The organism is Haliscomenobacter sp. (assembly GCF_965225875.1).
Lineage (GTDB): Bacteria > Bacteroidota > Bacteroidia > Chitinophagales > Saprospiraceae > Haliscomenobacter.
In genome coordinates this window covers 2,065,515-2,123,185 of record NZ_CBDDBS010000002.1, presented here as the reverse complement: position 1 = coordinate 2,123,185, position 57,671 = coordinate 2,065,515, and the positions used below count along the sequence as shown (strand labels likewise).

The 57,671-nt window shown below is 47.7% G+C and carries 48 protein-coding genes and 1 tRNA gene (2 of these 49 cut by a window edge); 22 read left to right on the top strand and 27 right to left on the bottom strand.

All coding sequences use genetic code 11. From position 1 onward, the window contains the following. Positions 1-1,508 carry the 3' portion of a hypothetical protein gene (locus ACO08K_RS11175; protein ID WP_421796477.1) on the top strand. It extends 181 nt beyond the left edge of the window, so 1,508 of the gene's 1,689 nt are visible here — the last part of the coding sequence; its start codon lies off the left edge, out of view; it ends in the stop codon at positions 1,506-1,508. A gap of 12 nt (positions 1,509-1,520) precedes the next feature. Here the strand turns inward: ACO08K_RS11175 and ACO08K_RS11170 are convergent, their stop codons facing one another. The 6 genes from ACO08K_RS11170 to ACO08K_RS11145 all read right to left on the bottom strand — a co-directional run bounded on the left by ACO08K_RS11170 (position 1,521) and on the right by ACO08K_RS11145 (position 10,569). Then, complete coding sequence (locus ACO08K_RS11170) at positions 1,521-2,156, bottom strand: hypothetical protein (RefSeq protein WP_421796476.1); 636 nt, start codon at positions 2,154-2,156, stop codon at positions 1,521-1,523. A 396-nt stretch (positions 2,157-2,552) separates the two neighbouring features. Then, on the bottom strand, positions 2,553-4,082 hold the full coding sequence (locus ACO08K_RS11165) for an N-6 DNA methylase (protein ID WP_421796475.1): 1,530 nt from the start codon (positions 4,080-4,082) through the stop codon (positions 2,553-2,555). After that, positions 4,036-4,464, bottom strand: coding sequence for a hypothetical protein (locus ACO08K_RS11160; protein ID WP_421796474.1), 429 nt, complete (start codon positions 4,462-4,464; stop codon positions 4,036-4,038). The genes ACO08K_RS11165 and ACO08K_RS11160 overlap by 47 nt, the downstream gene beginning before the upstream one ends. After that, positions 4,461-5,948, bottom strand: a complete 1,488-nt coding sequence (locus tag ACO08K_RS11155; RefSeq protein WP_421796473.1) for a restriction endonuclease subunit S — start codon at positions 5,946-5,948, stop codon at positions 4,461-4,463. Before ACO08K_RS11155 ends, ACO08K_RS11160 begins: the two co-directional genes overlap by 4 nt. A 590-nt stretch (positions 5,949-6,538) precedes the next feature. Continuing rightward, on the bottom strand, positions 6,539-9,325 hold the full coding sequence (locus tag ACO08K_RS11150; protein WP_421796472.1) for a DEAD/DEAH box helicase family protein: 2,787 nt from the start codon (positions 9,323-9,325) through the stop codon (positions 6,539-6,541). Between the two features lie 164 nt (positions 9,326-9,489). Further along, positions 9,490-10,569 carry a hypothetical protein gene (locus tag ACO08K_RS11145; RefSeq protein ID WP_421796471.1) on the bottom strand — a complete coding sequence of 360 codons (1,080 nt, stop codon included), beginning with the start codon at positions 10,567-10,569 and terminating at the stop codon, positions 9,490-9,492. A gap of 348 nt (positions 10,570-10,917) precedes the next feature. Between ACO08K_RS11145 and ACO08K_RS11140 the strand changes: the two genes are divergently transcribed. After that, positions 10,918-11,823 carry a restriction endonuclease gene (locus ACO08K_RS11140; protein ID WP_421796470.1) on the top strand — a complete coding sequence of 302 codons (906 nt, stop codon included), beginning with the start codon at positions 10,918-10,920 and terminating at the stop codon, positions 11,821-11,823. A gap of 82 nt (positions 11,824-11,905) precedes the next feature. Here ACO08K_RS11140 and ACO08K_RS11135 read toward each other — a convergent pair whose 3' ends face one another. The 6 genes from ACO08K_RS11135 to ACO08K_RS11110 form a co-directional block, all read right to left on the bottom strand. Then, positions 11,906-13,033 (bottom strand): serine hydrolase domain-containing protein, encoded by a 1,128-nt coding sequence (locus ACO08K_RS11135; protein ID WP_421796469.1) that lies wholly within the window; start codon positions 13,031-13,033, stop codon positions 11,906-11,908. 55 nt (positions 13,034-13,088) lie between these two features. Continuing rightward, on the bottom strand, positions 13,089-13,508 hold the full coding sequence (locus ACO08K_RS11130; RefSeq protein ID WP_421796468.1) for a hypothetical protein: 420 nt from the start codon (positions 13,506-13,508) through the stop codon (positions 13,089-13,091). Positions 13,509-13,754: 246 nt separating this feature from the next. Continuing rightward, entirely contained in the window at positions 13,755-13,985 is a 231-nt protein-coding gene (locus ACO08K_RS11125) for a transposase (RefSeq protein ID WP_421796467.1), read from the bottom strand. A 218-nt stretch (positions 13,986-14,203) separates the two neighbouring features. Further along, on the bottom strand, positions 14,204-14,380 hold the full coding sequence (locus tag ACO08K_RS11120; RefSeq protein WP_421796466.1) for a hypothetical protein: 177 nt from the start codon (positions 14,378-14,380) through the stop codon (positions 14,204-14,206). 204 nt (positions 14,381-14,584) lie between these two features. Then, positions 14,585-14,657: transfer RNA gene (locus ACO08K_RS11115), tRNA-Ile, on the bottom strand. A gap of 50 nt (positions 14,658-14,707) precedes the next feature. Next, a complete protein-coding gene (locus tag ACO08K_RS11110; protein ID WP_320028456.1) occupies positions 14,708-15,415 on the bottom strand; it encodes a YebC/PmpR family DNA-binding transcriptional regulator in 708 nt (235 codons plus the stop codon). 126 nt (positions 15,416-15,541) lie between these two features. Between ACO08K_RS11110 and pxpB the strand changes: the two genes are divergently transcribed. After that, on the top strand, positions 15,542-16,285 hold the full coding sequence (gene pxpB, locus ACO08K_RS11105; protein WP_421796465.1) for a 5-oxoprolinase subunit PxpB: 744 nt from the start codon (positions 15,542-15,544) through the stop codon (positions 16,283-16,285). A 130-nt stretch (positions 16,286-16,415) separates the two neighbouring features. Here the strand turns inward: pxpB and ACO08K_RS11100 are convergent, their stop codons facing one another. From ACO08K_RS11100 to ACO08K_RS11085, 4 genes are all read right to left on the bottom strand, one after another. Next, on the bottom strand, positions 16,416-16,934 hold the full coding sequence (locus ACO08K_RS11100) for a gamma carbonic anhydrase family protein (protein WP_421796464.1): 519 nt from the start codon (positions 16,932-16,934) through the stop codon (positions 16,416-16,418). 95 nt (positions 16,935-17,029) lie between these two features. After that, the gene (locus ACO08K_RS11095; RefSeq protein ID WP_421796463.1) at positions 17,030-17,356 is read right to left on the bottom strand and encodes a putative signal transducing protein; all 327 of its coding nucleotides are present in this window, start codon (positions 17,354-17,356) and stop codon (positions 17,030-17,032) included. A 21-nt stretch (positions 17,357-17,377) separates the two neighbouring features. After that, entirely contained in the window at positions 17,378-18,850 is a 1,473-nt protein-coding gene (locus ACO08K_RS11090) for a GDSL-type esterase/lipase family protein (RefSeq protein ID WP_421796462.1), read from the bottom strand. A gap of 226 nt (positions 18,851-19,076) precedes the next feature. Further along, a complete protein-coding gene (locus ACO08K_RS11085; protein WP_421796461.1) occupies positions 19,077-20,528 on the bottom strand; it encodes a glucosaminidase domain-containing protein in 1,452 nt (483 codons plus the stop codon). Between the two features lie 164 nt (positions 20,529-20,692). Between ACO08K_RS11085 and ACO08K_RS11080 the strand changes: the two genes are divergently transcribed. Together ACO08K_RS11080 and ACO08K_RS11075 are read left to right on the top strand one after the other, a co-directional pair. Beyond that, complete coding sequence (locus ACO08K_RS11080; protein ID WP_421796460.1) at positions 20,693-21,451, top strand: cyclase family protein; 759 nt, start codon at positions 20,693-20,695, stop codon at positions 21,449-21,451. Between the two features lie 7 nt (positions 21,452-21,458). After that, entirely contained in the window at positions 21,459-22,118 is a 660-nt protein-coding gene (locus ACO08K_RS11075) for a hypothetical protein (RefSeq protein WP_421796459.1), read from the top strand. A gap of 201 nt (positions 22,119-22,319) precedes the next feature. On the opposite strand, the gene ACO08K_RS11070 is transcribed toward ACO08K_RS11075, so the two are convergent. Together ACO08K_RS11070 and ACO08K_RS11065 are read right to left on the bottom strand one after the other, a co-directional pair. Next, complete coding sequence (locus ACO08K_RS11070) at positions 22,320-22,892, bottom strand: gluconate 2-dehydrogenase subunit 3 family protein (protein ID WP_421796458.1); 573 nt, start codon at positions 22,890-22,892, stop codon at positions 22,320-22,322. 114 nt (positions 22,893-23,006) lie between these two features. Beyond that, a complete protein-coding gene (locus tag ACO08K_RS11065) occupies positions 23,007-24,683 on the bottom strand; it encodes a GMC oxidoreductase (protein ID WP_421796457.1) in 1,677 nt (558 codons plus the stop codon). A 116-nt stretch (positions 24,684-24,799) separates the two neighbouring features. Here ACO08K_RS11065 and ACO08K_RS11060 point away from each other — a divergent pair, with 116 nt between their 5' ends. The 10 genes from ACO08K_RS11060 to ACO08K_RS11015 all read left to right on the top strand — a co-directional run bounded on the left by ACO08K_RS11060 (position 24,800) and on the right by ACO08K_RS11015 (position 34,051). Continuing rightward, positions 24,800-26,554, top strand: coding sequence for a hypothetical protein (locus tag ACO08K_RS11060; RefSeq protein WP_421796456.1), 1,755 nt, complete (start codon positions 24,800-24,802; stop codon positions 26,552-26,554). A 236-nt stretch (positions 26,555-26,790) separates the two neighbouring features. Then, positions 26,791-27,954 carry a hypothetical protein gene (locus ACO08K_RS11055; RefSeq protein WP_421796455.1) on the top strand — a complete coding sequence of 388 codons (1,164 nt, stop codon included), beginning with the start codon at positions 26,791-26,793 and terminating at the stop codon, positions 27,952-27,954. Between the two features lie 63 nt (positions 27,955-28,017). Next, the gene (locus tag ACO08K_RS11050) at positions 28,018-29,079 is read left to right on the top strand and encodes a TlpA family protein disulfide reductase (protein ID WP_421796454.1); all 1,062 of its coding nucleotides are present in this window, start codon (positions 28,018-28,020) and stop codon (positions 29,077-29,079) included. 56 nt (positions 29,080-29,135) lie between these two features. After that, positions 29,136-29,711, top strand: a complete 576-nt coding sequence (locus tag ACO08K_RS11045; RefSeq protein ID WP_421796453.1) for an RNA polymerase sigma factor — start codon at positions 29,136-29,138, stop codon at positions 29,709-29,711. 238 nt (positions 29,712-29,949) lie between these two features. Beyond that, a complete protein-coding gene (locus tag ACO08K_RS11040) occupies positions 29,950-30,252 on the top strand; it encodes a hypothetical protein (protein ID WP_421796452.1) in 303 nt (100 codons plus the stop codon). 2 nt (positions 30,253-30,254) lie between these two features. After that, positions 30,255-30,719 (top strand): hypothetical protein, encoded by a 465-nt coding sequence (locus tag ACO08K_RS11035; RefSeq protein WP_421796451.1) that lies wholly within the window; start codon positions 30,255-30,257, stop codon positions 30,717-30,719. A 45-nt stretch (positions 30,720-30,764) separates the two neighbouring features. After that, complete coding sequence (locus tag ACO08K_RS11030; RefSeq protein WP_421796450.1) at positions 30,765-31,559, top strand: YHYH protein; 795 nt, start codon at positions 30,765-30,767, stop codon at positions 31,557-31,559. A 47-nt stretch (positions 31,560-31,606) separates the two neighbouring features. After that, positions 31,607-32,173: a toxin-antitoxin system YwqK family antitoxin gene (locus ACO08K_RS11025; protein WP_421796449.1), complete on the top strand. Its 567-nt coding sequence runs from the start codon at positions 31,607-31,609 to the stop codon at positions 32,171-32,173. Positions 32,174-32,488: 315 nt separating this feature from the next. Then, positions 32,489-33,142: an SCO family protein gene (locus ACO08K_RS11020; RefSeq protein WP_421796448.1), complete on the top strand. Its 654-nt coding sequence runs from the start codon at positions 32,489-32,491 to the stop codon at positions 33,140-33,142. Between the two features lie 57 nt (positions 33,143-33,199). Then, the gene (locus tag ACO08K_RS11015; RefSeq protein WP_421796447.1) at positions 33,200-34,051 is read left to right on the top strand and encodes an SDR family oxidoreductase; all 852 of its coding nucleotides are present in this window, start codon (positions 33,200-33,202) and stop codon (positions 34,049-34,051) included. 113 nt (positions 34,052-34,164) lie between these two features. Here the strand turns inward: ACO08K_RS11015 and ACO08K_RS11010 are convergent, their stop codons facing one another. The 9 genes from ACO08K_RS11010 to ACO08K_RS10970 all read right to left on the bottom strand — a co-directional run bounded on the left by ACO08K_RS11010 (position 34,165) and on the right by ACO08K_RS10970 (position 45,708). Next, positions 34,165-35,487 (bottom strand): alpha/beta fold hydrolase, encoded by a 1,323-nt coding sequence (locus ACO08K_RS11010; RefSeq protein WP_421796446.1) that lies wholly within the window; start codon positions 35,485-35,487, stop codon positions 34,165-34,167. Positions 35,488-35,620: 133 nt separating this feature from the next. After that, complete coding sequence (locus ACO08K_RS11005) at positions 35,621-36,640, bottom strand: ADP-ribosylglycohydrolase family protein (RefSeq protein ID WP_421796445.1); 1,020 nt, start codon at positions 36,638-36,640, stop codon at positions 35,621-35,623. Positions 36,641-36,649: 9 nt separating this feature from the next. Next, entirely contained in the window at positions 36,650-37,213 is a 564-nt protein-coding gene (locus tag ACO08K_RS11000) for an adenylate kinase family protein (RefSeq protein ID WP_421796444.1), read from the bottom strand. 5 nt (positions 37,214-37,218) lie between these two features. Next, the gene (locus ACO08K_RS10995; protein ID WP_421796443.1) at positions 37,219-37,965 is read right to left on the bottom strand and encodes a hypothetical protein; all 747 of its coding nucleotides are present in this window, start codon (positions 37,963-37,965) and stop codon (positions 37,219-37,221) included. A gap of 147 nt (positions 37,966-38,112) precedes the next feature. Continuing rightward, positions 38,113-40,011: a 1,4-alpha-glucan branching protein GlgB gene (glgB, locus tag ACO08K_RS10990; protein ID WP_421796442.1), complete on the bottom strand. Its 1,899-nt coding sequence runs from the start codon at positions 40,009-40,011 to the stop codon at positions 38,113-38,115. A gap of 239 nt (positions 40,012-40,250) precedes the next feature. After that, complete coding sequence (locus tag ACO08K_RS10985; RefSeq protein WP_421796441.1) at positions 40,251-40,781, bottom strand: isoamylase early set domain-containing protein; 531 nt, start codon at positions 40,779-40,781, stop codon at positions 40,251-40,253. Positions 40,782-41,162: 381 nt separating this feature from the next. Continuing rightward, positions 41,163-42,473, bottom strand: coding sequence for a TolC family protein (locus tag ACO08K_RS10980; RefSeq protein WP_421796440.1), 1,311 nt, complete (start codon positions 42,471-42,473; stop codon positions 41,163-41,165). Positions 42,474-42,600: 127 nt separating this feature from the next. After that, complete coding sequence (locus ACO08K_RS10975) at positions 42,601-43,284, bottom strand: ABC transporter ATP-binding protein (RefSeq protein WP_421796439.1); 684 nt, start codon at positions 43,282-43,284, stop codon at positions 42,601-42,603. Between the two features lie 21 nt (positions 43,285-43,305). Continuing rightward, positions 43,306-45,708: an ABC transporter permease gene (locus ACO08K_RS10970; protein ID WP_421796438.1), complete on the bottom strand. Its 2,403-nt coding sequence runs from the start codon at positions 45,706-45,708 to the stop codon at positions 43,306-43,308. Positions 45,709-46,063: 355 nt separating this feature from the next. Here ACO08K_RS10970 and ACO08K_RS10965 point away from each other — a divergent pair, with 355 nt between their 5' ends. The 7 genes from ACO08K_RS10965 to ACO08K_RS10935 all read left to right on the top strand — a co-directional run. Beyond that, positions 46,064-46,930 carry a sugar phosphate isomerase/epimerase family protein gene (locus ACO08K_RS10965; RefSeq protein ID WP_421796437.1) on the top strand — a complete coding sequence of 289 codons (867 nt, stop codon included), beginning with the start codon at positions 46,064-46,066 and terminating at the stop codon, positions 46,928-46,930. Positions 46,931-47,181: 251 nt separating this feature from the next. Next, positions 47,182-50,034 carry a PVC-type heme-binding CxxCH protein gene (locus ACO08K_RS10960; protein WP_421796436.1) on the top strand — a complete coding sequence of 951 codons (2,853 nt, stop codon included), beginning with the start codon at positions 47,182-47,184 and terminating at the stop codon, positions 50,032-50,034. A 205-nt stretch (positions 50,035-50,239) separates the two neighbouring features. Continuing rightward, on the top strand, positions 50,240-51,961 hold the full coding sequence (locus ACO08K_RS10955) for a lamin tail domain-containing protein (RefSeq protein WP_421796435.1): 1,722 nt from the start codon (positions 50,240-50,242) through the stop codon (positions 51,959-51,961). Positions 51,962-52,140: 179 nt separating this feature from the next. Continuing rightward, positions 52,141-53,229, top strand: a complete 1,089-nt coding sequence (locus ACO08K_RS10950) for a hypothetical protein (protein ID WP_421796434.1) — start codon at positions 52,141-52,143, stop codon at positions 53,227-53,229. 242 nt (positions 53,230-53,471) lie between these two features. Beyond that, positions 53,472-55,325 (top strand): stage II sporulation protein M, encoded by a 1,854-nt coding sequence (locus ACO08K_RS10945; RefSeq protein WP_421796433.1) that lies wholly within the window; start codon positions 53,472-53,474, stop codon positions 55,323-55,325. A gap of 293 nt (positions 55,326-55,618) precedes the next feature. Further along, a complete protein-coding gene (locus tag ACO08K_RS10940) occupies positions 55,619-56,950 on the top strand; it encodes an IS5 family transposase (protein WP_421796432.1) in 1,332 nt (443 codons plus the stop codon). Positions 56,951-57,207: 257 nt separating this feature from the next. Next, a protein-coding gene (locus ACO08K_RS10935) for an ankyrin repeat domain-containing protein (RefSeq protein WP_421796431.1) crosses the window boundary here: on the top strand, positions 57,208-57,671 show its start. The gene runs 4,048 nt beyond the window's last position; only the first 464 of its 4,512 coding nucleotides appear in the window; the start codon lies at positions 57,208-57,210; its stop codon lies off the right edge, out of view.

Genomic DNA, 57,671 nt, shown 5'->3' with positions numbered 1-57,671 from the left:
AGTTTGTGAATAAAAAATACATAAATCTGGATCAGTGGGTGGTGGATCCGATCAAACCTATTGAGTTCGCTTATGATGGATTGTACGTTTATCCTTTGCTGTTGGTAGTGGCATTTGCTTGTATCTGGATGTATCGGCAATTTCAAAACAGGCCATTTTTTTATCACATTCAGCAAAGTGTGGTTTGCTTATTGATTTATGCGGGATGCTGTTGGGTTTTATGCGGGATCACTGCGGCGGCTTTTCGGATGGGGACAATTGTTAAAACAGCGTGGCTTTGGATGCCGGAGCGGGATTTGCAGGATTTTAAACAAAGTGGAATTTATCCGTATGGGTTTGTATTCCTGGCAAAAGATACTACAAGTTTCATACCTGCAGATACTTTATCTTTCTTTAGGAAACGTGAAGAGGTGTTTAAACGTATTAGGGACAAAGAAGGAACTTGGCTGAAATCGCGTTATCGAACGGATAAAGTTTATTGGGAAAAGCGGTTTATCTCTGTAAATCTGGAGTTTCCGTCGGCTAAGTCATTTCAGTCATATTTATTGAATCGATCTGATTTATCGACCTTATCAGACCGATCGGATTTGTGGTATCGGTCGTTTCTGTTTGATCGATCGATTTCGTTATACTGGACGAATCAGCCGTATCGGTCGTATCTATCGTTTCGAACGAATCAGTTTGATCAGTCGTATCTATCCTATTTGTCGGATAGGTCGTATCTGGCGTTTCTATCTTATCTATCGGATCAGACGGATAAGTCGTATGTATGGAATCTTTCGTATCTTTCGAACCGATCTTATTGGTCGGATCAGTCGTTTCTATCGTATCGGCCGGATTTGTCAGATCTGTCTGTGCTATCCACTTATTATAAAGTTACCCATAATCGGATAAAGCACCCAAAAGCATCTGCATACAAACTGATCAATAATAATGATACTTTTTATAAAAATAATCGGCTAGTTGTTATTCCAAGTTTACCTAATAAGATTGAAGATGCAGTACGTTGTGTAGAACATGCCCGACAGTTTTTAAAAGAGGGGATTTTTTGGCGTTATTTTTGGCATTTGCCTTATTACCTGTTTTTAATAGGGGCATTGTTGCTTTTACTGCCCTGGGTATCCGCACACAATTTGTTTCAGCTGGTGATTATGATTTTTCTTGCCTGGTCTGGTTTACAAGTTTTTGAAGTGGAGGATATGGATAGATATGAGGCGGTTTGGAAATTGATTCACCTTATAACATATCTGGCGATGCCTTTGATGGGGCTATTGCTTTTACTCGGGATGTTGTGGCAACAGAAGCAAGGTTACCTATTTTTCGCCGCCGTAAATATGGTGTTCTTGGGAGTGTTTCTCATCTTACTGGGCGCATTGAACTTGGGCGAATGGGACACTTTTTACCCAATTGGCTTCCCCATCGATACTGCCTTTTACGGTGCACAACTAATCGGCCTGCTAGCCGCCTGCATTGTCCCCTACGTCCAAGCCATGCCGAAGACGCGGTGAAGGATGAGGGGCTTAACTTTTCGATTCAGCCACTACTGTATTTTCAGATGCAGTTGTGGCAGGCCTTTGCCCCTTCAAGAAAAAAATCAACTCAATCACCCTCATTTTGGAAACCTCCTGACCTACTTTTTCTTTTACTTTTTTTTGCAGTTCATCAATACCTTCGCTACTGACGAGTTGTTCACAATAAGCCAGATAAGCCAAATAATGGTCTACGTCTTCAACGAGATAGGAGTGGGGTTTTCGGCCCAGCAAATACCTACACACCCGGCTGTCCCAGATAGGGAAGCGTTCTGGATCGATAAAGTGTAGCAGTTTGGAGCTGCCCACCAAGGAATTATTGAAGCATTTTTTCAGGGTTTCCAATTCAGGTTTACCAAGGCTACTTCCAGATTTGGCCTCATTCAATATCCCTGTCGCATCGTCCAGGTGATTTGTGGCTATTTCGAGGATGGTTGGCATCCAGCTGTAAGTAAAGGATATTCCGATTACAACGTGGTGCCTTGAAATTGGTCCTTGTATAGCTTTGAAGTAGTTGATGAATTCCTGATAGCTCGTAAAATATTCTTTCTCTTTGCCGATTTGCAGTGATTCGGCTTCTTGGATTAATTTTGAAATGGGGAAGTTGTCAAGGAAATTGTTCAACATAAAGGTTCGATTTTATTGAATTGATGTACGTATTTAGCGCCCATCCACCTGCGGTGGCTATTGTATCCCAGTTTTTTTACCACAAAGACACAAAGACACAAAGACACAACATTTTAGCGCTTAATGTCTTTGTGTCCTTGTGCCTTAGTGTCTTCGTGGTGAAAAATCCCGCCACAGGCGGCTGCTAAATAGTTACGAATTGATAAAGTATTTCGTTAGAAAAAATTCCCCCTCACGCCCTCAAAATCCTTTTCAACGTATCCAACATCGCCACCTTAAAACTCTCATCCTGCGACAACAACCGATAAAGGTCCAATTCGTTCTTGCGTTGTTTGCCCATCACGTCGTCAAAAATCTTTTTGAAAGCAATCTCCCGGTGAACCAAGCCGTAAAACCTTACCGCCCCCCAATTTCCCCCATAATCTCCTTAAAACTCTCAATTCCCGCTTCCAAGTTCTCAATGATTTCAAAGGCCAATACATCCGGATCTGGCAGATTATCCAGATCGGTCAGGCTATCGTCTTTGAGCCAGGAGATGTCGAGGCTGGTTTTGTCGCGGGTGACGATGTCGGTGTAGCTGAACTTGCGCCAGCGACCTTCCGGATTGGTTTCGGGGTGGTAGGTTTCCTGGCGGCGTTGGAGATTGCCGGGTTTGTAGCAAGCGATAAAATCCTGTAAATCCTCGTATTTGAGTGGGTTCTTTTTGAGGGTGAAATGGATGTTGGTGCGGAAATCGTAAAACCAGATCTCTTTCGTCCAGGGCTCGCGAGAGGCGGATTGGTTGTCAAAAAACAGCACATTGGCCTTCACCCCCTGTTTGTAGAAAATGCCCGTGGGCAGGCGCAGGATGGTATGTAGATTGGTCGTTTCAAGTAGCTTTTTGCGGATGGTTTCCCCCGCTCCACCTTCAAACAGCACATTGTCAGGCAGTACTACAGCGGCGACTCCGGTTGATTTCAGCAGGGTTTTGATGTGTTGTACAAAGTTGAGCTGTTTGTTGCTGGTGCTCACCCAAAAATCGGAGCGGTTGTAGGTCAGGTCTTCTGTATCCTGTTCGCCCTCGTCGTTGGTGAAGGTCATGCTGCTTTTTTTGCCGAAGGGCGGGTTGGCCAGCACGTAATCCACCCGTAGACCGCTGTCGGAAATCAGGGCATCGGCGGGGGAAATAAAATTGTCGCTTTCAAAATCGCCGATGTTGTGCAAAAACAGGTTCATCAGCGCCATGCGGCGGGTGCCCGCTACAATCTCGTTGCCAAAAAAAGTCTGGTGCTTGAGGAATTCCTTTTGCTCCCGATCGAGGGTGTAGTGCTGCGGATCGGCGATGAAATCGTAAGCAGCCAGGAAAAAACCTCCGGTACCACAGGCCGGGTCGGCAATGGTTTTCATGGGCTCGGGGCGCACACAGGCCACCATGGCGCGGATGAGCGCACGCGGCGTGAAGTATTGCCCGGCACCACTTTTGGTGTCTTCTGCGTTTTTTTCCAGTAGCCCCTCGTATATTTTGCCCTTGATGTCGGCGCCCATGGTGCTCCATTGCTCCTTGTCGATCATGTCGATGAGGCGGTAGAGCTTGGCTGGGTCCTGGATTTTGTTTTGGCTTTTGGTGAAAATTTGCCCCAAAATGCCCCTGGATTGGGAGAGCTCACGCAAGAGGATGGAATAATGCACTTCTAGTTCAGCTCCCCGTTTTTCAGTCAGGCTTTGCCAGTTGTATTCCAGAGGGATGGGCAATTGGCGGTTGTAGGGCGGGCGACTGAACTCGTCGGCCATTTTTAAAAACAACAAATAGGTTAGCTGTTCCAGGTAATCGCCGTAGCCTACGCCGTCGTCGCGCAGAACGGTCATGAAGCTCCAGACTTTGCTGATGATGGAGGAGGTGTTATTGGGTTCGTTGCTCATTTTGTTGTAGTATTTGTCTGAGGGCATTACCAATGGCTTTGCCAATGGGCTCAAATTCAGTTTGACTAAAAAAATTGGTTTTGGCATTGTTGCACCAATAGCAACTCCACACCAGGTTGTCGATCTGATCATAGGGCAGTTCTGGTTGGATTCGATCCAACTCCAGACGCCTTCCTCGTCGACCGCCTCTGGTGGCATCATTGCGCACTTTGGTTCTTTGTAATTCAAAAAGCCGCTCACTTTCCTGAGGTGTAAGGCCGCAATGGGCACAAACTTCTGGAATTTGACGGAGGTGATCCTGCACTTGTTCAAAAGTAACCTTTGGGGTAAAACCAGTCAGAAAATTACCGTCCTGGTCTTTTTTGGCTTTTTTTCGTAGGAAGACTTCTTTTAATTCCTGCTCGTTCATTTATCACTTTTTTTATTTTTTACAATTTTGCCTGTCGTAGCCTTTAGTCGCTCCGCCCGTATCCGCTCCAGCAACACACTGGCGGGCTCATCATTGGGGTCTTGTGGCACCAGCTGCCCAGCGAAGGCTTTTTTCAGGATGCTTTGGCGCAGGGCCTCGGCTTGTTGTAAGCTTTGCAGAATGGTTTCTTCAAGCTTGTCACAGACGGAGAGCCGGGATTCGATGGCGGCGACAATTTGATTTTGCTCCTCCAATGAACATATTGGCAATGTTATTAATATCATTCTTGTTAGTCCCAAGTCTTGATTACCAACGCCATGTGTGTATTTCTGAGATTGGTTATAACAATGTTGTGAATTCAATACATGCTGTAAATAAAAAGGGTTGATACTGGGCAAATGTTTTAATACTGCAACATGAACCCATACATTGAACTCAAAATCATAAGTATTAACTCTTGCAATTCCGGTGGTTCCACCTTTTGTGTACAGGATATCGCCCTTTTCGGGTTTACATCTTTTTGATAATTCTTCATGTAATTCAACTGATATATACTTTGCTTTTTTAAAATCTATCCCGTCTTGTTTAATATTTCCTCCAGAAATAAATGGAATTCCACTTTCTTGATAGGATGGACTATAATGAGGACCATCTTTTACTGACCATATTAAATCATTAAGCCTTGCCCAAGCCATTTGAATTGGGAGTTCAGGCAATTCTGATAATTCTTCGGAACTTATTGGTTGTGTGTCTTTAAGCTTTATTCCTTTTTTTTGACATACCTCCTTTTTTTCAGATTTCAGAAGTGTTAATATCTCTTTACCGTCTGGTAGTGTTTTTTGTTGGGCTCTCCATACTTCTGTCAATTTCCCTTCAAAGGCCCATTTTAGCACGGCTTGGCTGTATATTTTGAGTTGCTGTTGGGCGGTTTTGAGGCTGGCGATGCCCCGATCAAGGCTGGTGAAGAGGGCTTCGATTTTGGCGACTATGCGGTGTTGTTCGGGGAGGGGGGGAAGGGGGATTTTTTGAGAAAAAACATCGCTGTCTCTTACTGCTGGGTAAGAAGTACCTGTTTGCAATTCATTCAATGGTTGCAAAAAAGACTGGGAAAGAGTAAGGTAAAACAAGAACTTAGGATTAGTGGCTACTGGATTACCCCTAATGACAGTGAAACCCGATGAAGCAATTTGTCCATCGTATAATTTGGTTTCAACTTGAGCAATATTTCTTAGATATGTTCTGACCGTTGAAAACAGAATATCATCTTTATGGACTATTTGTTGAGCTCTTGAAGGAGCATCCTTCCATGTATATTCTTTATGGCGGATTATTTGATTGGTTACGCTGTCGATTGCACCTATGTCTAAATAAATTAGTTTGCTTTCAGGTTCAACGTTTTTCCGCTGAACAATTTTCGCTTTTTCACAAACTTTACCCAATTCTACTTCCACCCACCCTTCAGGCAATTCCATCCTTTTACTCATTCCAATTGTCCTGTTTTTGAATCAAAAATGCGGTTCAATTGTCGTGACAGTGGCGCGACAATTTTCAATCCTCTGCAATCTCATTCATTTAAGCCCGTGAACTTGGGTCAAGTGCGTTTAGCGCAGCATTGTGCTGAGGTCTGTCAACCCCCGACATAGGTCCGATTGGTTCTGTTTTGAGCAACGGGAGCCCCGTTAGGGGCGCAATATGGGTAGTAAATGGTGATTTCCGGAGTTTCCCGAGTCCCGTAGGGACGTGATGTGGGCATCATAGCTATCTAAATACCCACATCACGTCCCTACGGGACTCGGGAAAACATCGGGGCTGTTGTTTACTACCCATATAGCGCCCCTAACGGGGCTCCCGTTGCGTGAAAAGAACAGAACCAATCGACTCTGCCTTCAGGTGCTGGGGGTTCTGAGACAAATGCACGCTACCATATCGATTCCGCGACAAAAAACATTGGCCCATTTGCACAAATTTCAAAAATTACGGCCTCAAACTTAAGTTAAAATAATGTGAGTTTGGGGATTTAGCACTTAAATAGACGCTGAATTGTGTCGACACTGTAGACACAATTCAGTATCGCTTACGCGGCCAGCACCTCATTCAACTCCTCAATAATCCCCTCCATCTCTGTCCCAAACAGCTGCCACATTTTCCCCCGCCCACCTTTCGCGTCAAAGGGCGTGAAATCCAGGTCGTCCACCTCCAGGTGTACCGAAGTAGCGATGTGTTCTTTGAGGAGGTAGAGCCAGTCCATTTGTTCGCGGTTGAACTTGAGCGCACCCGCCTGCTTTTTGAACAACCACTGCTGGAAGTTTTTGTCCACCGTTTTATCATAAGCAGTTAGCAGTGGGTCGATGTCCAGGATGCGGCGGATCAGGCTGACCAGGGCGACGATTTCGTTTTTGGGTTGGCCGCTGGCTTTTTCCAGTTGGGCGTAGGCTTGCCAGACCTTGCCGGGGGCCAGGGCGGGTTTGTTGCGTACGATCCGCTCGGCCAGGTCTTTGAGCATTTTGAAGGTCAGCTCGCGGCGGCGGTAAGGCTGATCGTAGAAAATTTGCAGGGCGGTGATTTCGTCCCGATGCTCGCTGATCCAGCTGCGGAAGTCTTGCACCACCTGTTCGGCGGCCACTTTTTGGTCTTGCACCCAGCCACTTTTGATCACCTGATCGAGGTTGTGGGTATCGATGATCTGGTCGAGTTTGCGGCGCACATCCACGATGAAATCGCGCAAATCGGGGCTGTTGAATACGGCTACCGCGCGCTCAATAATGGCTTCGTGTTGGTCCTGGATTTGTTGTTCAATTTGTGCCGGGGCCGTCCCAGGTTGGGCGCTGCGCAGTTGTGATTCCAGGCTTTCCAGTACATCGGGGTCGTAAGCTTGCAGCAATTGTTGGGCCACCTGGTTGATGCTTCTGCCTTCAGCTTTTTCGGCAAAAACCTGGCGCTCGTACTCGCTGATTTGTTTGTCCATGCGCAGGAGGCGATTGGCCAGGGTGCTGAGTATTTCTTCGCTACGATTGCCCACGGCTACGTTTTGCAGCACCTCTTTGAGCGAGAGGTGGGGGGCGTGTTCCAGTGGGCGACTATCGGTTTTGAGGGATTGTTCCACCCCAATCGCGTCGATGATCACGAAATGGTCTTTGGCGTATTTGGCACTCGGTGAACATTTAACTTTGAGTTCTTCCAGGGAGCAGGTGCGGGTGCCCCGGCCTTTCATCTGCTCGTAATAACTGCGGCTTTTGACGTCGCGCATAAACAGCAGCACTTCCAGCGGCCGCACGTCGGTACCCGTGGCGATCATGTCCACCGTGACGGCAATGCGGGGATAGTACTCGTTGCGAAAGGAGGACAGGATGGTTTTGGGGTCTTCTTTGCTTTGGTAAGTGATTTTTTTGCAAAAATCGTTGCCCTCGGCAAATTCTTCGCGCACGATCTCGATGATGTCTTCGGCGTGGCTGTCACTTTTGGCAAAAATCAACATTTTGGGCACCTCGAACTGGCCTTGTGGGTCGTAGCGATCGGGGAACATGGTAGGCAAAAGCTTTTTGACGGCCTGCGCGATTACCCGAATCGTGCTGGGATTGACCACGTCTTTGTCCAGTTGTTTGGCGCTGTAGGTCACGTCTTCATCGATCGTTTCCCAAAATTTGCGGCGACTGAGCCGCTCCCGTTTGTCAACTACCTGCCCCATGCTGAAGCCCGCTCCGGTATTACCAATATGGGTTTCAATGCTGTAAACATTGTACGGCACCAATACGCCATCTACCACCGCTTTTTCGTAGCCATAATCCGACACCACGTTTTGGTTGAAATATCCAAAGGTCCGGTTGTCGGGCGTGGCAGTCAGACCCACCTGAAAGGCGTCAAAATAATCGAGCACCTGCTTCCAGAGGTTGTAAATGCTACGGTGGCATTCGTCGATGACCACCACATCAAAAAACTCGATCGGAATTTTGGGATTGTACACCACGGGCAAGGGCTCGCGGACGGTATTGCGGATTTCGTTGGGGTTTTCTTCTTCGGCACTTTCGTCCAGTTCGCTGCCCTTGAGGATGGAATACAAACGTTGGATAGTGCTGATGTACACCTGGCAATCGGCAGGGATGAAGGAACTGCTCAGGCGGGTGATGCCGTACAATTCCGGGAAAAGGCGGTTGTCGTCCTGGGGTTGGTATTTGCGGAATTCACCTTCGGCCTGTTCACCCAGGTTTTTGGTGTCCACCAAAAACAGGATACGATTGGCGCGTACGTGTTTGAGTAGGCGGTACACGGCGGTGATGGCGGTGAAGGTTTTCCCGGAGCCCGTGGCCATTTGTACCAGGGCTTTGGGGCGATTTTGTTTGAATGAACTTTCGAGGTTATTGATGGCTTCCACCTGGCAATCGCGCAAGCCAGTAGTGTCGAGCAGCGGAAAATCTTCCTGCATGCGCCGCCGAATCGACTTGGGTTGGCGGAGCCATTGTTGCAGGGTTTCAGGGCGGTGAAAAGTGAATACTTCGCGGTAACGTGGTTTGGCATCACGGCTGTCCACAAAACGAGTGATCACGCCCGTGCTCAGGTACAGGAAGGGTAGCGGAGCATTGTTCAGGCGTTTGAGTTTGGCTTGGGCATAAGCTTCCACCTGGACTTCGTGCGCGGAGAATTTTTGGCCTTCTTCTTCCCGTTTGGCTTCAATGACTCCAACGGGTTTAGCGCCCACAAAAAGCACATAATCAACCGGACCAACGTCGGTGGGGTATTCCCGCACGGCTACACCCAGCCCTGCGGCCAGGTTGAGCTTTTTTTGATCCTGAATCAACCATCCTGCCGCCAGTAACTGCTGGTCGATTTGGTCACGGGCGCGTTGTTCAGGATTTTGGTTGATCATGTGGTTCTTGATTTATTAGGAATTTAGAAGCTTATGGGGTTGGTGTATAAAGGTAGAGAATAACATTTATGTGAACAATTTAATCTCGGATAATTGCTGTTGTTTTATGTGGGGTTGTATTGCTGCAATCAATTTTCCCGCCGACCAGAAGATATTTTTAAATGTTAATCGGGAATACATGCAATTATTTCTTCTTTGAATTTTAAAATTTCTGAAAGCTTTGCGTTGATCTTCCGAAATAGGTCTTCAAAAGATTGTTGTTCGATTTCAGTGTATTGATATTTGAAATGAGTTCCATATTTAAGAAAGGACTCGCGCTTCTTTTTGCTTAGATATGCTGCGTCAAAAAATAGATTTTTTTCCAATAACTTTTCGGCAAATTGTTTTCCATAATTTCCATTCACAAAGCTTCTAAATTGATTGTCTTCAATTTGAATCCCAATGGTGTACTTAATATTTTCAGCCTTAAGGATTGTGAAAAAAAAGTCAAGTGTTGCTTTTTTATTATTTACACTATAATTAAGGGTAATAGGAAGTTTACCAAACAAATCTTTGTAGTACCCACTATTTGAAAAGCATTGAATAAGGTGGCTAGCCCTGAGCTTTTGATACCCTTCCCAAAGTTTGGATTCATTTAAAATTTGAAACAAATCACCTTTATGGCTTTTTGCAAAATCGTACTCCTGATTGACTTTTAACTCCATCGCTATTTCTGCAAGCTTTGATGTAAAAGCCTTATAATCTTGGATTAAATTTTGAAAGTAAATCTTTTTATGTGGGTCATTTTCATTTGATACGAAATTTTCCGGTATGATCCTTTGAGATAATTCTAGGTAAGAAACAGTTTCCCAACCTTCAAATTTTAAATCATTTTGCCAGAATAAAGTGACCAGAATATATTTAATGGTATTGTCATCATTAAAGGATTCCTGAATTCGACTAAGTTGGGATTGGGTTGGGAAATCTTTTATTTTGTTTTCAATAACGATTATTGGCTTTTTTTGGTGGTGAATGGCCAAGTCTATGATTGCCTTTTTTTCTTTTCTCCCTTGCCTATATTCTCGAGAAAAAATGGTGCCATCATCAATAACAAATTCCTGATCAGAGAAAAGTTTAAGCATCTCCACCGGATTTAATTTTTTCAACCAATACCAAAAATTGGTATGAAACAGTTCTCTTGAAGAAACGAACATGTAAAACAGTGGACTTTTTTTTAAGTCACGAATCAATTCAGTTAATTTCATTTTATCATTTTTTTATTACAATTCATTTACGAAAATCTTGCTCAAAGGTTTCATTCTCAAAATGTCTTTCCCGAAATCCAAATTAAATAGGTAGCAAAAGAAATTCAACAGGGTTATCAACGCCTAATTTTTTAAGAAAAGCAGCTTGAAATAGTGGAGCGCACTTCATCCACCTTGCCAAAGGGATAGGCGGTTTTGTGATTCCATGCTTTTACGAGGAATGTGGTAAAAAGGTTACACCGTGTTGGGTTTTGCAAAAATTTTTATTTTTATGCGATCGAAAAAAAGGCAATTAAGATGTAATCTATTTGTTTTTTCAACGTAAATCAAGCAAAAAGCCAAGGAATTATGGCCAAACAAGCAGGGAAATCGATACAGACAGCAGCCAAGGTCATTTTTGCTGCATTTCTGATTTTAAAGGAAAATGGCGGCGAAATGCGCAGTCGCGATATTCAGGCTTTGATCCCGTCCAAGGTCAACCTGACAGAGTGGGAAACTGAGCGGTATGAAAAAACGGGATATACCCGCTGGATTTCGATGCTGCACTTTTACAGTGTGGATTGCATCAAGGCGGGGTTTATGCAGAAACAAAAAGGCCTTTGGATTTTGACGCCGGAAGGAGAAGAAGCCATGAAGCTTGGTCCCGAAGAGATGATGCGTACTGCAAGCAAGGCTTATCGGGTCTGGAAAACCAGCAGTACCGACGCAAAAGAAGAAAAAGAAGTGGACTCACCGGAGGTAGTTGATTCGCCACAACAGCAAGTTGCCCTGCTGGACCAATACGAAGAAATGGCGCGGGAAGGTATTCAAAACTACATCAATGCCAAAAACCCCTACGAATTCCAGGATTTGGTGGCTACACTGCTGCGCGCCATGGGGTATTTCATTTCCTTTAATGCCAAAAGAGGGAAAGACGGTGGGATTGATGTGGTGGCGTACTCTGATCCGCTGGGGACCAGGGAGCCGAGGATGAAAGTTCAGGTGAAGCATCGCCCCAATGACGCGGTTTCGGTAGATGTGGTCAAACAACTGGTGGCGAATTTGAACAAACCAGGGGATGTGGGCTTGTTTGTGACTTCGGGAAGGTTTACTTCGGAATCGGAACGTTATGCCCGTGAATCTCATCGGCATGTGGAGTTGATTAATTTGGAGCGTTTTGTCAGTCTTTGGCAGGAGTTTTATTCCAAAATGACGGATGAGGAGAAGAATATGCTGCCGCTGCAGCCGATTTATTTTTTAGGGGTGAATGGGTAGGGGCGATTAGAGGTTGAGAATGGTAAGTTCAAGCGCCTCCACGGTTGGTAAAACTCCAGAATAATGAAAAAACCTCCGTTCCTCATTGTTTTTCACCATAATTAAACAAAAGAGAAACAATGTTTTCCAATTCGACATCTTCTTCATTGCTAAAAACAATAACCCCTACATTGTTATTGGTATCATAGTACATTTCCGTTGTAACCCCTTTTTCTCCACCATTGTGTCCCAAAACATTTCTTCCTCGTATGGTATCATAATAAAAGGATAAGCAAAATTCAGTACTTCCAAATTGCAAGGTTTTCATCGCTGCCATGCTAGCTGGCGTCAAGATTTGGGTGTTATTGAAGTTGCCATTCTGAATCACCATTCTTAAAAATTTCGATAAATCTAAAACGGTGGTTCGCAAACCGCCATTGGGATAGTCAGGAAAAGTATAATGCGGATTCGGACTGCTGATATCCGGTGAATAGGGTATTGCCAATTCTGATATAGGCGTATTGGCCAACCTCCATTCTGTTTTGGTCATTCCTAAAGGCGTGAAAATATTGTTCATGCAATACACATCAAAGGGGGTTTTTGAAATCCTTTCTACTAAATATCCGATAAGTGCCGATCCCAAATTGCTATAATCCTCCGCTTTACTGGGCGCTTTATTTGAGAAGTTATTGGCCGAGAAGTACTGACCTGTATTTGTGAATACGGCCTTGAAATATTGATCTAAGGACATTGGGCAGTCTATTCCGTAACAATCTAAGGTCAAAGTTTCCTGGAATTTATCGGAAATGCTAGACCGATGACTTAGTAGCATTCTCAGGGTTATTTTATCATTGGGAAAACTTGGATTTCGAACTGAGAAGGGAAGATACTGGTTAATATCATCATCTAGTTGGATTGAATTTTGTTCTACCAATTTCATTACAGCCACTGCTGTAATGGTTTTAGAAACCGACGCAATTAAATACCTTGTATCGTCGGTTGCCAACTTGTTATTCTTTGTATCCGCAAAGCCCAAAGCTCCACTGTGAAGCATTTTATCGTTTTTTACGACACAATATGCGATTGAAGTTGTGTTGCTTTTTTCAAATTCCGACTTCAATTTTTCTTCAAGTTCTTCTTTTGAATTTGCCGTAAGGTCGGCCTCTTTCTGACAAGACCATACGCTCAAAAGCAAAAAGCCAAGTAAGATTGTCAGCATTCTATTTTTCATGATTTTTAATTTAGTGATTGTTGTGTGTATTTCCGCTTTGGTTGAGCGTGTCCAATTAACTACCCCCCCCATCCCATTCCAAATAACTTACCAAATTTCGAATAAGCGGCGTCATCATCTCACTTCTTTCAAAATTTTGCGTTGTCATATCCTTCCAATAATGTATCGTGAATTCCTGGATTACATAGTCTTCGATTAAAATCGGTTTCACTTTTTGCCAATAGTTCATAAAATCCCTTTCGTTGGATTGCTGTGCAATTGCATCCAATATCATCTCCATGAGCGTGAATTTTTTATCGTCGTCTTTTAATTGGGCATAATGAACAAGGTAGGCTTGTATGTCTGCTGGGTTCCCTGGGGTATAGGATAAACCCGCCATTGAGTCCCAATGTGGAATTTTTTCCCTGAGATTAAGTTCAGTGGCTAATTCATCTAGTGCTTTTTTTGTTGAAAATCTAAATGGTGGATTGTCCATTGGTTTTATTTATTGTTATTCCGGGAATGTCTAATGAGGATGACCCGAAAGTAGATTTTAGGGTATACAAAACGGGGATGTTGGTGTAAAAATAAATACGATTGGGAAAGGGTGCAAATGGTGCCCCGTAGAGACGTTGCATGTAGAGACGTTGCATGCAACGTCTCTACGCGTACGCCTGCACGCATGACGCCTACACGCGTAACGCCTGCACGTGCGTGCCCAGAGACGTTGCATGCAACGTCTCTACGGCGGGGGGGATGGTGCATAAAATTTGTCGGTCTGCCAATTGGCGGGATTGTTGACGATGTAATCCGAGATGCGTTGGTATTCCGCATCGTTGCGAATAATGTGGTCATAAAAACGGGGCTGCCATCCATTGGGTAACCCTAATCGGTTGGCGTGTTTGGTTACGGCTGATTTGTAGGATCGGATAATGATTGGGATGGTATTGGATTTGGGGGATATGGCGGCCATTTTTTCGTTATTGGGGGATTTGGGGTTACGTGTTGTAGAGACGTTGCATGCAACGTCTCTACGGGGGTTGTGCGCAAAAACGTTGCGTGTAGAGACGTTGCATGCAACGTCTCTACGGGGGCCGGTTTGTTCAATATCAATATCCCATGGATGTGATTGGGCATCACCACAAAATCGCCTAATTCCACAAATGATTGATGGTATGGGATTTCATGCCATTAAAGGTCCGCGATTACTCCAGTATTGGACAAATGCATTTTCCCATCCGCCATTTCCCCGAAAAAATGCGCACGATCCTGGGTGCAAATGGTGATGAAATACGCCCCATTCCAGCCATAATCCCACCAATAGGCCCGGGCAGAAGGAATGCGGTATTTGTTTTGGTATTTTTCCATGCCAAAATGAAAATTACCCTGGTCAGGTTTGGTTCGGTCCGGTTCGGGCCGTAGAGACGTTGCATGCAACGTCTCTACACGCGCAACGTCTCTACACGCACGCGCAACGTTTGCGGAATTGGGTCAACCAATAATAATTTGTATTGGAAATGTAAGGCAAGGAAAGGTAGAGACGTTGCGTGCAACGTCTCTATGTGTAAAAAGTGGTCCCTGTAGGACTTGAACCTACGACCCCCTGATTATGAGTCAGACGCTCTAACCACTGAGCTAAGGGACCCAAAAAAGAAACGTAAATATAGACAAACTTGCCACATCGGGCAAGTGCAATCACACCATATTGTGGAAATAGTTGAGGATATCCTCGTCTTCGTCCATTTTATCGATCAGTTTTTCCACGTCGGCTTTTTGCTCCTCGGTCAGTTCTTTGGTGACGTTGGGGTTGCGTTCAAACTCGGCGCTGACCAGTTCCACACCCCTTTCTTCGAGGGCTTTTTGCATGGCGCCGAAGTTTTTGAAACCTGCGTAGATCACAATACAATCGTCTTCGGGAAATAGTTCCTCCAGGCCGTGGTCGATCAGTTCCAGTTCCAGTTCTTCGATGTCGATGCCTTCGGCTTTGATTTTGAATACACTATCGTGGGAGAAGATAAAATCGAAGGTACCCGAGCTGGCCAATGAGCCGCCGTACTTGGAGAAGTAGCTGCGCACGTTGGCAACGGTGCGGGTGGGGTTGTCGGTAGCGGTTTCCACCACGAAGGCGACCTTGTGGGGGCCGTAGCCTTCGTATACAATTTCCTTATAGTCGGCAGAGTCTTTGCCCAGGGCCTTCTGAATGGCGCGATCGACGTTGTCTTTGGGCACATTCAGGGCTTTGGCGTTTTGGATGGCAATTCGCAGTTTGGAGTTGGTCTCCGGGTCAGGACCAGCTTCTTTTACAGCAATTGTAACATCCCGGTTTACTTTGGTGAAATTTTTGGCCATACTGGCCCAGCGCTTAAGTTTACGCCCTTTTCTAAATTCAAACGCGCGACCCATATCCTGTTTAGTTGTTAGTTGACCTTTTATGTTGTTCGATAAACGGCTGCAAAAATACCATCTTGTGGCGTAGGAGTAAAGGAATCGGGATTTTTTTTTAGGATTGGAACCAATTATCTTTGTTAAATGCAGCTTAATCGTTCTGAAATACAGCCAAAAATCAGTCCACTGGGCGATCAGGGGCTTTTGCTCGACTGGGGTGGGGCGCTAGATCCAGTGGTGCACCAGCAGGTTCAGGGCTGTTGGCAGCGTTTGACGGCGATGGATTTGCCAGGGGTGCTCGACCTGATTCCGGCGTACAACACTTTGGCCATCTTGTGGGACCCGGTTTTTTTCTTTAAAAATTACCCGCAGCAGCTGCCTTTTGAGTTGGTCAAGGCCTGGATTTTGCCAGTTCTGGCGGAAGATATGGCGCATACTGCGGCGACGAGTACACGTACGGTAGCCATCCCGGTTTGTTTTGAGCCGCCCTATGCCTTGGATTTGCTGGAACTGGCGGAGCAAAAACAACTCCCTCCGGCGGCCTTCGTCGAGCGTTTTTGTGCGCGGACGTATCAGGTGTATTTGTTGGGCTTTTTGCCGGGTTTTGCGTACATGGGTACGGTGGAGCCCGAGCTAGCCAGTCCGCGGCGGGCGGTACCCCGGGCGCTGATTCCGGCGGGTAGTGTTGGCATTGCTGGGGCACAAACGGGTATTTACCCATTGGATTCTCCCGGGGGCTGGCAGGTGATTGGGCGTACGCCCTGGCGGATGTTTTTGCCGGAGGAGGAACCACCGGTGCGATTGAGGGTGGGGGATGAGGTGCGGTTTTATGCGATTGGGGTGGAGGCGTTTTTGAAGGAGCAGGAGAAAGAAATAAAGGTGCCTTGAACCTAGCTTTTAACTCCTTAGGTGTAACTTAGGTGCCTGAGGTTTCTTAGGTGGTGAAGAAAAACGTGCTTTCACCACCTAAGAAACCTCAGGCACCTAAGTTACACCTAAGCAAGGCCAAATAACTTGCCTACTCCTCCTTAAACCACCCCGCATACATCACATAATTGTTCGCGATCCGCTCGATGGTATCTTTGAACGTTTCCGCGCTGATGGCTTTGACCTTTTTGGCGGGTACGCCAGCGTAGATGTGGCCAGCTTCCAGACGGCTATTTTCCAGGACTACGGCCCCGGCGGCGATCAGCACATTTTCTTCCACTACCGCGTGATCCATCACGATGGCGCCCATGCCCACGAGCACATTGTCGTGGATGGTGCAGCCGTGGACTAGGGCGCGGTGGCCGATGGATACATTGTTGCCGATGGTGGTGGCGGCTTTGAGGTAGGTGCAGTGGATGATGGCGCCGTCTTGCACATTCACCTTGTTGCCCATTCGGATGGCATTCACATCGCCGCGGATGACGGCGTGAAACCAGACGCTACAATCTTCGCCCATCACTACATCGCCAACAATAACGGCATTTTCAGCCAGGTAACAATTGTCGCCAAATTGGGGGGCAATACCTTTTACGGGTTTGATCAGAGCCATATTTATTGGTTGAGGGAGGTTGAGGAAGTTGAGGAAGCTTGTATTTCATTCCTTCAGACAGGCCGATTTTTGTTGACCATAAGAATCGGCTGTGCTCAAATTTCCTCAGACTCTTCCTGATTGTTGTTCGTTTCAAGGATGGCCAGGGCCTGTTCGGCGTCTTCCGCGCGTACGTACAAATCGACCTGCGCCCATTCCAGGTGCAGGATATTGCTGGTCAGGGAATTGGTGACAAAACTGGGGATCTGTTGATTGCGCAAGATGGCCTTGGCCAATTCAGCTTGCCAGCTGAACGCGTAGCGTTGGATGCGGACCGTTTCAACATCCGGTGTAAAGGCCTGCTCCAACAACTCGTCCAACTTGCGGTCGGCGGCGGCTTCTTCTTCCCAGTCGAAATGGTCTAAAATATCGTCAGTTGGCATGATCCAAGTTTAAAGACTAAGTTACAAAGGCCGTTTCTTGTATGCAAGTTCATATTCGGTATATCCACCCAACAAAAAAGTCAGCAAGTAGTTGCCCGCAATTTTGGCTCCATTGCTGTTGAAGTGCGTATAATCGAGGTTGGCCAGTTTGGGGCGACGCCTTTCTACCCATTCCACCATCGAGTCTTCGCCGCCCATTGCCTCATAAAAGCTGAAAAAGCCGCAACCTTTGTCCATCGCCGATTGCCGCTGGGCCTCGGTGATGCGGTAAACGCTGGGATCGGAGTGCATGACCGCCCCATCTTTGATCGACTTGTCGGAGGGGCCAATCAGCAGGATCGGCACGCCAGGCATGGCTTTTTGGAAATGTTCGATGACCTGGTTCATTTCACGGGTGTACCAGCTGTAGTCTTGGAGTTTGGCATTGAGCACGTTCAGTCCGTATTGCAGGATGATCAGGTCGTAATCCAGGGCGGTCTGGAAACTGCTCAGTTGTTCCTGGCTGATGCGCATCAGGCTCCGGCCGGAGTTGCCGCGCAGGGAGAAGTTGTCCACAATCACGCCGTTTGGGGTTTCCAAACTCACGCCGTACAAGGGCAGTGACCCCGGTATTTTGAAATCGGCCCGTACCCTGGTGGTCATGGAGTCGGCCAAGGTAACACTGTTCAGAATTTCGCGCCCATCCAACAGGATTTCCCGGCTGCGGCCATTGTAAGTACTGGTGACTTTGCGGGTTGTTTGGGCCAGGCTATCGCCCTGAGCTTGGCCGTAAAACAAACGCACCGAGGAAAAACTACGGGTACCATAAAAACTTTTGCTGGCGCCCCATTCCGACCAGTGGTGTACGGAGATGGGTTTGGGGGGCGGCGCAGTATCAATGACCGCTGTTCCATCAATGGTGTCCTTGGGTACAATCGGCCGAGGGAACAAGGCCCGAAAGTTTTCACCGGAAATCCCGAAGGGGAAACGCCCGGGGTCTTTGTCGATCACCGTTTTGCGCTGCCAATTGTTGGAAAAACTCAAACGTACCGACTGCCGGAAACCAGGAATGGGATTGTCGATGCCCACATAACCAACCCCCTTGCCGCCAAAACGTTTTTGGAGGCTGTCGCGAAAAGTTTGGCAAATGAGGTCGCCCTCAATGGAAGAGTCGCCGTAGTAGGCAATGCGGATCTGGCTTTTGCGCTGGCGTAGTTTTTCAAAAAAATTGGCCAGGTAGGTCAAGCCATGGAATTGGTCGTTGGCGTCGTAGGCACTGATCTGGACCTCAGCAGTGGGGTTGACCACGGGCGCAATCGGTTTTTTCGCCTTGGCTTTGGCCGCGTCGCGCTGCTTGTTTTTGGGTTGGGTGCTGCGCAAAGACTCATAAAAGTTGTAGCCCCGCAAATTGTCTTTTAACCCGGGAATCCGGTCATGTACAAAGGGGTAAGCCAACAAGCACAATGCCGCCAATACGATCACCAACCAGGCTCGGCCAAAAACGTTCTTTTCCATACGATTGCTACTAAGGAACAGTTCCTAAGACTGGGCGAAAATAAGAAAAAACGCAACTATTTAGCAGCCGCCTACGGCGGAATTTTTTACCACAAAGGCACAAAGACACAAAGACATTAAGCTCTAAAATGTTGTGTCTTTGTGCCTTTGTGTCTTTGTGGTAAAAAATTGAGTATAAAACCCACCGCAGGTGGATGGGTGCTAAATAGTTACGAAAAAACTAGTTTTACTTCACCCGAATTCTAGATCCCACCTTACATTCCTCAGTACTCAAATTGTTGAGCTTCTTCAAGCCATCAATGGAGGTTTTGAACTTTTGTGCCAAACTTTCGAGGGTATCCCCTTCCATTACCAGGTGGTATTGCGGGGCAACAACGGAGCCCGCAGCACCTGTGTTTTGGGCACCCGAATTGGGTACTGGGTTAGATTTGCCAAAAGGATCGCTCCCACCCGGATTGGTCTTGTTGACGGATGTGGTACCCCCGGTCGTGTTGGTATTTACCTGGGTAACTGGAGGTTTGTTTGCTGGAACTTGAGTTTTGGCTCCGCTGTTTGTGGAGGTCGTAGCTGGAGGAACAGTGGAAGTATTGGCGCCATTGGTGATGACAGGTGCTTTGGTTTGGGGCACCGTAGGCATTGGCGTTGGTTTTTTATCGGGCTGGTCACTTTTCAGTTTTGGCTGCTTCTTGGCTTTTCCTCCACGGATTTTGACCTCCGCATTTTCGGCAGGCTCCTGGCCGTGGCTCATTTTATTGCGGATATAGAGTTTGTCCAGGTCGATGGCATACAGTATCGAAATGTCGATCATCCCTTCTCCTTTGCGCACTTTGTGGTAGGTCTCCTGGCCGCGCCAGCCTTTGGGCTTGGACTGCAAAAATACCCGGGTACCCGCTTTGAGCGGCTCGTCTGCACCGCTGATGTGGGGGTTGTGGTGCAGCAGGGATTTGGGAGATACATATTGCTTGGAGGCAATGTCTTTCAGGGTTTGTCCGGCACCAGCGACGATGAACTTCACATCGTTGGTGGATTGGGGTACCCCTACCACTAAAACAGGCTTGGCTTTTTCAGGTGAATCAGGCTGGGTAAGGGTGGGCAAAGTGCCTATTTCGGACAACAAGTCCTGATAAGTAATTTCGTCGTAACGGTGCAAATCCAGGTCTTCAATCAGTTTGATCAGTTTGCTGGGGTAACCGGGGTCGGTGGCGTAGCCTCCTTTTTTCAAACCTTCCGCCCAACCTTTATAATCCGTACGTTTGAGTTCGAACAAGGGTCCATAACGCTCTTTTTTGGCTGGGTTCATCAGGAAAGCTGAATGATCGCGGTAACACTGCTCGGCGCTACCATACACGCGGAAGCAGGATTTGATGAGCTCCCCTTTGTCGTTGAGGTCATCGTCCTCTTTGTAATAGCCTTCCCCATTCCAGTCTTTGCCACATTTGATGCCAAAATGGTTGTTGGCCAGACGCGACAAATCACTGGTTCCCCAACGCGACTCCAACAAACCCTGGCCCAATTTGATGCTGGCGGGGATGCCGGTGCGTTCCATTTCTTCTACGGCCAAGAGGCGATACCGCTCTACATAGGCCATTTTTTCTTCCATGTCCTTGGGTTGCGCATGGGCGCATCCGTACACCAAAAGGGACAAACAAATCAATAGGCTGTTTTTCAAAAAAATCATGAGCAAGGGATTGTTTTTAGACTTATACCTGGTCAATGTGTTTTCAACGGCGGCGAAAAGTTAAACAATATCAGTCGATTGATAATTAAAATTTTTTTAACGTTGCAGAAAAACATGTGAGTGGTAGTGCTGTTCCAGGCTTTGGAACCGAAATGAAAAAAGTCATGCAAATAAGTGTACAATTTTTAGACCAAACTCGATTCATTGACCTGGCTGCACCGCTCGACATCAGTATGCCACTGGTGGCTGGAGAGGGCAATGCCAACTGTTTTTATGCCCCTTATCCCGAATTTTGGCCCGTCGAAGCGCCCGAATTTGGTTTCATCGGCGATACCAATCGGGGCGGCGCAGTCAATTTTTACAACCTCAAAATCAATCCCCATGGCAATGGCACCCATACCGAGTGTGTAGGGCACATTGCCCGCGAAAAATATACCATCCATCAGTGCTTGCGCCGCTTCCATTTTTTTGCCAAATTGGTTAGTGTTTGGCCGCAGCGGTTGGACAACGGTGATCGAGTCATTTTGCGGCAACAATTGGAAGATTTGTTTGTTACCCATGTGCCAGAAGCGCTGGTAATCCGCACTTTGCCCAATGATGAGCACAAATTGCGGCAAAATTATTCTGGCAGCAATCCGCCCTATGTGCACCACGAAGCCATTGCTTTTTTGGTGGATCGTGGGGTACAACACCTGCTTCTGGATTTGCCTTCGGTGGATCGGGAAGAGGACGCTGGGGCTCTATTGGGGCACAAAGCCTTTTGGCAATACCCCGATGATCCACGGAGTGAATGCACCATTACCGAGTTGATTTACGTGCCTTCGGAAATACCCGATGGCGATTATCTGCTTAACATTCAGATCGCTTCTCTTGAATTAGACGTCAGTCCAAGTAAACCTGTACTTTATGCTTTGAAAACATAGCAACGTCATGTATAAGCCAACGTATTACTCCAAAATCTACCGCACTTTTATGAGCCTGGAAGAAACGGCCTTCCAGGAGCAGATTCGTTTTTTTGAAGAAAATGAAAAGGAGATTCGCGAACTGGATTTTGAGGAGTATTTCGAGGTGCTGGCGACCTATGTTACGGCCTTGTTTGAGGTGGGTGCTTACCGCGAGCATCTGTTGATGGTAGATGTAGTGATTGAAACCTCGATCATGAACAATATAGTGGAATACAAGGGAGAGGATCTTTTTCGGCGGATGTTGTTCCGCAAAGCGGCCTCCTTGTACCATACGGGCCAGTTTCAAAAGGCAGAGCACGTATTGGCCGAATTATTGCGCATGGATCGGGAAGATCATGGCGCTATTCTGTTTTTGAAAAAATGCTTACGCACCCATTACCCGCAAATTCGCAGCAATGCTCATGCGGTGGCGGTGTTTTTGTTCCTGCTCACCGCCTTTGTGATTGCGATAGAGGTGCTGCTCATCCGGCCTTTTTATGAGATGCACGCCAAAACAGTGGAAATGTCCCGCAACTCGATTTTTGTGATCGGGATTTTGTGTGTGCTTTTTGGGAATTTGTACCATCGGCTTTTGGCGGAAAGGGAGGTGCGGGGCTTTTTAAAGGCTTTGCGGAAGGAGAAATAATTAGGGCTTTCCTACCATCGATTAAAGAATGTCTGCCTTAGGTGTCTCTCAGATGGTTCAATTATAAATATGCGGCTACGCCGCTTGCTTTTTCACCATCTAAGACATCTAAGAGACACCTCAGGGGCATTGCCTTCTAAGATGCCCTTAGATGCCTTAGATGGTTCAATTAAAAATGCCTAATTGGTGAAGCAGAACGCTTTACGCCCAAGCCTTTTCCCCCACTTTGTACTCCACACAACCATCAAATCTTCCTGGAATGGGATTGTAGCGCAGTGCCTTGGTCACCCCGATTTCGGAACTGAAATACGCAAAAGTGGCCAGTTGTTTGATCAAGCTAAAATAATGCGGCGGAGCATCGGTTTCTTTACTGCTTTCGTAGGCAGCAGCAGTTTTATCCATATCCAAAAGGAGTTCATACCGTTGTACCGCATTCAAGGCATTGAAGCTGTTGTTGAATTGGGTTTGGCTCTCTGTCTGGATTTTTTTCAAACCTTCTACAAAGATTTTTTGCTCCCTTTCCTCGTAACAATCTTCCACAATGAGCATCATGAAAGCACCCGCCCCGGCCTCTTTTGCACCCGGAGAGTCGGTGGTATTGGGCAGGATGGTGTCAGCGATGTCGTCCAGCAGTGCTTCGTCACCTGCTTGAAACAGGGCACTTTTAGCGGATGATTGATTACTTGGGGCACAACCACTCAAAATGGCTTCCGCGCCGATGATGGCGCCACCGAGTAGGAGGGAGGTTTGGTAGAGTGCTTGTCTGCGATCCATAGGGATAAGTTGAGGAGTTGAGAAGTTGAGAAGTTGAGGCTACAGCGAGCGACTTAGAAAAGGACATTGTCAAAATCGCTCGCGGTAGCCTCAACTTCTCAACTCCTCAACCAATTATAGTTTTCCTGCTTTCAATTCCGCAACCGCATGATTGGCTGCCCGCGCAGTCAGCGCCATGTACAAAATCGAAGGGCTCTGGTTGCCAGTGCTGGTCATACAAGCGCCGTCGGTGACAAAAACGTTTTTGCAGTGGTGCAATTGGTTCCATTCATTGAGCAGCGAAGTTTTGGGGTCGCGGCCCATGCGCACCCCGCCCATTTCGTGGATGTCCAGGCCGGGAGCTTGTTTGTTGTCGTGGGTGCTGATGTTTTGGCAACCCGCTACTTCAAGCATTTCGCGACTTTGGGTCAAAAAATCAGCCACCATTTTTTCTGCGTTGTCATCGTAGCCCACTGAGGTGACCAGGAGTGGAATGCCCCACTGGTCTTTTTGATCGGTACTTAGCCGCACGTGGTTGTTTTCGTTGGGCATGGATTCCCCTTGCATGTACATGTAAACTTCCCAGCCACGGGGTTCGGAGAGTGCTTTTTTATAGTCGGCTCCAATGCCCTCGGCGGCATCGCGGCGGGCGCGGTAAGCCCCCATAAAAGTGGTGTAGCCGCCCATAAAATCCGTGTCTTGTTTGCCCAGGTTGCGGAAATTGGCCAGGATACACTCCACCGGGTTTTTGCCGTACACGTATTTGTCTTCATAGCCCGGCATCTCGCCATGTGCGGAGCCCCGGTAAATGTGGAAGCCGATGTATTTGCCCAGTAAGCCATTGTCGTTGCCGAGGCCATTGGGGAAACGTTTGCTTTGGGAGTTCAACAGAATCAAATTGCTGTTCAGTGCGGAGGCATTGACAAAAATGACCCGGGCTTTGTATTCTATCACTTCCTTCGTATTGGCATCGATCACCCTGACGCCGCTGGCTTTCCCCGATTTTTCATCATAAAGAATGGAGTGAACCACCGAGTCAGGACGAATGGTCAGGTTGCCCGTTTTTTTGGCCCAGGGCAAAGTACTGGTGACCGAGCTGAAATAACCACCATAAGGGCAGCCGCGCATACAGAGGTTGCGGCGTTGGCAACGGCCCCGGCCTTGTTCGAGGTGTACCGCATTGGGTTCGGTGAGCTGGGCCCAACGGCCTTGCACCAGGTAGCGGTTTTTGTAGTGCTGGAGGAATTTTTCCTGCAAGGCTTTTTCTACACAGTTCAATTCGATTGGGGGCAAAAACTCCCCATCGGGCATGGCCTCAATCCCATCCTTGTGGCCACAAACGCCGATGAATTTTTCCACATGGCTGTACCAGGAGGCCACATCCGGGTAACGAATCGGCCAATCGATGCCGTAGCCAAACTGGGCTGGTGCCTTAAATTCATACTCACTCCAGCGTTGACAGGCGCGACCCCAGATCAAGGATTTGCCACCCACCTGATACCCCCGAATCCAGTCGAAAGGTTTTTCCTGTACGTAAGGATGATCCTTGTCCTGAACGAAAAAATGGGCAGTATCTTCATTGTAACCCGCCGCCTTGCTGATGAGTGGGTTTTCCTGCTTGTATTGGCGCGGATGGGTATTGCGGTGTTTGAACTCCCAGGGCTCGGTGAAGGCAGTAGGGTAGTCGCTGATGTGTTCGATGTTGCGGCCACGCTCCAGAACCAGGGTTTTAAGGCCCTTTTCACACAACTCTTTGGCCGCCCAGCCACCACTGATCCCCGATCCAATGACGATGGCGTCAAAATCTGGCATATATGTAGGTTTTATGGTATCAAAGCTAAAGATTTTTTTGCCGGGCTTTCTTCTTTTTTCCGTTATTTCAGTACTTTAAATCTTTATTGCAACCACCTCAAACCTACCCAAAACTTATGAAAAAAATACTGGCCTCTCTTTGTTTTTACTGGTATGTACAAATTGGCCTTTTGGGCCAAATCCCAGCTTTCCCCGGAGCCCAAGGGTTTGGTGCCATGAATACAAGTGGCGGACGCGGTGGGCAGGTCATTTATGTGACCACGCTCAATTGTGAAGGCCCTGGATCGCTCAACGCAGCCTTGGCAACCCCTGGTCCGAAGTACATCTTATTCAAAGTGAGTGGCATTATCGACTGCGCGGCGGAGCTCATTTGGGGCGACTGTTACATCGCTGGCCAAAGTTCACCGGGCGGCATCATCGTGCGGGGAATCATCATCGACGACTGGTATGAGCCCAACAATGGGGCCAAAAACATCATCATCCGCCACCTCAACTCGCGGCCGGCCACTGAACAAATTAGACCCGGTGCAGGCTGGGTCGCCGATGATGCCCTGCGCCTGGATGCGGCCACCCGGGTAGTCATCGATCATTGCTCTTTTGCCAATGCTACCGACGAGGCCATTCAAATTTCGCGCAGCAACAACCTCAGCATCCAGTATTGTCAGTTGGCAGAAACGCTGGGGGACCACTATGAATTTGGCGGGATGCTGCTCAATTATTCGGCCAACGGGCACCGCAAAGACAGCATCAGCATCCACCACAACATCTGGAACCGCATCGGAGGGCGAATGCCGGAAATGAGTTGTGAACAAAGTGGCGAGGCTCCGAATGACATGTCCTGCCTGCAACATCCTTTGCGGATCGAGCTGTCGAACAACTTGCTGTGGGATCAACAAATCGAGATGTATTACAACTCCGGTTTTTATACCTCAAATCAGGAAGCGCCGGGGATGCGCCTTTTGCCCAATTTTGTCAACAACCTCTCGGTGGTGCGCAGCAGCATGTGCCATGGCATGTTTCGCGACCTGATGCTGGGTTTTTCCAACAATGAGCTGTTTGTCAGCGGCAATAAATTGAGCAGGTTTCCCAATTATGCCGACTATGAGCTGTTTTATTGTTGCAATGATTTTTGCACGGCCCCCAATCACCCCAATCGGGATTTGGGCAAGGCCGTTCGGCGCAGCACCCGTTTTCCTTACCCCACAATTACCTACACAGCTACTGCGGATTTATTGGCCAATTTGCGCAGTACGGTGGGCGCTTTTAACCCCCACAGTACCCGCCGCCGCGACCCGATGAACCGGCGCTTGATGCAACCCCTGCTGGATAATGTTATTGACAGCCGCCCCATTGATGGCCGTGATTATTACCAGGATGCTTTCCGACTGGATTTTACGACGGCTCCGGCTGCGCCAAAAGATACGGACAGCGATGGCATGCCCGATTCCTGGGAAACCGCCCAAGGTTTGAACCCCACTGTGAAGGACCACAATGGCACCCAGCTGTCGATCAAATTCACCGGACTGGCTGGCTACACCAATCTGGAATGTTACCTCAATGATTTGTCGGATCGTTTGGTCAGTGGCAGTCCTTTGACGAAAGTGGGTGACCGGGGCATTGACAAGCAGTGGCAAAAAATCAATTTCGACAGTTCGGCGCGGATGTTGTATGTGGAAATAGACCAGGCGACTGCTCCGGAGGGCTCGCAGGTACAAGCTCAAGTCTTGAACAGTTATGGTGCAGTGCTCGCCGAGGCCAAAACCCAAGGGCAACGCCTGCAAATACCTTTGGCGCATGCACCCGGGGGCATTCATTTTGTACACATTCAAAAAGGTATTCACGGGGTGACGGAAAGGATATTCATTCCCTGAACGAAAAGGTTAGGGGCGATTGCTTATGTGTTAGCTGGTACAAGTCTCCAGACTTGTACCTGTATTTTCGCGTCTCTGACGCACGAGCAACACTAAAATATTGGGCCAACACACGTCAGAGACGTGTCAATATTGGTACAAGTCTGGAGACTTGTACCAGCGCGAGCACCTAATTTTGAACTCTTTTGGCTTATTTTTATTCAATTCTTGATCAATTCAATGGATAAACCGACATCATGAAAACCCACTCAATTGCGCTACTCCTGTGTTTTTTTGGGCTAAACCTTTCTGCTCAAATCCGTTATGAGCGGGCTTACTTCATCGACAATCAGGGCAACAAAACCGAATGCCTGATCAAAAATTCAGATTGGAACGACAACCCCAATTCCTTTGTTTATCGAGCCTCAGAAACGGCGCGCACGAATTCAGCCTCCATTGAAAATGTGCAGGAGTTTGGGGTGTACAATTTTTCCAAATACATCCGCGCCAAAGTGGACATCGATCGCAGCAGTGGCGACATCAGCAAGATGGATTATTTCGGCAATGCCGTTTTTCACAGTGAAGAGCTTTTTTTGAAGGTTTTGATCGATGGAGCAGTGTCCCTTTACCAATACACCGATGGTGACCTCAACCTTTTTTTCTTCCAAACTCCTGGCCAGGGCATTCGCCAATTGGTGTACAAAAAATACATCGTTGATCAAAACACCATCGCCAGTAATGTGGAGTTTCGGGAACAATTGGCAGCAGCCAAATGTGCTCAAGCTCGCCCGGAAGTATTGCAGGAATTGAAATACTACAAGTCCGAATTGATCAAATACCTGATCGCTTACCACCAGTGCCAGGGGCTGAGTTTTACGAATTACGATGGAAAAATCAAACGCGACTTGTTCAATTTACGGGCGACTACAGGCTTGAGTTTTTCTGATTTTGTTTTTACTGGTGTGGATGGTTTTGCTCAAAGAGCGACTCCCCGGCTTGGGCTGGATCTGGAGTTTGTGCTGCCTTTCAACAAAAGCAAGTGGGCCTTTTTTGTGGAGCCCAACCTGCAAAGTTTTTACGCCACTGAATCCATTCGCAATGACCTGACTTCGATCAATTACCGAGCCCTGGAAATTCCAGCAGGGCTGCGGCATTACTTTTTTATCACCGAAGATTTGCGCTTTTCATTGAGTGCGGCGTATGCTTTTGAACTGAGCTTCAATTCGGCTATGAACCGGATTGATGGCCGCCAGTACGAACTCAGCGGGGGCAATGTATTCGCTGGCGGGGCCGGGATGAGTTATAAAAAATTCAGTGCTGAATTGCGCTGGTACGAAAAGAAGGACTTGTTGCGGTCGTATCCGTTTTTGGAGTCGGATTTTTCGAAGGTGGCATTGGTGTTGGGCTGGAAGTTGTGGTGAAAAAAAGGTCGGGCGCAGCGCAGGGTTTGTGGTGATTTGTCGTCTCATCACTAAAACCCGCTAATGAAAAAAACACTCCGCCTCAAAACGGTGCTGGCCGGACTGGTACTGTTGTTCATGGCCACCAATTCTTGTTTGGCCCTCAGCATCAGTGGCCGCATTACCAATGCTAAGACCAGATTCATTCATTTTCGCAGCTGCTGGAACCGACGCGATAGCTTCCAACTAGATGAAAAGGGTTATTTTAGTGCTACCCTAAGCATTAGTCCTTATGAGAAGTCTTTTGATCTGAGTTGGATAGCCAAAGATGGTTATGGAAGAGGGGTTTACATGCTACTCGATCCCGATGATGTGGTATCAATCACTGGCAACAACAAAGGCGGAAGAGTGGAATTCATCAAAGGCAATGTCAAGCGCAAAAATTACCTGAATGACTTACTGGAAAAAACGAGTGGACTCAATCACCGGAAATACGATTTTGGAGAAGAAAAAAGGGACTCTATCGATCGGGAGATTTTCAGGTACCTGGATACCCTGTTCATTGAAGACCCGGTTTTGGCCATTGAGGCTATTGGTTTTATGCGTTACACGCTTTTTTCGGAGGGAGATTCCTGGAAAAAATTTCCACACGTCTGGCAATCCCTTGAATCTGTACCTGCGGATGTGAAGGAAAATTCATACACCTATAAAAAACTGAACAATCGACTCTGGCCGGGTAAAACCATGCTCGAACTTAGTTTTGTAGACACCTCAAAAATCAGCCACCGCAGCGACGAATGGTCGGGAAAACCCATCCTTTTGAGGTTTGGCAACAGTTGGTGCAGTGCTTGTGCACTAAACGACCAGACTTATCGTGCTCAATACGAAGAGGTAAAGGATAAAATCGTGCTAATCAGTATTTCCACAGAGGAATACTTTAGTGATTGGCAAAAATATGTTCGTAAAAACCCATTGCCCTGGCAACAAGGATTTTGGGTCAGCGATGAAAGCATCGATAGCGATGGATTGTGGGAAAGCTACCACCTTAATGCCGTCCCATTGGATATCCTAATCGACCAAAACCGAAAAATCATCAGCTTCAATCCCAGCGTTGACGAGGTTTTCGCTTTTATCAATAAAAAATAATACCAGGCTGCGCAGGTTTTTTAGAACCTTCTCGTCTAACCCCTAAACACCAACTTTTGACCAAAGCCAAAGCACATACTCTTAGCTCCCAGGAAGGCAGCAGTACTTTCCAGGACTACTTTTACACCCATAAAGATCGGGTGTTCAATACCGCTTTGTCTTTGTTGCAAAATTGGGAAGAAGCCGAAGAGTTGACCCAGGATGTGTTTGTGGCTGCGTACGAAGCCATCGGCAGTTTCCGGGGGCAATCGAGCATGAACACCTGGTTGTACCGCATCACGGTGAATAAGGCCCTGGATCGGATCAAGGCCCGCAAGGCGCAAAAACGCTCAGGCTTTACACTCTCGCTTTGGCGGCAAACAGAGCAGGAAGAAAAAACGCTGGATGTACCCGATTTTATTCACCCTGGGGTACTACTTGAACGGCAGGAGTCCAGCGTCGCTTTGTTCAAAGCCATTGCCCAGTTGCCGGAAAACCAACAAAGCGCCTTTGTGCTGGCCAAAATCGAACAGCTCAGCTATGCTGAAATCGCGCAGGTTTTGGAGATCAGCATTCCGGCGGTGGAATCACTTTTGGTACGAGCCAGACAAAAACTGCGGGAATTGCTCAAAAACTTTTACGAGGATCAATAGGGGGCGATAAAAATAGGAGTCACCCAAATTTTTAGAAAAACGAACCGCGGATGCGGTTGGATTTTTTGCTCAATTGAGTTCAATCACTGCCGTGGTTGCCGCCAATTTGACCCTGTTATTTACCCCGGACGACCGGGGCTATTCAAAATTCAATCGCTCCGCGATTAGGGCTAAGTCCGATTTTGGCTTTTCAAAAATTCGGGATGATTCAAGTCTCTACTATTTAAGTCACTGCTTTATGAAAAAACCAAAAAATCCTGATCCAATAGAGGCTGCCCTTCAAAGCCTGGAAGGCCTGCAAAGAGCCAAGGCGGATGAGGCTTTGCTGCAAAAAATTGAAGCCCGCATCCAGGCTACCCGTGCGGCCCGGCAAGTGCAACACCTGCAGGTTCGACGCATGGCCATGCAAATGGTTGCTGCTGCGGTGCTGATGTTGCTGCTCAATTGTGCGGTTTGGTTCAACGTAGGTTTCAAACAGCAGGAAATGCAAAAAGTGGAGCAGTTTTCCCGCTTGTATTTTGCATCACCACTCAATTATTAAACATGAATGCCATCAAAATAATGGGCGCAGCCCTCTTGCTTTTGTTTGTACTCAATGTCGTTTCGTTGGGCTTGCTCTTGCGCATGAACCGCCCCCACGACCGACCCAATCGGCCCTCTGCTGCGGCGGAATTCCTGATGCGTGAGCTGAAGTTCAACCCGGCTCAACGGGATGAATACCAGCAGCTGATCAAACAGCACCGCAGCAAAATGCAGGAAATTGAAGCGGAACGTGTCGAGTTGCGCCACGACCTTTTTGCAGGAATTGCCCAAAATGACACCGCTGCACTGGCGGGCTTGCGCCAATTGGAAGGCGAAGCGGAGTTGGCCACTTTTCAACATTTTCAAGTCGTACGCAGGCTGGGCAATGCGGAACAAAAACAACGTTTCGACCAAATTATTCAGGAGGTGATGCGTAAAATGGCCCCCCGAGGAAGACCTCACCCTAAAAGAAAGGAGCATGGATAAACTGCTACCTACACTTTTTTATTCAATCACACAATGAACCATCCAATGAACAAGATTCCTTTCAAATTGTCCCTGCTTTCCCTGTTGATGGCTTTTTTGTCGATCAGTATCGCTTGTCAAAAAGCAGATGGAGATAGCACCACCCCAATCGACACTACGGGCAACAACGTCAACCCCAGCAGCAGTGAAATGCTTACGCTCTACAAAAAAATCTATGGTGCGACCGATGTGTACCTCGAAGGCAATTTTGTGGTGGTAAAAACCAAAGACTTCCCGGACCACAAGAGCCCGTATTTCAAAGGAACTGCCTGGGAAAGTACCAAATACGAGGCGTACACGGGCAGCAACCCCCAATTCGCCATTAACCCCAACCGCATTTCCGAAAAGAACCTCACCTTTCGTTTTCCGGTGAATCCGCAGGAGGCCAGTTCAAAATCGGCTACGCCCCTGGGTTCCATCGGCATCTCCCTCAATGGTGTGGTGTTTTTCAATCAGTACGCCGGCCCCAATCAGCCGCTGACCAACGAAATCAACTCTTTTGACCAACACAACGGTCACCCTGCGCCCGGCAATGAATACCACTACCACGTGGAACCGATGTACCTGACGGGTAAAGTAGGCAAGGAAGCACTGCTGGGCTTCCTGTTGGATGGGTTTCCAGTGTATGGCCCGCAAGAAAATGGGAAAACGGTTAGCAACGCGGATCTCGATAGTTACCACGGCCACAAACACGCTACGACCGAATTTCCCAAGGGCATCTACCACTACCATTTTACCAATGAAGCGCCATATTTGAATGGCAGTGGTTTTTTTGGCACACCTGGTACGGTTAGTCGATAATGATGATGTTAAACCAGAAAACAAGCTTTGAACAATATGTGCTTGGAATGGTGCTTGCGCTCTTGCTGTGCAACTGTGAGTTGGGCAAGCACCACCTTCCAGTACAAAAAATCAATGCTGCTGCTGAAAATTGGAGTAGCCAAGAGGGTCAGCTTTTCTGGCGTGGACAGCCCTTTAGTGGATATCGCTATGCACTGTATAGCCCTCGTGATACCGCTGAAATGATCCCTTTTTGGCTTGGAAAAGAGGAAGGTGTGGCTCGCTACTGGCACCCGAATGGCCGCTTGCGGGAAAAGCGCTTTTTTAAACAAGGCAAGCGGGAAGGCATTCATTACGGTTGGTGGGAGAATGGGAAACCCAGCTTTGTGTACCACTTCAAGGCTGATTTACACCAGGGGCTGGCCCATACCTGGCACTCCAACGGAAAATTGGCCAGCATTTTTAACTACAAGCAGGGTCAGGAAGATGGCCAGCAACAGGCCTGGTACGACAATGGAGTGCTGCGCCTCAATTACGTGGCAAGAAATGGCCGCCAATATGGATTGACGGGTGTGAAAAATTGCGCTACGGTTTGGGATGCTACGGTGGGGGAGTTCAAGGAGAAACCAGAGTAATTCAATCAGGTCCAGGATTAAGCGCTGGGCTGGTACAAGTCTCCAGACTTGTACCAATATCAACACGTCTCTGACGTGTGGTAACTCAGTATTTTCGCATTGCTCGTGCGTCAGAGACGCGAAAATATGGGTACAAGTCTGGAGACTTGTACCAGCGCAGACACTTGTACCAGCAAAAGTAAAAAGCACGTCAACGCCTAACTCTGTGTCCTTTGTGTCCTCTACTTTTTTCTTTGTGCTATAAAAAAATGTCGCTTTGATCCTGTGAAAACTGGGACAGCCATACAAAGCTCTCAACGCCTTAAAACCATCGCCATGCCAAAATCAATCATCTTCATCACCATAACCCTGTGCTACCTGACTGCCTGTCAAAAGCCGACCCTCAGCACCCTCCCCGTCTACAACGAGCCCAACTTCAACCCACTCTGGCTACCCACTTCAGCCCTCAACAGCGATACCATCCACCGCATAGCCCCCTTTGTTTTACGCGATCAACTCGGCGACACCCTTTCCAACCAGGATTTGGATGGTAAAATTTACGTCGCCAATTTTTTCTTTTCAGTCTGTCCCAGCATTTGTCCCAAGATGACCAATAACCTGCAATTGATCCAGGAAAGCTTTGCCGATGATCCAGGGGTTAAATTGCTTTCCCACACGGTCATGCCCTGGGTGGATTCGGTGGCCCAATTGCGGGATTACGGCGAGCGGATGCACATCAACCCCAAACAATGGCACTTGTTGACCGGCTCACGGGCGGAGATTTACCAATTGGCCCGCCAGAGTTATTTTGCCGAGGAGGAGATTGGATACAACCGGGATTCGACCGAGTTTTTACACACCGAACATGTGTTGCTGGTGGATGGCAAAAGGCGCTTGCGGGGGATTTACAATGGTACTTTGCCGCTGGACATGGAGCGTTTGCGGGATGATATTTGGGCATTGAAAGAAGAGTCAAGTCGGAGATTTTGAAAAAAATTATTGCTGGAAGCCTGATCCGTATTAATTTCGCCCAAATTTTTGGAAGCAATGAAGAACAAAATAGCAGTGGTTACCGGGGCGAACTCTGGTCTGGGATTTGAAACGGCCAAGGCTCTGGCTACCCAAGGAGCCCGAGTCATTTTGCTCAGCCGCAGCGCCGACAAAGGCCAGGAAGCACTGGATAAAATATTCGCGGCCACCCAAAACGATCAATTGGAGTTGTTGACCGTAGATTTGGCTTCACAAGCTTCGATTCGGGAAACGGGTAAACTCATTTTGGATAAATACCCCGTCATTGATACCTTGGTGAACAACGCGGGCACCTGGATTTCCCAGCATTCGCTGACCGAGGATGGGGTGGAAACCATGTTTGCTGTGAATCACCTGGCCTATGTGCTGATGAGCCACGTGTTGTATCCAGCGATTCGCAAGGCCGAAGATGGCCGGATTGTTTGTGTGGCTTCAGATTCCCACTTTCAATTCAAGGTCAATTACGCCGACCTGAACCTGACCAATAAATACCACGGTTTGCGCGCTTATGCCCAGTCTAAAGGGGCGAATGTGATGTTTGTGTCCGAGTTGCACAAACGCAAGCAAGAAAAAAATGTATCCAGCTATGCCATTCAGCCAGGCTTGGTCAAGACCGATATCGGCGTCAAACGCACCAATTGGTTGCACGCCTTGGCCTGGAAAATCCGGCGCAGCGGTGGGGTAAGCCCGGCAGAAGGAGCACTTTGTCAAATCTTTTGTGCCAGTGCACCAGAGGCCAAGGGCCAAAGTGGCCTGTATTGGGACAAGTGTAAACCCAAACCTTCGGCAAAATATACCTATATCGAGGCGGATCGGGCGCAGTTGTGGGAGCAGTGCCTGGAGATGTGTAAAATCGATTCGTTCTTTTAAACGACCTAACTTAGGTGTCCCTTTGGTGCCTTAGGTTTCTTAGGTGGTGAAAAAATAAGTTATAAGATTTTCACCACTTAAGAAACCCAAGGCACTTAAGATTCACCTCAGAATCAAGGTCGCAGTTTTCCCAACCAACTCAGCGTTTCCTCCGCAATTTTTGGATTAAAATTCCCCTTCGTATACTGCTGCGTTTTGAAGTTTTGATACGCCTCCGTCCAATCCTTACTTTTCATCATAAAATGGTCCAGGTCGGGAATGGTCACCCAGGTGGCCGTGTTGGGGTGGGCTTCGTTGACGGTTTTTTGAATCATCAGGGGCTCCACCAGGCTACATTGCTCGTAATCCGCGCCGCCGTGCAAGATCAGGACCGGGCAATTGGTTTGCCGCCAACTTTCGGCCAGATTGACCGAATCCAATTGTTGCCAAAAGCGCCAGTGGCGACCCCACATGTTGTTGCTGCCAGGTTGGTAATTGAGCTCGGATTCAACAATGGCTTTGTATTCAGGAACTTCATGGAGTTGGGTCGGATTTTTTTTGAGCACAAACAACTCGTAATAAACTTTCTGGATTAGCCGTACGAAGGTTTCGGTTTGCTGATAACTCAGGTTTTCCATCAAAGGCTTTTGCACTCGATGCATTTCGAGCAAAAACTCACTCCAGGGGCGAAATACACATGCAAAAACCATCACGCCGCGTGGAGTATGTCGCTTGGCCACTTCAGGCGCAATGGTGCCGCCCATGCTGTGGCCCCAGATGAATAGATTGGATTTGTCTACAAAAGGCAATTGCTCCATGTAGCGGTAGCCCGCATCAAAACTCTCGATGTCGGTGGCCAGGTCCACTTCGGCGCAGGGGGCACAACCATCGCTGTCGCCCAGACCACTTTTTTCAATGGTCACCACTGCGTAACCATTTTTTAGCCACTCGTTCATCAGTTTGCCATTGTAGCTGGTGCTGTAGTTTTCGATGCTGCCGCAGCCGTAGCCGGGGATGAGCAAGATGCAGGGCACATTGCTTTTACCCTTGGGTTTGCGCGTGATCGCCCGCAGGTATCCCCCTTTGAATTTGACCCAATCGTATTGAATGTCAGCAATGGGGGAACTTTCAAATGGTCGCATCACTGCAGTAATCGTCCTGAAATTACTGGCCCCATCGCGCTGATAGCGAACATTGACTTTATCGCCATTGCGCACAAGGCTTGCAAGGGCGTTGTAGTCGGCCATTTTTTTGAGGGCTTTGTTGTTGAGCTCGGTGAGCAGGTCACCCTTTTTGAGGCCAGCACTGGCCAGGGTGGTATTGGGCAAAATGCTGTCGACGAGAATGCCACTGGGGCTTTCTTTACCCAGCAAACCCATGATGGCCTTGCGTTGGGGCTGGGCAAAAGCAGACAGGCTGGAAAGGAGGAAGAGCAAAAGAAGACTGGTGGTGCGCATAAACCGTTGATTTGTTCAGCGAAGCTAGGCGATGAAAGGGAAAGGAATATCCCCCGATGTGGGGGAAATAAAGAAGTTTTGACTTTCGAAAAGGTCAAATATGCACCGTTTTGGAAGATAAAACGCTCATCATTTACTTCATTTCTTCAGCGTTCCGAACCAAAGTTTCACCCCACATTGCTGCAATTTTTTTCAGATAATCTCTCCCTTCAACGGCCTCGATCATATACTGAGGTAAAGACTGTACACCCAATCGTCCAGCCAGAATCCCCGTCGTCAGCGCCGCCAGAGAATCCACATCACCACCCAAATAAACCGACTTTTTTAAGGCGTCAAATGCATCGCTGGACTGCTTCAGGATGTACAAAACCGCACCTGCTGTATATTTTGAATCGGAAGGCAAGCCCTTGATGCCCGGCAAGAAATAGGGCTCCTGAATGGGCTGAGGTCCAAGTAGCAGAGAAAAATCAGCCTCACTCAAGTCCTCATAAGCCGGGAGTTCATCCACTGCTTGCAGGTAGTTTTGATACCCCTCGTCCAACTCGATTTTTTGCAAACAATAAGGAATCAAACCTTCAGCAGTCCCATCTTCCACCAAAAAATACCGCGCTGCCCGGGCGACAATTTGAGAAGACTGCACTGCCTGGGCATTGGGGTGGGTGGCCAATGCATTGATGGCCGCATATTGGTTGACCAAATCTTCTTTCACCAAACCAAACGGAATCGCCCGCATGGCCGGTGCATTGCCGGGGTTAGGGCGATGGCGCTGGAAATCGCGCACCTCCGCTATACTCAGCCGGCCTTCATAATACCAGGCCATTGAACCGTGGCCGTTGCGGCCATACCCCTTGCGTTGAAGGCCTTCGCGGTATTCGGCCTCCCAACAGTCTACCAAGTGTTGTTCGGTGATGTTTTGACCACTACACAAGGCTTTGATGGAGCCGATGGTCATTTCGGTATCATCGGTGTAATCCCAGGGCTGGTAATGGGTGGAAAAAGCTGCTAATTTTTCAGGGGCGACCTGAATGTGCTCCCGCATATTGATGAAGCGGGTAAAATCGACGTGCTGGCGGATCCAGTCGCGATCCTGGAACTCGAGGCCAGCGGCGTAGGCATCGCCGATGGCGAGACCGAGGAGGAGGTCGGCGTGCATGATCCTGAATTATAAGGTCGCCAAAATTCGCGCCGTGATTGTGCCAATTTCCCCGATACCATCGATAGTAATCACATCAATTTTGGATTTGAAATATTCAATCGCTGGCCTGGTTTCCGCTTCAAAAACTCGAATACGTTTGAAGTGGGTTTCGGGGTCTTCATCGTCTTTACGAGTAGAAACAGCAGCTCTATTCTGAGCTCTTTTTAGCAGTTCTTCACTAGGCACTTCAATGTTGATGACCTTAGAAACGTATAGCCCTTTTTCGGAGAGCATATCTAGCAAGGCATCTACTTGAGGAATGGTTCGTGGGTAACCATCCAGGATAATGCCTAACTCTTGACGATTTTCTTCAATTAAATCCTCGATCAGTTCGAGCATTAGTGAATCAGGAACTAAATTTCCTTGCTCCTCATATTGGCGCATTTGTTCTGCCCGTGGTGTATTTTGTTTTTTCTCTTCCCGAATTCGTTCTCCAGTGGACAAGTGCTTGTAATCCAGTTCTTTTTTGAGCACATCACATTGCGTACCTTTACCCGAATATGGCGGGCCAGTAATGATCAGTATTTCCATGTCGTTTATTTATCTGTTTTGATCACTCGGAAATCGGTCAATTTGGTCAATATTTTCAACTCTTGTGCATTGAGCCCTACCAACAAATCCGCATTCCCTTTTACAAAATAAAACTGGAAGTCCTCCCCTTCCATCAGTTGATTAATTGCCCTTACAATTGCTTTAATGTTTTCTTCGATGTGCCCTTGTTTCAGCAAAACTTGATGCTCTTTTGCTTTAATGGAGAAACTTAGTTCAATACTTTGGTCTGGCTCCCAATCTTCAACCACTTTTTCAGCCTGAAATTTCCCATCAGATAAGTGCCTCAAATCCTCGATTAGTTGAGCATAAGTCCTTAAACCAGCCTCAAATCTGTACTCATCCACGCGCCTTACTCGCTCAGGGCCTAATTGCAGATTGCCCTGAATTTTGTAGTCCCTCGCATTCAGATCAACCACTGCACATCGCATAATCTCATCCATCATGTGGTGCCATGAGAGCAAAACGATGGTCAAGGGAAATAAATAACTCAGCAGCATTACCACCAAACGAAACTCTTTATGCTGAATAGCCAGAATGCACAGGTTGATGTATCGGGAAATGATAAAAATGAGTCCCAGTAAAAGACCCAGAATTAGCCTTTGCCCCAGGTTGAAGGGAAACTCCCGCCAGCCGGGAATAATCGAAGGTGGGGTAATATTAAGCGTGATAAATAAGATCAGGAATATCCCTGCCAAGAGTAGGCCAGCATTCCAAATAAGTTCTTTACGCATGATTTAGCTTTGTTTTTGTCACTGATATCAATCTCTAATCCTTACCTGAATTGTAATTCTATCCCAGTTTAAGGCAAAATTCCCACAAATACAAACGGCGTGAGCAGTCCTTCCGTTCCACCCACGCCGTTCTATTTTCTATCGAATTTACACCTTTTGAAAAATCACCGTAGCCAATGGTGGCAAGGTAAACTCAATCGAGTGATCCCGGCCATTCCACTCCTGTTTGTCCGCTTTGACGGTGCCGTTGAGGTGATCTCCGGTGCCGTTGTAAATTTTGGCATCACTACTGAGTACCTCCTTCCATTTGCCCGCAGCGGGTACCCCAACGCGGAAGCCCTGGCGGGTGGTAGGTGTGAAATTGCACACGACCAGTAAGTTTTCCTCCGCTTTTTCACCCTTTCGCAAGTAAGCCAGTACACTGTTTTCCCAGTCACCATGCTCGACCCATTCAAAACCTTCAGGCTGAAACTGTTTTTCATACATCGCCGGGTGATCGGCATAAAACTTGTTCAGGTCGCGCACCCAGGCCTGTACTCCCTTGTGCGGGCCAAACTCGAGCAACCACCATTCCAGGCCCCGTTCGATGCTCCATTCACTGGTTTGACCGAATTCGCCACCCATGAAAAGCAGCTTCGTGCCCGGGTGCGTATACATGTAGCCGTACATCAGGCGCAGGTTGGCAAAACGTTGCCACTCGTCGCCGGGCATGCGGTCGATCAATGGGCCTTTGCCGTGTACCACCTCATCGTGGGAGAGGGGCAACATGAAGTTTTCGGTAAAGGCGTAGATCAAACTGAAAGTAATCTCCCCGTGGTGGTACTTGCGGTGAATGGGGTCCTTTTTGAAATAATCCAAAGTATCGTGCATCCAGCCCATCATCCATTTTTGGCCAAAGCCCAATCCACCTGCATAGGTAGGTTGAGATACGCCCGTCCAGGCCGTTGATTCTTCAGCAATGGTGATGGCATCTGGAAACTCCCGGTAAGACATCGTGTTGAATTCGCGCAGGAAGGAAATGGCTTCCAGGTTTTCTTTGCCGCCTTGGGGGTTGGGTATCCACTCCCCATCTTCGCGGGAATAATCCAGGTAAAGCATGGAGGCTACGGCATCTACCCGCAGGCCATCTGCGTGGAAGCGGTCAAGCCAAAACAGGGCGTTAGAAACCAGGAAGTTGCGCACCTCATTGCGGCCGAAATTGTAGATCGCACTCTTCCAGTCGGGGTGGAAACCCTTGCGTGGGTCCTCGTGCTCGTACAGGTAAGTACCATCAAATTCGGCCAAACCATGGGCATCGGTAGGGAAATGAGAAGGAACCCAGTCCAGGATGACACCAATACCAGCCTGGTGCAATTTATCCACCAGGTACATGAAGTCTTCAGGTGTACCGAATCGGCTGGTTGGCGCAAAATACCCGGTCACCTGATAACCCCAGGAAGGGAAATATGGGTGTTCCATCACAGGCAGAAACTCCACGTGGGTGAAGTTCATTTCTTGCAGGTACTTCACCAGATCCACAGCCAATTCACGGTAGCTCAGCGATTCATTACCATTCTTTTTCCAGGTGCCCATGTGTACTTCATAAACGGAGTAGGGTTGGGGTTTGCCTGCTTTGTCCTGGCGTTGTTTGAGCCAATCCTGGTCTTCCCAGGTATAGTCATTTTCCCAAACAATCGAGGCTGTTTTAGGAGGCACTTCCCAAAACAAGGCATAAGGGTCACCTTTTTCCACATGCCGCCCATTTTGTGAATGGATGTGGTATTTGTACAAGGTACCTTTTTCCAGCCCGGGAATAAATCCTTCCCAAATGCCGGAACCATCCCAGCGTGAAGAAAGCGGGTGCTCCTGGGTGTTCCAAAAGTTGAAGTTACCAATCACCGAAACAGACTGGGCATTGGGCGCCCAAACGGAGAAGTACACACCTTTTTGGCCATCGACTTCGATCAAATGGCTGCCCATTTTTTCATAAATCCGAAAATGAGTACCGGACTTGAAGAGGTAAATATCGTAGTCGGTAAAAAGGCTGTGGTTGATTACCTTACTCATACATGCAGAGATTGGAGGCTTCGACAGACCGAGGTTTGCCGTTACTGATGGAAAAAGCGAATTGTGCAAGATGGATGAAAAGGGAAAGGTAGTGCAATTGGATTGCACCCTAACTTTGTTTCATACACCGGACTTAGCAAAAATAACAAGGTAATGCTAAAAGAGAAGTGATCTGCAAAAAAAAACGCAGCATTACCAAATAAAGTAATGCTGCGTTCGGAAAACGCTTGAAATACGTACTATTTCTTAGGCGTTTCCTTTGCTTTAGGTTTTGCTGGCGCCTTGGCAGTTTTTGCTTTGGCAGCTGGCGCAGTAGTGGTTTTAGCTGGAGCTTTAGCTTTGGCTGGAGCCTTTGGAGCTTCTTCCTTGGCGGCAGCGGCAGGCTTTTCAGCTTTAGGTGCACCAGTTGCTTTAACTTTTTTGCCTCCATCAGCTTTGCCGGTCAATTCACCGTCAACTACAGCAGATACAGAAACCAAAGAGTTGTTGATGCCATCAAAAGGAGAAGGCACGTAAGCGTCGGCAGCCCAATCATTTTCCCAACGTTCGTTGTTGATCGCGTAGCGGAATTCGTAGTTGGCACCCAGGGCCAATTCAGTAGAGGCAGTGTACTCCGTTTTGCCGGCCTTCATAACCAGACCGCTTTGCCAGGCCCAGCCATTGAAGTCGCCCAATACGCGAACTTCAGCACCGTCCTGAACAGCAGTGCTAGGCAAAGAGAAAGTAACTTTACAAACTTTTTTCGTTTTGGAATAATCCTTCTTCAACATGTCATTTGGTATTTGTGGTTGAAAGAATCAATGACTTTGTTGCGATCTAAGCAGGTGATGTACGGGTGCAATAATTTTAATTGCAGGGCAAATTTAGAAGCTATTATTTTGATTTTCAAAGCCCAATGCTTTTTTTCTTATTTTCTAAACGCTAGACGAGCTAAAAAAATATCTGGCATTTACGCATTTTTTGAAATAATATTTATCCAGATGCAAAAAGATATCAGGCTTTTTTGGGAGGGATGTAATTCAACCGAATAATCAATGGAAATAAAAAAATGAAAAAAAATGCGATTTCGTCCTAATTTTTTGAAATTCAATAGCCAATATGCAACACTTATGGATGCATATTGGCTATTCATCATCTAGTCGGAAATAAAATTAGAACTTACCGTTCTCGTAATACTGCAAAATTATTTTCCAGATCAGGTGGCGGTATTTGGCCGAGATCAGGTTGCCATTGGATTGGGTCAGGTTGTTTTTTGCCAAAATGTATTCGGAAGTATTGGCGGTTCCAGCGGTAAAACGTTTTTCAAACAAACGTACATTCTCCGTTTGTGCAGCCACTTGTTGTTCGGCTGCTTTCCACTGCTCCTGGGTCGCCCGGTGGTTTTGTACCGCCTGTTCGATCTCGGTGCGGAGTTGGTTTTTTACATCAGCCAGGTTGTTTTCGGCAATGTTTTCGTTGATTACTGCCCGTTGTACCTGTTGCTGAAGGGCACCACCCCGAAACAAGGGCATGTACAAACCAATGCTCATGCTCCCGTTGCGGGTAGCATCCAATTGCGAAAAATATGCTTCTGTACGAGTGCTGGTAAAAAAGGCACCGTAATTCCCCTGAAAATTGATGCTGGGGAAAAAATTGGACCGGGCCGCTTCCACCCCTTTTTGTGCGCTTAAAATGCGCAATTGCGCCCCTTGCACTTCGGGTAGGCTGGCCTCTGCTTTTTGTAAAAGTGTTGCCGAAGCCATCGCTTCAGCCGGGCTGTTGACCCTTTGGATCAGGTTGGCATCCAGTTGGGCGTTCATGTCTACTGGCTGGTTCATTTGTTGGAAGAGGTTGACCTTGGCCAGTTCTGCATTGTTGCGGGCACTGACGGCATTGAATTCCTCATTGGCCAGTTGTGCTTTGAGTTCGTATACCACCACTTCGTTGGCCACTCCCGCCGCTACTCTTTTTTGTGCCAGCTCAATTTGCTGACGGGTGGCATTGGCTTGCTCCTGAGCTACGCGGAAAAGCTCCTGATTGGCCAGGGCATTGAGGTAAAAGGTGATGATGTTGCGGCGAATCAGGTTTTTGCTGGTTTCCACATCCTTAATGCCCGCCTGAATGGCCTGCTTCTGTTGTTGGCCCTGGTATTTTAGCCCGAAGCCACTAAAAATGGGCACCGATAGGTTCAAACCATAACCATTGCTCAAAAAAACCTCATCGATCCGCTGGTTGGTATTGACGTCGATACTGCGGCCAAAGTTGAAGTTTTGGCCAAAATTCAGGCTTAGGTCAGGCATTTGTTGTGCCCGGATTTGCCGCAGTGATACTTCCGCCAAGTCCAGTTGATACCCCGAGTTTTTGATTTGCAGGTTGTTTTCCAGGGCAATGCGCATACAGTCGTCCAGGCTCAGGGTGCTTTGTGCTGTGTTTTTTGAGGCTCCGAGACTGAGTATAAAGAGCGCCAAAAGTATGTTTTTCATAAATGATAAGTTTGGGGTTGAGGAGTTGAGGAGTTGAGAAGTTGAGGCTACTGCGAGCGATTCTGACAATGTCCTTGTCTAAGTCGCTCGCAGTAGTCTCAACTTCTCAACTCCTCAACTCCTCAACTTATTTCGTGATTTTTTCCTCCCGCTCAACATGTCCATCCAACAAGTGAATGATCCGCTGGGCGTAAGCGGCATTCTTTTCACTGTGGGTTACCTGGATGATGGACACCCCTTCTTCTTCGTTGAGCTTTTTGAAAATCTGCATGATTTCATCCGCCTGGGCAGATTGCAGGTTTCCGGTAGGTTCGTCGGCTAAAATCAGCTTGGGTTGGCCAATTAGTGCGCGGGCAATGCCCACGAGCTGTTGTTGACCCCCCGAAAGCTGATTGGGAAATAAATCCTTTTTAGCCACCATATTGAATCGATCCAGGATATCTGCTACGCGGCTTTTGCGCTCAGACCCCGAGATTTTTTTGTACAACAGGGGAGTTTCCAGGTTTTCGTATACCGTTAGTTCATCAATGAGGTGGTATTGCTGGAATACAAAGCCGATGTAGTGCTTGTACAGCTCGGTACGCTTTTTTTCCGAAAGTTTGTGTACGGGTTCGTCCAAAAAGTAATACTCTCCGCCACTGGGTTCTTCCAGCATACCGATGATGTTCAGCAGTGTACTTTTTCCAGCCCCGGAAGGCCCCATGATGGAGACAAATTCACCTTCAAAAATATTCGCGCTAATGTCCTTGAGCACCCAGTTTTTCTGGATGCCGCTGTTATGGTACTTAGCTATGTTTTTTAGTTGCAACATAGTTGGTATAAATTGTAGTTGTCATTCGTTTTTAATCGCAGTTACGGGGTTGGCCAGGGCCGTACGCAGGCTTTGGATGCTCACAGTGAGCAAGGCCAGTACAATCACACTAAGGCCCGCTACTGCAAATATCCACCATTCCACCTCGATGCGGTAAGTGAATTTTTTTAGCCATTGTTCCATCAGGTACCAGGCAATCGGGCTGGCGATGAGGATCGCCAACAATACAGGCCGCAAAAATTCGGTCGACAGCAGACTCATCACGTTGCCAACCGTTGCCCCCAGCACCTTGCGGATGCCAATTTCCTTGGCGCGGCGGGCTGTGGCATAAGCAGCCAGACCAAATAGCCCCAAACAGGAGATAAAAATAGCGAGTCCGGTAAAGATGCCAAAAAGTTTGGCCATGCGGTCTTCGGCTTTGAATAGGTTATCAAAACTTTCGTCCAGGAAAAAATATTCAAAAGGTTTATCCGGGCAATATTTTTTGTACAATTTCCCAATTGCAGCCATATTGGCTTGTACGTCGGTTGTTTTTGACAATTGCAGGTACAAAGTGCCTTTAAAATCTTTACCCACAATCGACATGGCCAGTGGAGCTTTTTGATTCAGGCTCATTTCACTGAAGTAAAAATCATTCAGCACCCCTACCATGGGTTGTCCTAAAATACTGCCTACTTCGCTCGCCTGTGCCAGGGAGCTTACCCCCAAATCTTTCGCTGCAAGGGCATTTAAGACCAATTTCCCTTCCCAACCCTGCGTATTTTTCAAATCGGCTGGTGGAATTTTCCAAGTCAATCCCAACATATCGATGAAACCTACATCAACCCCAATCGTATGGAGGGGTACTTCTTTTTTATTGATCGGAGAGGTGACAAAAAATATCGAGTTGTAATCTTTAAACAGCGCCAAAGAGGCACTTCCCGTTTTTTCTACTCCATTCAATTGAGAAACTGCGTTGCGGAAAGCATGATAACCTGCTGCGGAGGGCGTCAGCATCATGATCTGATCCTTGTTCATTCCCAATTTACGCGATTGTAAATAACTGAGTTGCTGTTGGGCCACCACTGCGGCAATGACCAACACAATCGAGGCTACAAACTGGAATACCGTGATACTTTGGCGAATCTGGATGCCCCCTTTGCTGCTCTTCAAAAAGCGGCCTTTCAACACTTCCACTGGCCGAAAAGCGGAGAGCACCAGCGAAGGATAAGCGCCTGCCAATACAATACAGGCCAGCATCAGGCCTAACATAGGCAAAAGGACAAGCGGACTGAGCATAAATGCCGCATCAATCTGAATGTCTAGTCGATCAAAAAAGATAGGGCGCAGGAAAAAAGCCAGGCCAAATCCCAATAGGAAAGACAAGCAAGTAACCAGTACCGACTCTCCGTAAAACTGACCGATCAGTTCGCCGCGAAACGCACCCAAGGCCTTGCGCACCCCTACTTCCCGAGCTCTTTCATTGGCCCGAGCGGTGGTCAAACTCATGTAATTGAGCAAGGCTAACAGGATGATCAACAAGGCCACTCCTGCAAAAATGTATACATTGTTAATGCCTCTGGCCTCATTGCTGGTATTTTCTCCAGTATGGAGATCGGTGAGTGCGGAGAGCATGAACTTGTTGCTTTTTATTTCTGATTCAGGTATTTTGCCTCGCCGCATCAGTTTGGGAATGTTGTTCAAAACGGAGGCTTGGGTAGAAGGATTGGCCAGATGTAGATAGGTCTGAAAGGATCCCAAACGCACCACATTGTCCACTTTTAGCAAGTCCTCTTTCACCTCAGGATTGAGCAATTTCTGAAAAGCAAACAAGGATTGCAAAGGTGCAATGATATCATAAGCCAGCGAAGCATTGGAGGGTGGGTCTTTGATGACGCCACTGATGACGAAATCCAGCCCATTGTTGAGTGTCAAGGTGCGGCCCAGTACATCGCTATCGCCAAAATATTTCTCCGCAATGGATTCACTCACCACTATTTTCCCCGGCTGATCCAACGCTGTACGGGAATCACCTTGAAGAAAAGGAAAACTGAACACCTTGAAGTAGCTGGGATCAGCAAGTACAAAACGTTTTTCGTAAAAAATATGGTCAGCGTCGCTTTTGAACGCTAGTTTTTCATTGAAGGAGGCATGCATCCGTACATAATCCTTCACACCAGCTGTACTTTCTTTGAGAGCAGGCCCCATGTAAGCGGACATCCCTGTACCTTGCATTTCCTGCTCACCAAATTTGAAGGTTACTTTCAGGCGATAGATATTTTCCGCATTTTTATGAAAACGATCAAAACTCAACTCGTGGGCTACAAAAACCAAAATCAGCATGCTTACTGCAATTCCTACTGCCAGGCCACCAATATTGATGACACTGTAGAACTTGTTGCGCCAGAGGTTGCGCAGCGCAAATTTGAGTTGGGTATACTGCATGGTCATTTGAGTTTGTGTTGCTCGCTGGAAACCCGTGGTTGGGACAAGTGCAGTTACTTGTCCCTAACCCCAAAAACGGGCCAATTGCAACGAGATTAGTATGAAACAACAGTCAGCGTAATATTCTTACAAAAGTCGGTGTCGGATGTAATACTGGATTAAAGTCATAGACCGTGCCAATTTTGTAATCAACTGAAAATCAGATTTTAAAAAATGGTTTTGCGTTAAAATCATGTTCGCATCTGGACAGTTTGTGTCCGATTTCGGACACACGATCACAGGTTTTAGGAAATAAATTGGATTTGGGTATGTTCGAATATTTCCTAACTTAGAGGCCAGCCAAAACACATGCCTCATGTCGCTCTCCCGTCGCCAATTTTTACAAAATACTGCCCTGCTCGGAGCTGGCCAGACGCTGTATCCCTGGCTCGAACCATGGGCCGAGTTTAAACGTCACTTCAAAGTTGGAGCCTGTGATTGGTCACTTGGTAAAAGTGCGAATATTGAAGCTTTTGAACTGGCCAAAACCATAGGTTTATCCGGCATTCAGGTCAATTTGGGTAATCTGGCCAACGACCTGCATCTGCGCCAGTCCTCGCTACAAGCTCAATACCTGGCCATGAGCAAAAGCACTGGAGTTAAAATCAGTAGCCTGGCCATCAGCGAGTTGAACAACGTACCGTATAAATCCGATCCCCGCACCGAGCAATGGGTATCCGATAGCATCGATGTGGCCCGAGCTTTTGGCGTACGCGTCGTGTTGCTGGCTTTTTTTGTCAAAAACGACCTACGCAATGATCCAGAGGGGATTCAGGAGGTGATCAAAAGGTTGAAAAAAGTAGCGCCAAAAGCTGAACAAGCGGGCGTAATCCTCGGCATTGAATCTTATCTTACGGCCGAAGAACACCTGCACATCATGCGTGAGGTAGGCTCACCGGCGATCAAGGTTTTTTATGATTTCCGCAATGCTGCAGATGCAGGCAATGACATTTATGCCGAACTCAAAACCCTAGGTAAGGAAAACATCTGTGAACTGCACATGAAGGAAAACCGCCTGCTGCTCGGCAAAGGTACCATCGATTGGCCACGGGTAGCAACTGCCCTGCGCGAAATCGGTTACCGGGGCGACAACTGGATGCAAATCGAATGGGCCAAACCGGATGCAGAGGATGTGGTGACGGCTTATCGGCACAATTTGGCGTATTTGAAAGATTTGTTTTGATTGAATTCTTCGTCGAAAGGCCAAGGCTTGACATACACTAGACTAGCTGGTACAAGTCTCCAGACTTGTACCAACATTTTCGCGTCTCTGACGCACGAGCAACGCGAAAATATTGAACAAATACACGTCAGAGACGTGCTGATATTGGTACAAGTCTGGAGACTTGTACCAGCGCAAAACTTGTACCAGCGTTAGCGCCCGATAAAACACTTGAATTTTGTAACCCTCTAACCATTAAACCAAAGCTACTTATGAATCGCATTTTTCTTTTCATTTTTCCACTAGTCTTGGGTCTATCTTGGCCGACACCTAGCCCCCAGGAAACCCTCAAACTCTACCTCCCCGACGACCTGGAAGTGACCCTCTGGGCCGAAAGCCCGATGTTTTACAACCCCACCAACATGGACGTTGACCTCAAAGGCCGAATTTGGGTCACTGAGGCAGTCAATTACCGCAACTTCAACAACGATTCTACCCGTTTCCGCCACCACCAAAAGGGAGACAGGGTGATGATACTGGAAGATACCGATCAGGATGGCAAAGCCGATCAGTCCAAAGTTTTTGTTGAAGATCCCGACCTGGTTTCGCCTCTTGGCATAGCCGTAATGGGCAAATACATTCTGGTATCCTGTTCTCCCAATCTGATCCTCTACACCGACGAAAACGGCGACGATAAACCCGACAAAAAAGAAATCCTGCTCACCGGTTTTGGTGGCAAAGACCACGATCATTCCCTGCATTCGGTAGTGGCTGGACCTGATGGCAAGTGGTACTTCAACACGGGCAATGCCGGACCACACCTGGTCAAAGACCGTGCGGGCTGGACCCTTCGCTCTGGCAGCGTTTATACCGGAGGCACCCCTTACAACACTAAAAACGAAGGCAATCAACGCAGCGATGATGGCAAAGTTTGGGTAGGAGGTTTACAATTGTGCATCAATCCAGATGGTACTGGCCTGCGGGTATTGGGGCACGGCTTCCGCAATAGTTATGAAACCTATATTGATAGCTATGGCGACATGTGGCAAAACGACAACGATGATCAAGTGGTTACCTGTCGAGTTTCCTGGCTGATGGAAGGTGGAAATGCCGGATTCTTTAGTGCCGATGGCACCCGCTACTGGTCAGCCGACCAACGGCCCGGGCAGGAAATGTTCACGGCGCATTGGCATCAGGAAGACCCCGGTTTTATGCCCGCTGGCGACAATACTGGCGCAGGCTCTCCGACTGGCGTAGTGGTCAATGAAGGAGATGGACTGGGTGCAAAATACCGGGGCATGTTGCTCAGCGCTGATGCCGGGCGCAATGTCATTTTTGCCTATCAGCCTAAAGGCCAGGGTGCAGGTTTTGATTTGGGCAAGCGGCAAAACCTGCTAAGCTCAGTAGCCCAGGACGATGAAGGCTACGTCTGGAATGACAAACGCCATGACGCCGATCTCAGCAAATGGTTTCGCCCCTCCGATGTGATGATGGGCACGGATGGCGCCATGTATGTGGCCGATTGGTACGACCCCGTAGTGGGTGGTCATCAAATGAAAGACAGCATTGGCTATGGCCGGATTTACCGCATTACCCCTAAAGGCAAAAAACTGAGTGCTCCCAAACTGGACCTACAAACCGCGGAAGGCCAAGTAGCCGCATTCCAAAATCCAGCTCCCAATGTGCGGGCACAAGCGTATCAAGCCTTGCTGCAACAGCGGGCTACCCGTATCCCTGAGTTGATGCCCTTATTGAAAGCGGAGAATCCTTACGTACGGGCGAGGACAATTTTTTTATTGGCAAAAATGTTGCCTGCACCGATCTTGCTGCCGACTATCGAACCCTTGGTGAATGATGCAGATGCCCGTACGGCAGTTGCCAGCTTTCGCGCCCTACGCAATGTTTTGCCTAAAACTGAAATTCTGGCCTTATGCGCCCGTCATGCTCAGTCGGGCAATCCGATGTTGCGTCGGGAAATTGCCATTGCCATCAGAGGTTTTTCACTGGAACAAAAAACAACCATTTTACTCCAACTTATCCGTCAATACGAGGGCCAAAACCCCTGGGAATTGGAAGCACTGGGGGCTGCCATGGAGGCCCACACCCCGGAATTGTGGCCCCAACTTCAGGCCATCACCCCACCATTAAGTGAAACAGTTTGGCGCAAACTCGCCTGGCGTTTGCACCCCGCCGTGGCCGTAAATTCCCTGCAAGTATGGGCGAGTGACGCCAAAGCAAGCCCCGCGGCACGGAGCCAGGCTTTGGTGGGCCTGGCCTATGTTAAAGACCGCAAAGCCGCCGAAGCCATGCTGACCTTGAGCAAGAGTCTTTTGCCTGATGTGGCTGAGCAGGCTAAGTACTGGCTTGCCTTTCGCCAGAGCAACGATTGGGCCAATCTGCTGGACTGGCAAAAAACGGGTCTGGACCTGGCCAAAGAGAAAAAGATGGCGCTGTGGAAAGCCCAACGTGCCAAACTACTCAATACCAATATCGCGGCCTGGGATCGACTCAATACGGCGGAACGAATGGCTAAGGACTCCCTGGGTGGGCAATTTTTGATGGGTATGCTCTTGGAAAACAAATTGCCGGCTGACTTACAAGAGCAGGTGGCCAAGCATATTTTTAGCAACCCCAGCCAAGCTGTACGCATCCAGGCCGGGAATTATTTCAAACGACCAGGAACTGAAAAACTCTGGTCAATTCCCATGATCGCTAAACTAAATGGGAATGCGGCCAATGGCAAAAAGGTATTCCAGAACAGCTGCGCCAATTGCCACCGCGCCGGAAAAACAGGGCTAAACATCGGACCGGACCTGACTTTGATCAAAAAGAAATTTGACCAGGTAAGCCTGTTAGATGCCATTATCAATCCTTCGGGAGCGGTTGTTTTTGGCTACGAAGCTTGGAGTGTAACTACGCAGGACGGGGAATCGGCTTTTGGTTTTATTGTTGCTGATGGCCAAAACCTGGTGATTCGCGACCTGCTGGGGCAACAACATGTTTTCCCTGCCAACAAGGTGTCCAAACGGCAAAAGCAGTCCGGTTCACTGATGCCAGATCCAGTGGCATTGGGCTTGAGTCAGCAGAATTTGGCGGATGTGAGTCGGTTTTTGTTGGAGTTGTAGGTGGGGCTGGGGTGCTGGGTACAATAAAAGGGCTGCGCCCTTTTTTGAGAGATGGCGCCCTTTCAGGGCTGATTCATGACGGTGTAAGAGTGGCTACTTTTTTTGGCTAATGCCAAATTATTTTTAGCTTATTTTTGCTTCAAGAATCAGTCCTACTATCATCCGAGTCGCAATTACCTACAATTTACCAACCAATTTATGTGATATGTCAACATTCTTACGCTTATCTTTTATCCTGAGCATTTTGCTGACCGTGTTTCAGCTCAATGCCCAGGTAGCTGGCGATTTGGCCATCATTGGTTTTAATGCCGATGGCAACGACGATTTGGCCATCATTACCCTGGCTGAAATCCCGGCTGATCGCACCATTTACATCCGCGACGACGAGTGGTCGGGTACTGCCTTTCGCGATGTTATTGAAAGTACTTTGGCCTGGAGTACGGGAAGTGCCGCTATCCCGGCTGGAACAGTGATCGTTTTTTCCGACCTTTCTACAACCATGGCTGCAAGCATTGGCACGATTGTACAAGTAGGAACGGGTAACCGTGGTTTGGCCGCAACCGATGAGGCCATCTTTTTTTACCTCGGCACGGATGCCAATACACCTACTACTTTTTTGCACATGGTCACCAATGGTACCATTGCCACCGCCGCAGGTTCGCTGGATGGTACTGGTTTGATTGCGGGGACAAGTGCACTTTTGCTGAAAGCTGGAGCCGATGTGGCGCAGTACAAAGGGCCACGTTCGGGCTTGGATAAAGCAGGATATTTGGCCGCTATCAACGATCTGAACAATTGGGATTCTCAGGATGCTGGCGGCGACCAATCCAAGGATGGGATCGTTCCCGATTTGCCTTTTAATACCACTGCCTTTGTGATTGGAGCAGCTGGGACGGACACCAACCCTCCAGTAGTTTCTTCAGCGGTTTTGCGCAGTGCCAATACCATTCAGGTTTTGATCAGCGAAGTAGTTACCCGCGCTTCGGCGACTAATTCAGCCAATTACAGCCTTGAACCCAGCCTGGCCATCGGCAATATAGCCTACGATTCGGCAGGGCGCAGTGTCACCCTGACGACCGCCAGCCCATTGAGCAATGGTGTCATTTACCGCTTGAGTGTCAAAGGTTTGGTGGACCTGGCTCCAACTCCGAATACCATGAGCACCACTTTTGTATCCAGCCCTTTGTTGTGGAATGGCTACACGGGTGAAGACCTGGTCATTTCTGAAATCATGTACAATGCCGGAACGGGTACCGATTCCCTTGAGTTCATCGAAATTTACAACCGCAGCAACCAGGCCATTCCAATGGGTGGTTTGCGCCTTTCGCGCAGTGCCAATGGGGTGCTGGGGGTATATACGTTGCCTGCCAAAGGACTGTACATCATTGCTTCGGATTCACTGCGGGCAGGACGTTTTTATGGCAAAAGCTTCCAGCAGTGGGGTACTGGTTTTTTGAACAACAATGGCGCGGCCATCGTTTTGTCCAACTCCGCAGGGGTGGTGCTGGATTCAGTCAATTACGACGACGCAGCCCCCTGGCCAGTCACTCCTGATGGCACTGGTCCCTCCCTGGAACTAAGCAACGCCAACTCCGACAACAATGTGGGTAGCAATTGGCTGGCCTCCCTGACTGAAACGGGTAAGTCTGTCAATAGTGTAGCGATTTTGGCTTCGCCGGGTGTATACAAGTTGACGGTGGGTACCCGCGAAATTGGGCGTCCTGCTCACAGTTTTAAGGTATACCCGAACCCAGCCCGCGAACGTCTTTATTTCAGCAAAGTGCTGAGTGGCAATGTGTACAATGTAATGGGGCAATGGGTGCGGCGTTTCCAAAAAGTAGATCAGGTGGAAGTACATGGTTTTGCCAAGGGTATGTACGTACTACAAGCCGAAAATGGCGAATACATCCGCTTTGTGGTTGAATAACCCTCACAGTCGAAAGCTGATTGCTGCCGGCTCATGGCTGACTGCTGATCGCTTATAAAACACTTCCCGAATTTTGCCGAAAGGTAGGGTTCGGGATTTTTTTTGAAAAAATTTGAACTATGCTGGAACATGTGTCTGGGTTAAAAACACCTTAGGGAAAACACCTAAAACCCATTATCATGAAACCACAATTGTTCCTTTCCTATTTCTGCACTGTTCTGTTTAGTTTGATGTTGCTGCCTTTGATTGCAGCTAATTTGGTACAAAACCCCAATTTTGAAGTTGTTGGCGCCAACGGTGTTCTGGTCAATTTGCCTGGCGCGCCTGCACCATTTGAATCCCCTGCTAAGTCCTGGTTTTTGCACACCAGCAACAACAATGCCCCTTTGAGTTCCCGCATGTTGCCTTCCGATGGGCCAAACGCCCCTCGAATGATCGAAATCCGCTGTGGCGGCAACGAAAGTGGGGTGTTCCAAAAATTCAACCCCAATGGCCACAAAAAAGTAATCGTTACGGCGTATGTGAAAGTGGTCACGGGCCAGGTCCAATTGGGCGTGGGAGTTGATGGTTTTACAAGCCAGGCTGTTTCGGTAGGCCCAACCAATAAGTGGGAAAAACTCAGCTTCGTCACTGACGGCACCAAGCTCAACAACTGGGTATGGGTTTACAACCAAAACCCGAATGGCGGCTTGTTTTTTGTCGACTTTGTGGAGGTTGAACCTACCTGCACGCCCGATATTTTTACCCTCAACAACAGTTTTTCAGAAGTAGGCCCTATCGGCCTTGGAATGAACCACGTAGGTCCAATGCCTGCAGGTGGCGTTCCTTCCGCTGCTAAAGAATGGCGAGCACACAACAACAACGCAGGTGCATTTGTGTACACCGGCTTGATTGGCTCCAATGGCCCCGACGGTGGCCGAATGCTGCTGGTACGTACCCTCGGCAATGAAGGTGGTGTATTCCAGGTATTCAATCCCAATGGAGTGAAAAAAGTAGTGGTTACGGCCTGGGTATACGTGATGAAAGGCCAGGTGCAATTGGGCCTGGGCAAGGATGGTTTTACCAGTCAGGCCGTGATGAGCACCAAGGTAAACCAGTGGGAAAAACTGACCATCGTATCCGACGGCGCTACGCTCAACAACTGGGTGTGGGTGTACAATCAGGACCCGAATGGTGGCGATTTTTACATCGATTTTACGGAGGTGAAGTCGATTTGCCCGCCGGTGTTACTTGGTCAAAATTTCACGGTGAGGGTTAATGGTCAGTGATCACTGAAAACCAAAGCGGCTTTTTTAGCACAGAGAATACACAAATGGACACAGAGGGCACAAAGCAACGCGTTGTCAACGTCTAACTTTGTGCCCTTTGTGCCTCTCTTGGTGTCCTTTGTGCTAAAAAAAATGTCGCTTGTGAAAAATTGTAATCCAACGGCTCTTTTGTACTTAAATCTGATCCTCCGTGTAACATCTTTCCCATTTTTTTCGTAAAATGCCCCTCGTAAAGCCCAATTATGCGCGAGACCCAATTTATTCAGCAGAATAAGGAAAAATGGGGCGAGTTTGAAAACATCCTGGAGGATGAATACAAAGACCCCGACAAACTCAACGACCTGTTTGTACAGATTACGGACGACTTGTCCTATTCGCGTACTTTTTACCCTAATCGGTCGGTGCGGGTCTACCTCAATGGTCTGGCGCAACGGATTTTTCACGACGTTCACAAGAGTCCCACCTCGCCCTGGCGCGCTTTCAAACATTTTTGGACCGAAGAATTGCCGCAGTTGTACTACGAAGCGCGGCGTGACATGTTGATTGCTTTTTTGGTGTTTGTGTTGGCTTTTGGCATTGGAGTACTTTCCTGTGCAATGGACCCGGATTTTCCGGAAATCATTTTGGGGGGAAGCTATGTGGACATGACCGAAACCAACATCAAAAATGGCGACCCCATGGCGGTGTACAAGCAAAAAGGGATGTTCAACATGTCTTTAGGCATCACGCTGAACAACCTGATGGTAGCGCTTTTGACCTTTTTAACCGGGGTGTTTATTGGAGCAGGATCCTTGATTGTGTTGATTTTCAACGGCATTATGGTCGGTGTTTTCCAGTATTTTTTCATCGAACGGGGTTTGTTTTGGGAATCTTTTCTCACCATCTGGATTCATGGCACCATCGAGATATCCTGCATCATTGTAGCTGGAGCAGCGGGCATCACCATGGGGCGAGGCCTGGCCTTCCCGGATACGTATGCACGGGATCGATCCTTCCAACTCTCCGCCCGCAGGGGGATGAAAATGATGATTGGCATCGCACCCCTGATTATTTTGGCAGGCATCATCGAAGGCTATTTGACGCGCAATACCGATGCGCCCCAATTGATTCGGGGCATTTTTATCCTGATTTCCCTGTTTTTTGTGCTGAGTTATTTCTTGTGGTATCCCGCTTTAAAAGCCCGGATTGGCTTTGCTCCGCCACTGCACAGCGCCGATCTAACGCCTGACCTCAACCTAAAAATCAACTATCATAGCATCAAACGCAATGGGGAGATTTTTACGGAAGCGTTTTTGTTTATGCGCAATCACCTGCGATCGGTGTTTTTGTTGATATTTGGCTGCACTGTTTTGTATTGCCTGTTGGTCTTCTCGAGCAGTTCGGCCATCAATGATGAAATTTTTAATTTACCTACCAATTGGTTCGATTTTCTCGACGATTTTGATGCCATAATTTTCAATGAGCACCTGCCCTTGTTGCCTGTTTTTATGGGGCTTTGTGTATTGATCCTGACCACGGGAATCAATCGCCTGATGATTCGCGACAGTGACGCCACCTGGCCAAGTTGGGGAAAACTGGGGATCGATTTGTTGGCTGCAGTGCCAGGAACAGCTGCGTTGTTGCTGCTGTTTTATGCTCCGGGTGGGATCACCTGGCTCATTGGCAGTTTGGCTGTCCCTCTTTCTATCCTATGGATTTTTGTCACTCAACGGGAAGCTAAGGGTAACCCATTTAAAGGTATCCAGCGGGCATTCTCGCTCAGCATGCCGCAGTTCGGCAAGATGTGGGGGCTATCCCTGATTATGATGGTTACCGGAATGTTTTTCCTGGGTTTGATGCATACTGGCGTAGTGGGCTTTTTCTTGGATGTAGTCAATTGGATCGTCAATTTGCCAGCTAAACAAATGGATAAATTTGGCATAGTCTTTTTGATGGGCTTACAGGTTTTTATGACCTTTTTTGTCTTGGCCATGCTCATCATTGGGTTTGGATTATTGTATTACACTTTCTCCAGTATCCAGGATGCGGGGGATTTGTGGAATAAAATTGCGAAGATTGGGAAACAACGGCGGATTCGGGGGCTGGAGCGAGAGTAGGGCTTAATCTCTAACTCTGCGCTTTATGCAAATACCAAGCCTGTTCACAACCTATCTCAACAATCTTTTTGTCAACTGGTATAATAACATAATAAAAATACCTTAAGCACGCGTTTTCTTTTCGACACCAGAAATCGGAAATTGAACCTCTTTTTTCTCTAATTAGTCGACCCTGACGAAGTCAGAATCGACTAATACCTTGCTGTAAATCAAAGGCATAGAATTTGTATATTAAGAATAAAGCGGTATATTTCTATTAAGAATCGTGAGTTTTAGGTCAAAAACTGGGAGAAATGTTAGGACGCTTAGGGCCTGGCAAAGGCGAAATACGACTCGAAACGCTACTCGATATGAATCATGACCTGGTGATTCTATCCAAAGAACTAGACTGGAAATGGCTGGAAGCGGAGCTTTCGCCTTTTTATGCTGACCAAGGTCGTCCCAGCGTTCCGATTCGAAAAATAGCTGGGTTGCTTATCCTCAAGCAATTGTTCAATGAGTCGGATGAATCAGTGATTGCGCGGTGGATCGAGAATCCGTATTGGCAATATTTCACGGGTGAGACCTATTTTCAAAAGCGGAAACCATTCGATCCGACCGATTTTGTACTGTTCCGCAAAAGGGTCGGCGAATCAGGAGTGGAGAAAATCCTGACCTTGAGTGTGAAGGTGCACAAGGGGGAAGAAAAAGCGGAGATGGTCCAAATGGACACCACAGTTCAGGAGAAAAACATCACCTATCCCACTGATCAAAAATTAGCGTCAAAAATTCTGTTTTGGACTCGTCGCATCGCCAAGAGCAGCGAAATTAAGTTGAAGCAAACCTACGACAAGGAAGAAAAGCGGCTGCGCCGTCAGATCACAGTACCCAGTCGGCAGAAAGGTCTTGAACAAAAACGAAGGGCTGCCCTGAAACGATTAAGGACCATTGCAGGGCGCTTAATGCGGGAGGTGGAATCTGAATTACCGGATTCATTACGAGAACATTATGCGCCTTACCTCTCGTTTTTTAAAGATCTACTAAAGCAAAAGCGGAGCGACAAAAACAAGTGCTACTCCATTCATGAACCCCAGGTGAGTTGTATTGCCAAAGGTAAAGCGCATAAAAAGTATGAGTTTGGCTGCAAAGTATCGGTTAGCCGAACAGTAAAAAAAGGGGTAATTGTAGCCATGAAGTGCTTTGAGGGCAATCCCTATGATGGAGATACGATTGAACCTACTCTGGAACAACTGGAACGAATCGTTAAGCCCTTGGGAGGCGAACGGCCCAAAAAGGTCATCTATGATCGAGGAGGAAAAGGTCGGTCCAAAATTGGGGACACACAGGTATTAATCCCTTCAAACGGATCGAGTAAGGTGAGTGCAAAGGAGAAGAAAATACTCCAACAATTATTCCGATCCAGAGCCGCCATCGAACCGACCATTGGCCATCTGAAAAGCGATTTTGGCCTGGAGCGTAACTTCTTGAGCGGAACCCTGGGGGATGCCTTCAATGCTTTGATGGCTGGCGCTGCTTACAACTTCAGAATCCGCCTCAGAGAGATCAGGGCACTTATTTTTTACACCTGGGAGGGCTTGTGCTGCCTCGTTAGATGCTTCGCTACGCCAATTTTGGGCTGGAGATGAAGTTCTTCACAACAGAGCTTCTAAACAAGTCCTATTGGGGAATAGGGTTTCTCAGGGTCGACTAATTAAGCAAATTTCTGATTTGCAAAACGAAAACCAACTGCCTTATCGCGGAATTGATAGAGTCTCTGAATTTTGATGATTGGCCTGTTGACCATTCAGTTGGTGATTATAGATAATTTTTTAAATCATAGGGATTGGGCGTCTACCGACGCATATGCGCTTTGAAATAATGCCCACCCCTCAATTATACAGATATGGATTCTTCAACAAAATCAGTAGTAACCCCAGAAGGGTTCAAAAAATTAGAAAAAGAAATTATTTTCATAGCTTGCCCGGGCGATTTGAAATCCTTAAGAATGGAAATTGAATCAATGCTAAGAGCTGTCATTCACAATCTTGTCCCTAATCAACATATTGACCCATTTTCTTGGGATATTGACACTTTGGAAGAAGGGGTAGACCAAAAGAAATCCTGGCAAAAAAACTTACCCCGTCCAAGTGATAAAAAATGCCTGGGCGTAATAACCCTGATTGGAGAACGTTTAGGTGACCCCCTGGAAAGCAGTTTTGAAGCTGACCAATTTATTGAAGATTTCCAATCCTGGGTAGAGCCTCCTCATCAGTACAAATTGCTTCATCCTTGGCCAGCTGATCCAGAAGAAGAAAGAAATGCCATCGATGCAGGTTGTTTCCCATTAACGGGGACAGTGTTTGAGTT

Excerpts from the sequence above, each read along its gene's own strand:
- ACO08K_RS11170 (WP_421796476.1), bottom strand. The coding sequence starts at position 2,156 with ATGTTGAACAATTTCCTTGACAACTTCCCCATTTCAAAATTAATCCAA.
- ACO08K_RS11165 (WP_421796475.1), bottom strand. The coding sequence starts at position 4,082 with ATGCCCTCAGACAAATACTACAACAAAATGAGCAACGAACCCAATAAC.
- ACO08K_RS11160 (WP_421796474.1), bottom strand. The coding sequence starts at position 4,464 with ATGAACGAGCAGGAATTAAAAGAAGTCTTCCTACGAAAAAAAGCCAAA.
- ACO08K_RS11155 (WP_421796473.1), bottom strand. The coding sequence starts at position 5,948 with ATGAGTAAAAGGATGGAATTGCCTGAAGGGTGGGTGGAAGTAGAATTG.
- ACO08K_RS11150 (WP_421796472.1), bottom strand. The coding sequence starts at position 9,325 with ATGATCAACCAAAATCCTGAACAACGCGCCCGTGACCAAATCGACCAG.
- ACO08K_RS11145 (WP_421796471.1), bottom strand. The coding sequence starts at position 10,569 with ATGAAATTAACTGAATTGATTCGTGACTTAAAAAAAAGTCCACTGTTT.
- ACO08K_RS11140 (WP_421796470.1), top strand. The coding sequence starts at position 10,918 with ATGGCCAAACAAGCAGGGAAATCGATACAGACAGCAGCCAAGGTCATT.
- ACO08K_RS11135 (WP_421796469.1), bottom strand. The coding sequence starts at position 13,033 with ATGAAAAATAGAATGCTGACAATCTTACTTGGCTTTTTGCTTTTGAGC.
- ACO08K_RS11130 (WP_421796468.1), bottom strand. The coding sequence starts at position 13,508 with ATGGACAATCCACCATTTAGATTTTCAACAAAAAAAGCACTAGATGAA.
- ACO08K_RS11125 (WP_421796467.1), bottom strand. The coding sequence starts at position 13,985 with ATGGCCGCCATATCCCCCAAATCCAATACCATCCCAATCATTATCCGA.
- ACO08K_RS11120 (WP_421796466.1), bottom strand. The coding sequence starts at position 14,380 with ATGGAAAAATACCAAAACAAATACCGCATTCCTTCTGCCCGGGCCTAT.
- ACO08K_RS11110 (WP_320028456.1), bottom strand. The coding sequence starts at position 15,415 with ATGGGTCGCGCGTTTGAATTTAGAAAAGGGCGTAAACTTAAGCGCTGG.
- pxpB (WP_421796465.1), top strand. The coding sequence starts at position 15,542 with ATGCAGCTTAATCGTTCTGAAATACAGCCAAAAATCAGTCCACTGGGC.
- ACO08K_RS11100 (WP_421796464.1), bottom strand. The coding sequence starts at position 16,934 with ATGGCTCTGATCAAACCCGTAAAAGGTATTGCCCCCCAATTTGGCGAC.
- ACO08K_RS11095 (WP_421796463.1), bottom strand. The coding sequence starts at position 17,356 with ATGCCAACTGACGATATTTTAGACCATTTCGACTGGGAAGAAGAAGCC.
- ACO08K_RS11090 (WP_421796462.1), bottom strand. The coding sequence starts at position 18,850 with ATGGAAAAGAACGTTTTTGGCCGAGCCTGGTTGGTGATCGTATTGGCG.
- ACO08K_RS11085 (WP_421796461.1), bottom strand. The coding sequence starts at position 20,528 with ATGATTTTTTTGAAAAACAGCCTATTGATTTGTTTGTCCCTTTTGGTG.
- ACO08K_RS11080 (WP_421796460.1), top strand. The coding sequence starts at position 20,693 with ATGCAAATAAGTGTACAATTTTTAGACCAAACTCGATTCATTGACCTG.
- ACO08K_RS11075 (WP_421796459.1), top strand. The coding sequence starts at position 21,459 with ATGTATAAGCCAACGTATTACTCCAAAATCTACCGCACTTTTATGAGC.
- ACO08K_RS11070 (WP_421796458.1), bottom strand. The coding sequence starts at position 22,892 with ATGGATCGCAGACAAGCACTCTACCAAACCTCCCTCCTACTCGGTGGC.
- ACO08K_RS11065 (WP_421796457.1), bottom strand. The coding sequence starts at position 24,683 with ATGCCAGATTTTGACGCCATCGTCATTGGATCGGGGATCAGTGGTGGC.
- ACO08K_RS11060 (WP_421796456.1), top strand. The coding sequence starts at position 24,800 with ATGAAAAAAATACTGGCCTCTCTTTGTTTTTACTGGTATGTACAAATT.
- ACO08K_RS11055 (WP_421796455.1), top strand. The coding sequence starts at position 26,791 with ATGAAAACCCACTCAATTGCGCTACTCCTGTGTTTTTTTGGGCTAAAC.
- ACO08K_RS11050 (WP_421796454.1), top strand. The coding sequence starts at position 28,018 with ATGAAAAAAACACTCCGCCTCAAAACGGTGCTGGCCGGACTGGTACTG.
- ACO08K_RS11040 (WP_421796452.1), top strand. The coding sequence starts at position 29,950 with ATGAAAAAACCAAAAAATCCTGATCCAATAGAGGCTGCCCTTCAAAGC.
- ACO08K_RS11035 (WP_421796451.1), top strand. The coding sequence starts at position 30,255 with ATGAATGCCATCAAAATAATGGGCGCAGCCCTCTTGCTTTTGTTTGTA.
- ACO08K_RS11030 (WP_421796450.1), top strand. The coding sequence starts at position 30,765 with ATGAACAAGATTCCTTTCAAATTGTCCCTGCTTTCCCTGTTGATGGCT.
- ACO08K_RS11025 (WP_421796449.1), top strand. The coding sequence starts at position 31,607 with ATGGTGCTTGCGCTCTTGCTGTGCAACTGTGAGTTGGGCAAGCACCAC.
- ACO08K_RS11020 (WP_421796448.1), top strand. The coding sequence starts at position 32,489 with ATGCCAAAATCAATCATCTTCATCACCATAACCCTGTGCTACCTGACT.
- ACO08K_RS11015 (WP_421796447.1), top strand. The coding sequence starts at position 33,200 with ATGAAGAACAAAATAGCAGTGGTTACCGGGGCGAACTCTGGTCTGGGA.
- ACO08K_RS11010 (WP_421796446.1), bottom strand. The coding sequence starts at position 35,487 with ATGCGCACCACCAGTCTTCTTTTGCTCTTCCTCCTTTCCAGCCTGTCT.
- ACO08K_RS11005 (WP_421796445.1), bottom strand. The coding sequence starts at position 36,640 with ATGCACGCCGACCTCCTCCTCGGTCTCGCCATCGGCGATGCCTACGCC.
- ACO08K_RS11000 (WP_421796444.1), bottom strand. The coding sequence starts at position 37,213 with ATGGAAATACTGATCATTACTGGCCCGCCATATTCGGGTAAAGGTACG.
- ACO08K_RS10995 (WP_421796443.1), bottom strand. The coding sequence starts at position 37,965 with ATGCGTAAAGAACTTATTTGGAATGCTGGCCTACTCTTGGCAGGGATA.
- glgB (WP_421796442.1), bottom strand. The coding sequence starts at position 40,011 with ATGAGTAAGGTAATCAACCACAGCCTTTTTACCGACTACGATATTTAC.
- ACO08K_RS10985 (WP_421796441.1), bottom strand. The coding sequence starts at position 40,781 with ATGTTGAAGAAGGATTATTCCAAAACGAAAAAAGTTTGTAAAGTTACT.
- ACO08K_RS10980 (WP_421796440.1), bottom strand. The coding sequence starts at position 42,473 with ATGAAAAACATACTTTTGGCGCTCTTTATACTCAGTCTCGGAGCCTCA.
- ACO08K_RS10975 (WP_421796439.1), bottom strand. The coding sequence starts at position 43,284 with ATGTTGCAACTAAAAAACATAGCTAAGTACCATAACAGCGGCATCCAG.
- ACO08K_RS10970 (WP_421796438.1), bottom strand. The coding sequence starts at position 45,708 with ATGCAGTATACCCAACTCAAATTTGCGCTGCGCAACCTCTGGCGCAAC.
- ACO08K_RS10965 (WP_421796437.1), top strand. The coding sequence starts at position 46,064 with ATGTCGCTCTCCCGTCGCCAATTTTTACAAAATACTGCCCTGCTCGGA.
- ACO08K_RS10960 (WP_421796436.1), top strand. The coding sequence starts at position 47,182 with ATGAATCGCATTTTTCTTTTCATTTTTCCACTAGTCTTGGGTCTATCT.
- ACO08K_RS10955 (WP_421796435.1), top strand. The coding sequence starts at position 50,240 with ATGTCAACATTCTTACGCTTATCTTTTATCCTGAGCATTTTGCTGACC.
- ACO08K_RS10950 (WP_421796434.1), top strand. The coding sequence starts at position 52,141 with ATGAAACCACAATTGTTCCTTTCCTATTTCTGCACTGTTCTGTTTAGT.
- ACO08K_RS10945 (WP_421796433.1), top strand. The coding sequence starts at position 53,472 with ATGCGCGAGACCCAATTTATTCAGCAGAATAAGGAAAAATGGGGCGAG.
- ACO08K_RS10940 (WP_421796432.1), top strand. The coding sequence starts at position 55,619 with ATGTTAGGACGCTTAGGGCCTGGCAAAGGCGAAATACGACTCGAAACG.